This is a genomic window from Acinetobacter sp. B-6 (assembly GCF_056930735.1).
In genome coordinates, this window is the sequence record NZ_JBXPBY010000022.1 from 1 (window position 1) to 57,671 (window position 57,671).

The 57,671-nt window shown below is 39.2% G+C and carries 57 protein-coding genes (1 of these 57 running past the window's edge); 33 read left to right on the top strand and 24 right to left on the bottom strand.

The annotated features are described in order from the left end of the window. The first annotated feature begins 75 nt into the window (after nt 1-75). Nucleotides 76-1,041 carry a cation diffusion facilitator family transporter gene (locus AC1Z3T_RS19900; protein ID WP_100886188.1) on the top strand — a complete coding sequence of 322 codons (966 nt, stop codon included), beginning with the start codon at nt 76-78 and terminating at the stop codon, nt 1,039-1,041. 406 nt (nt 1,042-1,447) lie between these two features. On the opposite strand, the gene AC1Z3T_RS19905 is transcribed toward AC1Z3T_RS19900, so the two are convergent. Together AC1Z3T_RS19905 and AC1Z3T_RS19910 are read right to left on the bottom strand one after the other, a co-directional pair. Continuing rightward, nucleotides 1,448-1,768: an ArsR/SmtB family transcription factor gene (locus AC1Z3T_RS19905; RefSeq protein WP_035300964.1), complete on the bottom strand. Its 321-nt coding sequence runs from the start codon at nt 1,766-1,768 to the stop codon at nt 1,448-1,450. Nucleotides 1,769-1,887: 119 nt separating this feature from the next. Continuing rightward, a complete protein-coding gene (locus tag AC1Z3T_RS19910; protein ID WP_167387378.1) occupies nt 1,888-2,154 on the bottom strand; it encodes a DUF4031 domain-containing protein in 267 nt (88 codons plus the stop codon). Nucleotides 2,155-2,259: 105 nt separating this feature from the next. On the opposite strand from AC1Z3T_RS19910, the gene AC1Z3T_RS19915 reads away from it, so the two are divergent. Together AC1Z3T_RS19915 and AC1Z3T_RS19920 are read left to right on the top strand one after the other, a co-directional pair. After that, nucleotides 2,260-2,778 carry a GNAT family N-acetyltransferase gene (locus AC1Z3T_RS19915; RefSeq protein WP_005035033.1) on the top strand — a complete coding sequence of 173 codons (519 nt, stop codon included), beginning with the start codon at nt 2,260-2,262 and terminating at the stop codon, nt 2,776-2,778. Then, a complete protein-coding gene (locus tag AC1Z3T_RS19920; protein ID WP_005035030.1) occupies nt 2,775-3,248 on the top strand; it encodes a 2-thiouracil desulfurase family protein in 474 nt (157 codons plus the stop codon). The genes AC1Z3T_RS19915 and AC1Z3T_RS19920 overlap by 4 nt, the downstream gene beginning before the upstream one ends. A gap of 60 nt (nt 3,249-3,308) precedes the next feature. On the opposite strand, the gene AC1Z3T_RS19925 is transcribed toward AC1Z3T_RS19920, so the two are convergent. Further along, entirely contained in the window at nt 3,309-4,262 is a 954-nt protein-coding gene (locus AC1Z3T_RS19925) for a bile acid:sodium symporter family protein (protein WP_005035029.1), read from the bottom strand. A 97-nt stretch (nt 4,263-4,359) separates the two neighbouring features. Next, entirely contained in the window at nt 4,360-5,001 is a 642-nt protein-coding gene (gene pncA / locus AC1Z3T_RS19930) for a bifunctional nicotinamidase/pyrazinamidase (protein ID WP_100886190.1), read from the bottom strand. A 627-nt stretch (nt 5,002-5,628) separates the two neighbouring features. Here pncA and dapA point away from each other — a divergent pair. The 3 genes from dapA to purC are packed head-to-tail and all read left to right on the top strand — an operon-like array spanning nt 5,629 to nt 7,906. Next, nucleotides 5,629-6,525 carry a 4-hydroxy-tetrahydrodipicolinate synthase gene (gene dapA, locus AC1Z3T_RS19935; RefSeq protein WP_009585389.1) on the top strand — a complete coding sequence of 299 codons (897 nt, stop codon included), beginning with the start codon at nt 5,629-5,631 and terminating at the stop codon, nt 6,523-6,525. 15 nt (nt 6,526-6,540) lie between these two features. Further along, nucleotides 6,541-7,149: a hypothetical protein gene (locus AC1Z3T_RS19940; protein WP_009585430.1), complete on the top strand. Its 609-nt coding sequence runs from the start codon at nt 6,541-6,543 to the stop codon at nt 7,147-7,149. Between the two features lie 37 nt (nt 7,150-7,186). Then, nucleotides 7,187-7,906 (top strand): phosphoribosylaminoimidazolesuccinocarboxamide synthase, encoded by a 720-nt coding sequence (gene purC, locus AC1Z3T_RS19945; RefSeq protein ID WP_004825848.1) that lies wholly within the window; start codon nt 7,187-7,189, stop codon nt 7,904-7,906. A gap of 68 nt (nt 7,907-7,974) precedes the next feature. On the opposite strand, the gene AC1Z3T_RS19950 is transcribed toward purC, so the two are convergent. Next, a complete protein-coding gene (locus AC1Z3T_RS19950; RefSeq protein ID WP_100886191.1) occupies nt 7,975-8,529 on the bottom strand; it encodes a DUF4303 domain-containing protein in 555 nt (184 codons plus the stop codon). 557 nt (nt 8,530-9,086) lie between these two features. Here AC1Z3T_RS19950 and copM point away from each other — a divergent pair. From copM to AC1Z3T_RS19975, 5 genes are all read left to right on the top strand, one after another. Then, entirely contained in the window at nt 9,087-9,677 is a 591-nt protein-coding gene (gene copM, locus AC1Z3T_RS19955; protein ID WP_100886192.1) for a CopM family metallochaperone, read from the top strand. A 102-nt stretch (nt 9,678-9,779) separates the two neighbouring features. Continuing rightward, nucleotides 9,780-10,118, top strand: a complete 339-nt coding sequence (fdx, locus tag AC1Z3T_RS19960; protein ID WP_005035016.1) for an ISC system 2Fe-2S type ferredoxin — start codon at nt 9,780-9,782, stop codon at nt 10,116-10,118. Between the two features lie 83 nt (nt 10,119-10,201). Next, a complete protein-coding gene (locus AC1Z3T_RS19965; RefSeq protein WP_004825842.1) occupies nt 10,202-10,390 on the top strand; it encodes a heavy-metal-associated domain-containing protein in 189 nt (62 codons plus the stop codon). 257 nt (nt 10,391-10,647) lie between these two features. Next, a complete protein-coding gene (locus tag AC1Z3T_RS19970) occupies nt 10,648-13,050 on the top strand; it encodes a TonB-dependent receptor plug domain-containing protein (RefSeq protein ID WP_100886193.1) in 2,403 nt (800 codons plus the stop codon). Nucleotides 13,051-13,234: 184 nt separating this feature from the next. Then, the gene (locus AC1Z3T_RS19975) at nt 13,235-13,750 is read left to right on the top strand and encodes a hypothetical protein (RefSeq protein ID WP_046760210.1); all 516 of its coding nucleotides are present in this window, start codon (nt 13,235-13,237) and stop codon (nt 13,748-13,750) included. Between the two features lie 19 nt (nt 13,751-13,769). On the opposite strand, the gene AC1Z3T_RS19980 is transcribed toward AC1Z3T_RS19975, so the two are convergent. From AC1Z3T_RS19980 to AC1Z3T_RS19995, 4 genes are all read right to left on the bottom strand, one after another. Continuing rightward, a complete protein-coding gene (locus tag AC1Z3T_RS19980; RefSeq protein WP_483396912.1) occupies nt 13,770-16,121 on the bottom strand; it encodes a glycerophosphodiester phosphodiesterase family protein in 2,352 nt (783 codons plus the stop codon). A 130-nt stretch (nt 16,122-16,251) separates the two neighbouring features. Beyond that, nucleotides 16,252-17,526: a replication-associated recombination protein A gene (locus AC1Z3T_RS19985; RefSeq protein ID WP_005035003.1), complete on the bottom strand. Its 1,275-nt coding sequence runs from the start codon at nt 17,524-17,526 to the stop codon at nt 16,252-16,254. Nucleotides 17,527-17,596: 70 nt separating this feature from the next. Beyond that, nucleotides 17,597-18,526, bottom strand: coding sequence for an alpha/beta hydrolase (locus AC1Z3T_RS19990; RefSeq protein WP_100886194.1), 930 nt, complete (start codon nt 18,524-18,526; stop codon nt 17,597-17,599). Between the two features lie 82 nt (nt 18,527-18,608). Continuing rightward, on the bottom strand, nt 18,609-19,061 hold the full coding sequence (locus tag AC1Z3T_RS19995) for a YcgN family cysteine cluster protein (RefSeq protein ID WP_026040264.1): 453 nt from the start codon (nt 19,059-19,061) through the stop codon (nt 18,609-18,611). Between the two features lie 190 nt (nt 19,062-19,251). Here AC1Z3T_RS19995 and AC1Z3T_RS20000 point away from each other — a divergent pair, with 190 nt between their 5' ends. The 8 genes from AC1Z3T_RS20000 (at nt 19,252) to ahr (ending at nt 24,555) form a co-directional block, all read left to right on the top strand. Then, nucleotides 19,252-19,410 carry a DUF1328 domain-containing protein gene (locus AC1Z3T_RS20000; RefSeq protein ID WP_004825834.1) on the top strand — a complete coding sequence of 53 codons (159 nt, stop codon included), beginning with the start codon at nt 19,252-19,254 and terminating at the stop codon, nt 19,408-19,410. A 198-nt stretch (nt 19,411-19,608) separates the two neighbouring features. Then, nucleotides 19,609-20,346, top strand: coding sequence for a dienelactone hydrolase family protein (locus tag AC1Z3T_RS20005; protein WP_100886195.1), 738 nt, complete (start codon nt 19,609-19,611; stop codon nt 20,344-20,346). Between the two features lie 46 nt (nt 20,347-20,392). Continuing rightward, the gene (locus AC1Z3T_RS20010) at nt 20,393-20,761 is read left to right on the top strand and encodes an HIT family protein (RefSeq protein ID WP_004825828.1); all 369 of its coding nucleotides are present in this window, start codon (nt 20,393-20,395) and stop codon (nt 20,759-20,761) included. A 202-nt stretch (nt 20,762-20,963) separates the two neighbouring features. Then, nucleotides 20,964-21,998 carry an A/G-specific adenine glycosylase gene (mutY, locus tag AC1Z3T_RS20015; protein ID WP_100886196.1) on the top strand — a complete coding sequence of 345 codons (1,035 nt, stop codon included), beginning with the start codon at nt 20,964-20,966 and terminating at the stop codon, nt 21,996-21,998. A 98-nt stretch (nt 21,999-22,096) separates the two neighbouring features. Then, on the top strand, nt 22,097-22,645 hold the full coding sequence (locus AC1Z3T_RS20020; RefSeq protein ID WP_005034996.1) for a M23 family metallopeptidase: 549 nt from the start codon (nt 22,097-22,099) through the stop codon (nt 22,643-22,645). A gap of 29 nt (nt 22,646-22,674) precedes the next feature. Further along, a complete protein-coding gene (locus tag AC1Z3T_RS20025; RefSeq protein WP_004825820.1) occupies nt 22,675-22,920 on the top strand; it encodes a hypothetical protein in 246 nt (81 codons plus the stop codon). Nucleotides 22,921-22,947: 27 nt separating this feature from the next. Next, nucleotides 22,948-23,502, top strand: a complete 555-nt coding sequence (locus tag AC1Z3T_RS20030; RefSeq protein WP_004825818.1) for a DNA-3-methyladenine glycosylase I — start codon at nt 22,948-22,950, stop codon at nt 23,500-23,502. 30 nt (nt 23,503-23,532) lie between these two features. Then, nucleotides 23,533-24,555: an NADPH-dependent aldehyde reductase Ahr gene (ahr, locus tag AC1Z3T_RS20035; RefSeq protein ID WP_005034992.1), complete on the top strand. Its 1,023-nt coding sequence runs from the start codon at nt 23,533-23,535 to the stop codon at nt 24,553-24,555. A gap of 255 nt (nt 24,556-24,810) precedes the next feature. Here the strand turns inward: ahr and AC1Z3T_RS20040 are convergent, their stop codons facing one another. Continuing rightward, the gene (locus AC1Z3T_RS20040; RefSeq protein WP_005034989.1) at nt 24,811-26,247 is read right to left on the bottom strand and encodes an aminotransferase-like domain-containing protein; all 1,437 of its coding nucleotides are present in this window, start codon (nt 26,245-26,247) and stop codon (nt 24,811-24,813) included. A 110-nt stretch (nt 26,248-26,357) separates the two neighbouring features. Here AC1Z3T_RS20040 and AC1Z3T_RS20045 point away from each other — a divergent pair, with 110 nt between their 5' ends. Beyond that, complete coding sequence (locus tag AC1Z3T_RS20045) at nt 26,358-26,765, top strand: hypothetical protein (RefSeq protein WP_100886197.1); 408 nt, start codon at nt 26,358-26,360, stop codon at nt 26,763-26,765. On the opposite strand, the gene AC1Z3T_RS20050 is transcribed toward AC1Z3T_RS20045, so the two are convergent. Next, complete coding sequence (locus AC1Z3T_RS20050) at nt 26,725-27,615, bottom strand: LysR family transcriptional regulator (protein ID WP_005034987.1); 891 nt, start codon at nt 27,613-27,615, stop codon at nt 26,725-26,727. The two genes, AC1Z3T_RS20045 and AC1Z3T_RS20050, sit on opposite strands and share 41 nt — an antisense overlap. Before the next feature lie 123 nt (nt 27,616-27,738). Here AC1Z3T_RS20050 and dkgB point away from each other — a divergent pair, with 123 nt between their 5' ends. Both dkgB and AC1Z3T_RS20060 read left to right on the top strand, forming a co-directional pair. Continuing rightward, nucleotides 27,739-28,551 carry a 2,5-didehydrogluconate reductase DkgB gene (dkgB, locus tag AC1Z3T_RS20055; RefSeq protein WP_100886198.1) on the top strand — a complete coding sequence of 271 codons (813 nt, stop codon included), beginning with the start codon at nt 27,739-27,741 and terminating at the stop codon, nt 28,549-28,551. Nucleotides 28,552-28,804: 253 nt separating this feature from the next. Next, nucleotides 28,805-29,971, top strand: coding sequence for an MFS transporter (locus AC1Z3T_RS20060; protein WP_100886199.1), 1,167 nt, complete (start codon nt 28,805-28,807; stop codon nt 29,969-29,971). 112 nt (nt 29,972-30,083) lie between these two features. On the opposite strand, the gene AC1Z3T_RS20065 is transcribed toward AC1Z3T_RS20060, so the two are convergent. Together AC1Z3T_RS20065 and dapB are read right to left on the bottom strand one after the other, a co-directional pair. Further along, nucleotides 30,084-30,734, bottom strand: coding sequence for an START domain-containing protein (locus AC1Z3T_RS20065; RefSeq protein WP_100886200.1), 651 nt, complete (start codon nt 30,732-30,734; stop codon nt 30,084-30,086). 50 nt (nt 30,735-30,784) lie between these two features. Further along, complete coding sequence (gene dapB, locus AC1Z3T_RS20070) at nt 30,785-31,606, bottom strand: 4-hydroxy-tetrahydrodipicolinate reductase (protein ID WP_004825798.1); 822 nt, start codon at nt 31,604-31,606, stop codon at nt 30,785-30,787. Between the two features lie 290 nt (nt 31,607-31,896). Between dapB and AC1Z3T_RS20075 the strand changes: the two genes are divergently transcribed. Continuing rightward, on the top strand, nt 31,897-32,088 hold the full coding sequence (locus tag AC1Z3T_RS20075; RefSeq protein ID WP_005034973.1) for a hypothetical protein: 192 nt from the start codon (nt 31,897-31,899) through the stop codon (nt 32,086-32,088). 397 nt (nt 32,089-32,485) lie between these two features. Further along, the gene (locus tag AC1Z3T_RS20080; protein WP_100886201.1) at nt 32,486-32,692 is read left to right on the top strand and encodes a hypothetical protein; all 207 of its coding nucleotides are present in this window, start codon (nt 32,486-32,488) and stop codon (nt 32,690-32,692) included. A gap of 58 nt (nt 32,693-32,750) precedes the next feature. On the opposite strand, the gene dnaJ is transcribed toward AC1Z3T_RS20080, so the two are convergent. The 4 genes from dnaJ to AC1Z3T_RS20100 form a co-directional block, all read right to left on the bottom strand. Further along, nucleotides 32,751-33,863, bottom strand: a complete 1,113-nt coding sequence (dnaJ, locus tag AC1Z3T_RS20085; protein ID WP_004825793.1) for a molecular chaperone DnaJ — start codon at nt 33,861-33,863, stop codon at nt 32,751-32,753. Between the two features lie 93 nt (nt 33,864-33,956). Further along, complete coding sequence (locus AC1Z3T_RS20090; protein WP_004825792.1) at nt 33,957-34,334, bottom strand: hypothetical protein; 378 nt, start codon at nt 34,332-34,334, stop codon at nt 33,957-33,959. Nucleotides 34,335-34,470: 136 nt separating this feature from the next. Further along, entirely contained in the window at nt 34,471-37,617 is a 3,147-nt protein-coding gene (locus tag AC1Z3T_RS20095) for an efflux RND transporter permease subunit (protein WP_100886202.1), read from the bottom strand. 2 nt (nt 37,618-37,619) lie between these two features. Next, nucleotides 37,620-38,720 (bottom strand): efflux RND transporter periplasmic adaptor subunit, encoded by a 1,101-nt coding sequence (locus AC1Z3T_RS20100; protein ID WP_042087759.1) that lies wholly within the window; start codon nt 38,718-38,720, stop codon nt 37,620-37,622. Between the two features lie 336 nt (nt 38,721-39,056). On the opposite strand from AC1Z3T_RS20100, the gene AC1Z3T_RS20105 reads away from it, so the two are divergent. From AC1Z3T_RS20105 to AC1Z3T_RS20115, 3 genes are all read left to right on the top strand, one after another. Next, nucleotides 39,057-39,674, top strand: a complete 618-nt coding sequence (locus AC1Z3T_RS20105; RefSeq protein WP_100886339.1) for a TetR/AcrR family transcriptional regulator — start codon at nt 39,057-39,059, stop codon at nt 39,672-39,674. Between the two features lie 524 nt (nt 39,675-40,198). Then, entirely contained in the window at nt 40,199-42,889 is a 2,691-nt protein-coding gene (ppc, locus tag AC1Z3T_RS20110; protein WP_100886203.1) for a phosphoenolpyruvate carboxylase, read from the top strand. Nucleotides 42,890-43,223: 334 nt separating this feature from the next. After that, on the top strand, nt 43,224-44,528 hold the full coding sequence (locus AC1Z3T_RS20115; protein WP_004825782.1) for a solute carrier family 23 protein: 1,305 nt from the start codon (nt 43,224-43,226) through the stop codon (nt 44,526-44,528). A gap of 46 nt (nt 44,529-44,574) precedes the next feature. Here the strand turns inward: AC1Z3T_RS20115 and AC1Z3T_RS20120 are convergent, their stop codons facing one another. Then, nucleotides 44,575-45,288 carry a nucleotidyltransferase domain-containing protein gene (locus AC1Z3T_RS20120; RefSeq protein ID WP_483396919.1) on the bottom strand — a complete coding sequence of 238 codons (714 nt, stop codon included), beginning with the start codon at nt 45,286-45,288 and terminating at the stop codon, nt 44,575-44,577. Nucleotides 45,289-45,460: 172 nt separating this feature from the next. Then, the gene (locus AC1Z3T_RS20125) at nt 45,461-46,597 is read right to left on the bottom strand and encodes a TDT family transporter (protein WP_100886205.1); all 1,137 of its coding nucleotides are present in this window, start codon (nt 46,595-46,597) and stop codon (nt 45,461-45,463) included. 208 nt (nt 46,598-46,805) lie between these two features. Here AC1Z3T_RS20125 and ribF point away from each other — a divergent pair, with 208 nt between their 5' ends. The 4 genes from ribF to AC1Z3T_RS20145 all read left to right on the top strand — a co-directional run bounded on the left by ribF (nt 46,806) and on the right by AC1Z3T_RS20145 (nt 51,720). Then, complete coding sequence (gene ribF / locus AC1Z3T_RS20130) at nt 46,806-47,807, top strand: riboflavin biosynthesis protein RibF (protein WP_004825776.1); 1,002 nt, start codon at nt 46,806-46,808, stop codon at nt 47,805-47,807. Between the two features lie 62 nt (nt 47,808-47,869). Beyond that, a complete protein-coding gene (ileS, locus tag AC1Z3T_RS20135) occupies nt 47,870-50,710 on the top strand; it encodes an isoleucine--tRNA ligase (protein WP_100886206.1) in 2,841 nt (946 codons plus the stop codon). Then, complete coding sequence (gene lspA, locus AC1Z3T_RS20140) at nt 50,703-51,242, top strand: signal peptidase II (RefSeq protein ID WP_004825774.1); 540 nt, start codon at nt 50,703-50,705, stop codon at nt 51,240-51,242. Before ileS ends, lspA begins: the two co-directional genes overlap by 8 nt. Next, complete coding sequence (locus tag AC1Z3T_RS20145; protein ID WP_100886207.1) at nt 51,235-51,720, top strand: FKBP-type peptidyl-prolyl cis-trans isomerase; 486 nt, start codon at nt 51,235-51,237, stop codon at nt 51,718-51,720. The genes lspA and AC1Z3T_RS20145 overlap by 8 nt, the downstream gene beginning before the upstream one ends. Nucleotides 51,721-51,809: 89 nt before the next feature. On the opposite strand, the gene AC1Z3T_RS20150 is transcribed toward AC1Z3T_RS20145, so the two are convergent. From AC1Z3T_RS20150 to AC1Z3T_RS20165, 4 genes are all read right to left on the bottom strand, one after another. After that, complete coding sequence (locus tag AC1Z3T_RS20150) at nt 51,810-52,505, bottom strand: hypothetical protein (protein ID WP_009585374.1); 696 nt, start codon at nt 52,503-52,505, stop codon at nt 51,810-51,812. Between the two features lie 9 nt (nt 52,506-52,514). Continuing rightward, complete coding sequence (locus AC1Z3T_RS20155; RefSeq protein ID WP_100886208.1) at nt 52,515-53,426, bottom strand: hypothetical protein; 912 nt, start codon at nt 53,424-53,426, stop codon at nt 52,515-52,517. Between the two features lies 1 nt (nt 53,427). Next, the gene (locus AC1Z3T_RS20160; RefSeq protein ID WP_100886209.1) at nt 53,428-53,751 is read right to left on the bottom strand and encodes a hypothetical protein; all 324 of its coding nucleotides are present in this window, start codon (nt 53,749-53,751) and stop codon (nt 53,428-53,430) included. Between the two features lie 306 nt (nt 53,752-54,057). Beyond that, nucleotides 54,058-54,747, bottom strand: a complete 690-nt coding sequence (locus AC1Z3T_RS20165) for an aspartate/glutamate racemase family protein (RefSeq protein ID WP_483396922.1) — start codon at nt 54,745-54,747, stop codon at nt 54,058-54,060. Nucleotides 54,748-55,059: 312 nt separating this feature from the next. Here AC1Z3T_RS20165 and AC1Z3T_RS20170 point away from each other — a divergent pair, with 312 nt between their 5' ends. After that, nucleotides 55,060-55,980: a LysR family transcriptional regulator gene (locus tag AC1Z3T_RS20170; RefSeq protein WP_009585431.1), complete on the top strand. Its 921-nt coding sequence runs from the start codon at nt 55,060-55,062 to the stop codon at nt 55,978-55,980. A 54-nt stretch (nt 55,981-56,034) separates the two neighbouring features. Here the strand turns inward: AC1Z3T_RS20170 and AC1Z3T_RS20175 are convergent, their stop codons facing one another. Continuing rightward, nucleotides 56,035-56,778 (bottom strand): sulfite exporter TauE/SafE family protein, encoded by a 744-nt coding sequence (locus AC1Z3T_RS20175; RefSeq protein ID WP_004825767.1) that lies wholly within the window; start codon nt 56,776-56,778, stop codon nt 56,035-56,037. A gap of 206 nt (nt 56,779-56,984) precedes the next feature. Here AC1Z3T_RS20175 and AC1Z3T_RS20180 point away from each other — a divergent pair, with 206 nt between their 5' ends. Continuing rightward, on the top strand, nt 56,985-57,671 hold the 5' end (the start) of the coding sequence (locus AC1Z3T_RS20180) for a glutamine synthetase family protein (RefSeq protein ID WP_100886210.1). It continues 693 nt past the right edge of the window; 687 of the gene's 1,380 nt are visible here — the first part of the coding sequence; it begins with the start codon at nt 56,985-56,987; the stop codon falls past the right edge of the window.

The window sequence follows — 57,671 nt, forward strand, 5'->3', positions numbered from 1 at the left end:
ACATAAACACATTTGACAAAACAAACATATGAACATATATTCATATGTAAGCAACCTAATAATGTAGAGGTCCTTATGGGACATAATCACAATCATACCCATAACAGCCATAGTGATCATGACCATACGCCTGAAGCGAATGGTGGAAATGAGAAAAAAATTCTAATTTCATTTTTCATTATTTTTAGTTTTATGCTGATCGAAGCTGCTGGAGGAATCATCTCTGGTTCACTGGCACTTCTTGCGGATGCAGGACATATGATGACAGATGCACTTGCATTAGGCTTAGCATACGCAGCCTTTCGCTTTGGTCGCCGCACCGCAGATAAATCCCGTACTTTTGGTTATATGCGATTTGAAGTGATTGCAGGGTTAATCAATTCTCTAACTTTGTTTGGGATTGTGGGTTGGATCGTTTATGAAGCTGTTGTACGCTTTCAATCACCTCAACCCGTTCTTGCGGGACCCATGTTCATTGTGGCTATTATCGGAATGTTGGTAAATATCTTTGTATTATGGTATCTGACACGTAATGACACAGATCATGTGAATGTTAAGGGTGCAATTCTTCATGTGATGGGTGATTTATTGGGTTCTGTTGCTGCAATTATCGCGGCGATTGTGATCTGGTACACAGGTTGGACCCCGATTGATCCTATTTTGTCTGTTCTTGTCTCATTACTGGTATTACGTAGCGCATGGGCATTGTTTAAACAAACTATTCATATCCTATTAGAAGGTGCTCCTGCAAATGCCAATACTACAGATATCACCACGCACTTATTAAAATCTGTTCAAGGCATTCAGAAAATTAGCCATATTCATGTGTGGATGATCACGTCTGGAAGAGCAATGGCAACATTACACGTCCAACCTGAAGCGGGTGTAGATATCAAGACCCTCACCGAACAAATTGAACATGAATTAAAAACCAAATTTGATATTGAACATCCCACTGTTGCCATTGATTGGCAAGGCGATAGCTCATGCAGCCTTGAAAAGCCTGTCAAAATTGATCCTCATGCTGGGCATAGTCACTAAGTTCTGCATCAATCAACCACAAAACGCCACAAGGGAATTACATTAACCATGTGGCGTTAACGTTCAAACTTAGTATCTATGTTTTGAAGCGTCTTTGTTTATTCTTCGTGTTTAAATCCAACTCAAAAATAAGAATAAAAATAAAGATTCAAATCAAGAAAACTAGCATAACATAGTCAATCAGTTAAAAAATCACACAGAAAATATCTATAAAATGAACATAATATATTTTTTATTATATAAAGCTTGCAATATCACCCTATGCATCTAAAGTTTAAATCGATTTGTGTAGCCAATGTTTTACTTTTTAGAGATGAAAAGATAAAAATAATCTTTCGTACCTTTTCATTTATATTAAGTTAATCATATTGATTGGTATAATTTTCTAAAAACTAGAATACCAACATTAACCACACTGCTCTTCTGCAATATGTTTTGCCATATCAGACAAAACATGACTCACATGTGTATCTGCAATTTCATACAAGACTTGCTTCGCCTGACGTTCACTTTTAACCAATCGTGCAGAACGTAATAAACGTAAATGGTGGCTGACCAAGGATTGAGACAAGTCCAGTGCCTCACAAATATCACCTACAGGGCTAGGTCCACGCATACAGAACATAAGAATTCTCAGACGTGACGCATCACCTAAAAGCCGAAAAGTTTCAGCCAAAATAATAATGTCGTCCTGTGATATTTCTGTTGAACCTTCTTTAACACTCATATTTCTGTCATTGTTCATCATTGATCGTCATCAAAGATTCTACTCTTGTGCTTCTCATCAGGACAAGACTTAATCTCTAGAAAAGTATCCTTTGAAATGTTCTCTGTACACAACACTGATTAAGATTGGTTCAGTTGCAGTTTTAGCCGCTTACCACAAGCAATAATGGTTTTCCGATCAGCATCAATTGCCCCATGCGCAATGGCGATGACCCGCATTTGCAGAGTAATATCATAATGAGGATAAGATGCAGAACGATGAAATAAACGCGAATCTATGCCTAACATGTTTGCAAAATGGTGTAATTCCTCTAGTGTATCTGCCATGAGATGACACCATTCTTTGCCTTTAAACGGTACTTTTGCACGATCCACATAAACGCTCATAGCAACATTCATTTCCCATATTTCAGATTGATTATCACATGAAAATCATCAATGATTGAACATCGCATCAAATCATAATAAGCCATCATTTTAAGATAAAACATCATGAAAATTTACCAAGCCACGATGCTCCATGCAAATCAACTTTATGCACTAGGCAACACAACATATCGCCAACATTTTAGTGATATTTGGACAGAACAAGGATTACAAAATTTTCTCAACCAAGATTTTAGTCTTGAAAACTTATCGAAATCTCTAGCGGACCCGCAACAAATTTGGATATTGGCTGAAAATGAGCATGCTCAACTGATCGGCTACGCCAAACTCAACCTTAATCAATACCAGCCCAATTTAGCGCGTATGGGTGCTGAATTACAGAAAATTTATTTACTCAAAGATGTCATTGGAAAACATATAGCCGCACATTTAATGCAATATATGATTGAGATTGCAAATCAACATCATCAAGCCTATATCTTCTTAGAAGTGTTAAAAACCAATGCGCGTGCAAAAAAATTCTATCAAAAATTTGCCTTTACAGAACAATTAAGTCTCGACTTTAAAACTGATTTATATGATATTGGCATGGATTTAATGCAGCTCGAATTAAACTCAAGATGACCCCAAAATACCTGATCAGTGCATGTCTTGTCGGTGAAAATGTCCGTTATGATGCTCAAAACTGTTTACACGATAAACTTAAACAGTTGCTCGACAATCAACAAGCTGTTGTGATTTGCCCTGAAGTTTCAGGTGGTTTAAGTACACCTCGACCATCTGCTGAAATTGTGGGTGGTGATGGTTATGCTGTTTTATTGGGGCAAGCTAAAGTACAAGATGCCAATGGTGACGATGTTTCTTCAGCATTTATTCAGGGTGCAGAAAAAACACTTAAACTTGCACAACAACATCAAGTTACACACATTGTTTTAAAAGCCAATAGCCCTTCTTGCGGTTCAAATATGATTTATGATGGTTCATTCTCTGGGCAAAAAGTGCAAGGCAAAGGTGTCACGACTGCCCTCTTGGAACAACATGGATTTGTTGTACTGACTGAAGATGAGTTTTTAAAACAACTCGATAGTGAATAAATCACTGTAAATAAAAAACTAAAATTCAGCGCTCTAAATGAGCGCTAAAGTTGTACGGTATTAGGGTTTATTTTCCGACATTTTATCCGCTTTCGCTGCCCAGTATGTGGCTAAGATTGGACCCGAAATATTATGCCATAAACTGAAAATTGCGCTGGGAACAGCAGTCACAGGAGACGCAGCAAAATGAAGCGCAGCCAAGGTTACCCCTAAGCCTGAGTTTTGCATACCCACCTCAATGGCTACAGCTTTGGAATCTGGGTAAGACAAATTGAATAAACGACTTGCCCAATAGCCCAGTAAAAAACCTAGTCCGTTATGTAGAATAACCACACCAAGAATCAGCAAACCTGATTGCAAAATAGATGCCTTACTGGCAGCAATAATTGCTGCGACGATGACGACAATCGCAATTACAGAGACCAATGGCATCACTTGGATATACTGTTCAGTCTTTTGTTTGAACACACTTCTTAAGATCACACCCAAGATGATGGGGAAAATCACCACTTTAAGAATATCTATAAACATTGAACCTGCATCAATCGGAATCCATTGGCTTGCCAAAACATAGAAAATAGCAGGTGTTAAAATAGGCGCTAAAAATGTTGAAACAGAAGTACATGTGACAGATAAAGCGGTATTGCCTTTTGCCATATAAGTAATCACATTGGAAGCAGTCCCTCCTGGGCAACATCCAACGAGGATCACTCCTACAGCGATTTCCGGCGGTAAATTAAAAATCTTGCAGAGAAAAAATGCTACGCTTGGCATCACCACAAAATGAGCCACCACACCGATCACCACTGCTTTTGGATTGGACAATACATTTTTAAACTCATCGACTGTCATGGTCATTCCCATCCCTAGCATAATGATGCCAAGAACCCATGGAATATAAGCTTTCATCCATACAAATGCATCGGGAAAGCATAATGCGATGAATGCAAATACAACGACCCAAAGTGCAAAAGTTTTTTGCACAAACTGACTAAAGCGTAAAATTGCTGACATTGTCCCTACCCAAATAGGTTTAAAATCAAGGCTTATCTTAAAGCATGTCGTTTAAATCAGTATCACTTTTCTCAAATGCTCAAATTTATGCAGTCATTTATGATTGAGGGGAATCAAGAATATCTTTTGAAACCATACGCTTTACGCCAGCAGCCAGCATTTCTTGCCATGCATGTTGTAATGAGCCGTGCAGATCAATTGCTTTGGTCGCATCAGAAATCACAAAGGTCTTAAACCCTAATCTAGCCGCGTCCATTGCAGTCCACGCTACGCAAAAGTCTGTCGCAATGCCAACAATATATACAGTGTCGATCTGACGTTCTCGCAAATACCCTGCCAAACCTGTTGTGGTTTTATGATCTGCTTCCATAAAGGCTGAGTAACTGTCAATGTGCGAATGAAAACCTTTACGAATAATCAATTGCGCAGTAGGAATATTTAAATCAGGATGGAATTCAGCATCCTCTGTGTCTTGCACACAATGAGAGGGCCACAGCACTTGTGGACCATAGTCCAGTTGAATGACATCATAAGCTTTATGTTGAGGATGTTGTTCAACAAAAGAAATATGGTTTGCAGGATGCCAGTCTTGTGTCAGTACAATATTGTCAAAATGATCTGCCAATTGATTGATGGTCGGTATGATTCTTTCTGCTTGGGCAACCGCTAGGTTTCCCCCTGAAGTAAAACCATTTTGCACATCGACAACAATTAAGGCGCTACGCTCAGTTTGCAACATTTCCCTATCCTTATACTGGCTAAATCTCAGCTATTCTAATGATCAATATGACACGCGTTGATGACCTAACATACAATAAAAAAGCTCACTTTTGCGAGCTTCTTATCAAAATCAAGGATTCAGTTTTGCAGCTTGATCAAATGATCTCAAAATGGTGAAGTATTTACACCATCATTACATCTATCACCACAGCAAACTCAGCTTCAAAGTATGCCCAGTGTGTTAATAATCTGATAAGACAATTTCAATACTCGATAATAAAGTCTCAATAACCCAACAACCGAATACAAAACAGTCTATAAAATGTCTTAGGGTTTTATTTTTGAAACTTAGGCTGGTATAAATTTCATGCAAATATATATGCAAAAAATCACCTGTATTTTCGGTATAAAAAATCTAAAAATAAAATTTATTCAACTGAAATGTGAGTGAATTGTTGCTTTTTTTAAAGAATTTCCAAGCTTTGACTAAAGCATATTGTTCTGTCTCGCTGAATCAGTCATAATTTGGGTAAGCATTATGCAATCTTTCGAATGATTGCTTTTCGCTCAAATCAAAATACTGCAACCATCCCAATCCTTGTTTACTCAAACGCATGCGGATGGAAAAATAGGATATTTTTTTAAAATGACTCAGCAAGCACAGACCATTCAAGGCTCAATTGTCGCAATCGTCACCCCTATGTTTGAAGATGGCAGCGTAGATTGGAAGGGTCTCGAGAAGCTCGTTGAGTGGCACATAGAACAAGGCACTAATAGTATTGTTGCTGTCGGCACAACTGGTGAAGCATCTACTCTTAGCATGGCAGAACACACAGAAGTAATTAAAGAAATTATCCGTGTAGCCAATAAACGTATTCCAATTATTGCCGGTACTGGTGCAAACTCGACACACGAAGCGATCGAACTCACCAAAGAAGCTAAACAGCTCGGCGCAGATGCCGCACTTTTAGTGACCCCTTATTATAACAAGCCAACACAAGAAGGCTTATTCCAACATTATAAAGCAGTTGCAGAAGCTGTTGATTTACCGATCATTCTTTACAATGTTCCAGGTCGTACAGGCGTTGATTTACATAATGATACTGCCATTCGTTTAGCAGATATTCCTCAAATCGTTGGAATTAAAGATGCAACAGGCGATGTACCACGTGGTAAACAATTGATTGATGGTTTACAAGGTAAAAACATGTTGGTGTATTCTGGTGATGATGCGACGGCAAATGAACTGATGCAGTTAGGCGCAAAAGGCAATATCTCTGTGACTGCCAATATTGCTCCTAAAATCATGAGTGAACTTTGTGCGGCTGCACTTGCTGGTGATGCAAGTACTGCAAAAGTTAAAGATGACCAAGTTGCAAAATTAAACAATATTCTATTTTGCGAATCGAACCCAATTCCAGTGAAATGGGCACTTCATGAAATGGAATTAATTGGTACAGGTATTCGCTTACCATTAACTCCACTTGCAGAAAAATACCGTACGCCTCTGCGTGAAGAACTCAAAGCAGTAGGTCTCATTTAATAAGAGCTTAGTATTATGCAATTACGTTTAGGTTTAACTCTTGCCATTTCAGCTTTAAGTTTGGCGGGTTGTAGTTCCCTTGGAATCAATAATGGTTCTTTAGATTATAAAAATACGACCACAGTAGAGCCGCTTAAGTACCCTGAAGGTTCAACAGTTAGACCTGCAACGCCTATGTATCCAGCTCCTATTGTTGACCCGCTGGCGCTTCAGCATGCACCTAAATTTGAAAATAAAAAAGGCAATCGTTATGACGTGCCTCGCCCAGAAGTTGCTCAAGTCAACACATCAACAGATGAAAGTGCAACAAGCACCGAAACTGTGGGCAGACCTCAAATTTTAACTGACGGAAATGGCAATCCATTGATCAAAATTGATGGAAATTCTGCTACAATTTGGCAGTACACACTTGCAACCCTCAGTAGTCTAAATTATAAGCTAATCGGTCAAAGCAAAAATGCCAATGAGGCAACTGTGAAAATCGATAATTCAACTTATATACTTAGACTTAGCTCAGTAGGTTCAAGCAACACACTTGCTGTGTTTAACGCAGACAATAGTTTTGCAGATAAAGAAAAAGCTGCAGGATTATTGACCCAGATTTACCAAAACTGGCCAGCCTAGTCGTTCTAGGCAATTTTTTTTTGCAAAAGGTTCCCCCATGTTAAAACAAACCTTGCTCTATACTGGTAAAGCGAAATCTGTTTATGAAACAGATAGCGCGGATCATCTAATTCTAGTTTTCCGTGATGATGCATCTGCATTCAATGGCGAAAAAATAGAGCAACTAGATCGTAAAGGTAAGGTGAACAACCGTTTTAATGCCTTTATCATGGAAAAATTGGCAGCGGCGGGTATCGAAACTCATTTTGAAAAACTTCTTTCTCCAACTGAAGTTTTGGTTAAAAAATTGCAAATGATTCCTGTAGAGTGCGTCATGCGTAACTATGCAGCAGGTTCATTATGCCGTCGTCTAGGTGTTGAAGAAGGTTTAGAACTTGTTCCACCAACTTTTGAATTGTTCTTTAAAGATGACGCTTTAGGCGACCCTATGGTCAATGAGTCTCAAGCGATTGCTTTAGGTTGGGCAAATGCGGAACAGCTTGCTCAAATGAAAGAATTGACTCAAAAAGTGAATGTGGTACTTAAAGACTTATTTGCTCAAGGCAACATGCTTCTTGTTGATTTCAAACTTGAATTTGGTGTGTTCCATGACCGTATTGTTTTAGGTGATGAGTTCTCTCCAGACGGTTGCCGTCTATGGGATAAAGACACTAAGAAAAAACTCGATAAAGACCGTTTCCGCCAAGGCTTAGGTGGTGTGGTTGAAGCTTATGAAGAAGTTGCTGCACGTATTGGTGTTGATCTTTCAGATCTTTAAGATCAATAATGTCGCAATAAAAAAGCTGAGTTGTTGAACTCAGCTTTTTTATTGCGCTTTAAATGTGTTTAAACTGCTATTTTTTGCAACAGATAATCATATAGATTTTCACCTGATTTTTGTTTAAAGCGATTTTTAAAGAGTGGTACCAAAAACTCAGGATTGATCTGAGCGAAGCTACTCTCCTCGAAGTCCTCATCAAATGAATCAGCATACTGAATAATCACCATGATTTCTTCGCCCTGCTTATTTTTTAATTTTCCTGCATCTCTTAAATCTTGTAATGCTTGGATGATGGTATTTTGATAATGCTCTCTCAAAGCAATATATTGTTCATCAGTAGATTGTTTACCCAATGCTTCATAGAGTGCCATGATCGCATCATGTGTATGATTATTGGCAGTACTTGAATATTGCCATTCTGAAATCCACCATGCTTCGTACACATCTTCAAAAGATTTAAGGTTTTCTATGGTGCATCCCACATAAAAGAAACCACATAAATCTTCAACCATTCCCAAACCAAGGGTGCATAGATACTGATCTTGTGTTAATTGTTGAATTTCAGCCAAAGCCTCTTGAATATCTTGATAAATAACTGAATATAAATGATCTTCTCTCATGGTCCTGTTCTTATGCGCTAAAGTTTAAGACCAGAGTTTACTATCAATGCTCAAATTTTGTATATCTGCTTTGGTTGAATCAAGACTGACTTTAATAAAGTCTCTCCAAAAATTAAGTATTGATCAATTGTATGAGGTTTTATCTCTATACAATCAAGCTAAGCTTAGACCAAGCTTGCAATATTCAAAATAAAGTATGCTATTGCAATCTTTTAAAAACACATCAATTCATTGCTCAGGTATTGCATAAGTTTCATGACTTATTCGGTATAAAGTGCTTTGCCAATTACCTAAAAACATCACTTTATAAGAAACGCTCTTGCGACGTTTAAAGCAAATTATTTTGTGCTTGACCTTCACATGATTGTAAAGATTAGGATGACTAAACATTAAGAAACTCTAAATTATCTAGAGTTCTGAGACCGTTCATGGAGTAATCAAAAACTTCCATCATTACGGTAAATATCAATCTCCATAAAATTTCTGTTCTAAAAATTGTGATAGATACAGTGATTTTTAATATGCAAAATTTTATCTAAAACTTAAAGGGAACTTCAATGAGTAATAATAACCCCAAAAACCATTCTCAACGCCATGATATGAATGGATCAAATCTGCCGAATCAAGCTTCTATCAATGCCTATATGGTAGTGAACCACCGTATGCATACACAAATGCAAATTGATTTCACTGGTAATGCAGATATGGATTTCATGAAAGGGATGATTCCGCATCATCAGGGTGCCATTGATATGGCAAAAGTTGTTCTACAATATGGCGCTGATGCCAAATTACGGCGCTTAGCTGAAAATATTGTTATCGACCAAGAGCTAGAAATCGAAGTCATGCAAAGATGGTTAGAAAACAATGCTCAGCTTTCTGAACTTAACCATGTTCAAGCTGCTATAGATGCTTTTCGTCAAACAAATGACAAGATGCATGCGGATATGATGATTTCATTTTCGGGAGATGCAGATATTGATTTTATGCGCGGTATGATTCCTCACCACCAAGGTGCAATTGATATGGCGAAAATAGAATTGCAATACGGTCATTATCCTGAAGTGCGCAAACTTGCTGAGAATGTAGTTCTTGCACAAGAGGCTGAAATTAATATGATGCTCAACTGGCTCAGTCATCATCAGTAAAAATATCACGTTTCTGCTTATCATTTTTCTGCTCACTCTAGTGAAAATAAGATGGCTAAGCACCTTATTTGCAAGCTATAGGTTTATTTCAGGATGTTATGTATGCCAAAAATTAAAGTACTTCCCCATGAGAAAATTTGCCCAGATGGTGCAACCTTAGAAGTGGAAAGTGGAAGTAATTTATGCCAAAGCTTATTAGATCACGGCATACCCATCGAACATGCATGTGATTTATCTGGCGCATGTACAACCTGTCATGTAGTGATAAAGCAAGGCTTTAATCAATTAACTGAAATGGATGATATCGAAGCAGATTTATTAGATCGCGCATGGGGGCTTACCCCTGAATCCAGACTCTCTTGTCAGGTAAAAGTTCCAGAAGAACCATTAGAAATAGAAATCCCCAAGTACACCATAAACTATGTTTCTGAAAAACATTAAGAGAAAGTTCAAGTATTAAAGCTTGACCTTACAATTATGGTAAGGTTTATATTGGTTTTAAATCTTCTTCAAACAGGTGAGATATGGAATTTTATATTGAAAATATGACCTGTGGCGGTTGTGCACGTGGTGTCACCAAAGCAGTCCAATCTGTAGATGCAAATGCAAAAGTCATTGCTGATCCACCAAATCGCAGTGTTCAAGTTGAAACATCAGCAACACAGCAACAAGTTGCAGATGCCTTAACCGAAGCAGGGTTCCCACCACGTTAAAGGGTGCAAAATTCTTTTGCTGGAGGCTGTCATGATGACAGCCTTTTTTACACCTCTACAGTCCCACGCTAAAACAAGCCCCAGTGATCGATCTACACGACTGATAAAATTGGCTTTAGCCATGAATAGAAAGCTTTAAATAACAAGACACTTTGCAGATTTTGTTCTATTGATATTTTTATAAGTTGTTTTCTAAATCCGCTCAAGCTCACTATGATCACTACAAATAGTTACAAAAAGAGCTTCAAAATAGAGTTATGCGTAAATTATCAAAACAATATTCATTCAGTCTCACAGCAAGTTTGATCTTAGCCTTACTGTACCCACAGGCACATGCTGAAGAACAACTGAATACATCTCCCGAAATTAAAACATTAGATACGATTGTGGTGACTGGGACACGCTCATTAAAGCGTTCTAAGACTGATTCTCTACAACCGATTGACGTGATTAGTGCACAGGAACTTACTGAACGAACAGGTTCCAGTGAGCTAGGCACAGCACTGAGTAAAATTATTCCTTCCATTAATTTTCCCCGCCCGACTGTCGTTGATGGGACGGAACTGGTTCGTCCTGTACAACTGAAAGGACTCTCTCCAGATCAAGTTTTGGTTTTGGTGAATGGTAAACGTCGCCATACCGGTGCTTTTATTAACTTGGGCGGAACAATTGGTCGTGGTTCAGCACCCACCGACTTAAATGCAATACCTGTTTCCGCAATTAGCCGTATTGAAGTCCTCAGAGAAGGTGCTTCTGCACGTTATGGTTCAGATGCAATTGCAGGTGTCGTCAATATCATCTTAAAGTCTGACCCTAAGACGGGTGAAGCGGGTATACGCTACGGTATTTATGATAAAGGTGATGGTGAGCAAAAGCAGTCCTATGTTTCAGGCGGAACTCGACTTGGCGATTATGGTTATGCCATTTTTTCAGGTGAATGGCAGGACAATCAAGCAACCAATCGTGCTGGCTTAGACTTACGTGACCCAAATGCAACCACATATGGGCAAAGGACATTTCGATTTGGTGACCCAAAATCAGACGAAGTAAAAGCTGCTTTCAATGCTGGCTTTGACCTTAGTGATACCGTCGAATTATATGGTTTCTCTACCTATAGCCATCGAAATGCTGAAACTGCTGGATTTTATCGTTTAAGCAATGCCTCAAACAATGTTCCAGCATTGTTTCCGAATGGCTACTTACCTCTGATCCGAGGTCAATTAGACGACTTTAGTGCTGTTGCAGGTCTACGAGGAGAAGCCGCGGATTGGCGTTATGATGTTTCTGCAAATTATGGTTTGAACCAATATGATGTGAATACCCGAACCATTAATGTTGATCTGTACAAAGACACAGGGGCAACACCCAATTCATTTCATAATGGCAAGCTGAAAAATAGCCAGTCTGTTTTTAATATTGATCTTTCTAAAGAATATGACATATCTGCATTTGCAAGCCCTTTGAATATTGCATTTGGTGCCCAGTATTTAAACCAACAATATCAAATTAAAGCAGGAGATCCAGGTTCTTATTATAAAAGCGGATCTTCGGGTTTATCTGGTTTTCGTCAAGCTGATGCAGGCAAATGGACGCGAGACAGTTATGCAGGATATCTAGATTTAGAAACGGATATTACCCAAAAGCTTTCTGCTTCTAGCGCATATCGTTATGAGAAATATGATGATTTTGGGGATACCAATAATGCTTCACTGTCCTTACGTTATAAACTTTTACCGCAAGTTGCTGTACGTGGTTCAGTTTCTACAGGATTTCGAGCGCCAAGTCTAGCACAACAGTATTTTACCCAAACTTCCTCTCAACTGGTCAATGGGCAATTCGTTGAAGCAGGTACATTCCCAAGCTCATCTCAAGTTGCGCAATTACTCGGTGCTGAGGATTTAAAAGCTGAAAAATCCAAAAACTACAGTCTTGGCTTTGTGTTTACCCCAACTTCAAATCTGTATGTGACTTTAGATGCCTATCAAATCGATATTGATGATCGTATTAGCTTGTCTTCGAATATCAATGCCAGCAGCCCTGCTGTACGTGATTATCTGATCTCAAAAGGCATCACCAATACCAACTTTAGCAGTGTACGTTTCTTCAATAATGCCAGTGATACACGTACACGTGGCGTGGATTTGGTTGCAAACTATCAATGGCAGAATCTACCTTATGGAGAGTTAACCACATCTTTAGCTTATAACTTTAATCGCAATGAAGTCACCAATGTAGATAAAAATCCTGACATTTTAAATGCATTGGGTGTCAATTTGACACGCTTAGACCGTCGTGAACAATATGGTTTACTGGCAGGCAGTACACCTGAACATAAATTCAGTTTAGCTAATGATTATAAAATTGGAAATTTTGGTATTAACACCAATATCACGCGTTATGGCAGCTTCAAAACTTTCAGTAACGCTGGTTCAGCCAGCGATCAGAAATTCTCTGCAAAATGGCTTTTGGACTTAGCCCTCAGCTATCAATTGAAAGCTTGGAAATTTACCCTTGGCGGTGACAACATTACCAATGTTTATCCAAATAAAGATGTTTATGACATCAACAAACCAACGGGTGGAAGTCTACAGTACAGTCAGTTCTCTCCTTTTGGCTTTAATGGCGCATTCTATTACGGCAAAATTAATTATAAGTGGTAAGGTCTAAAGCTTGTTAAAGCGCATCAAACCGAGTTAAACAACTCGGTTTGATGCTTATTGTCTTAGTGATAACCATCAAAATCTAGATATGCTATAGGTAAGTATCATTAAGTCTGGATGATTGATGAACTTTTTTTGACAAACTTATATACTCAAAACAACACATATGCGGATTTAATCCAACATGATAAAAACAATTTATGCGTGCATTCTATTCTTGACCATTTTAGCCCCTGCCCACGCACAACAATTAAGTTGCCAACAGGACTACCCTAAAATCATTGCCCCTGACCTACAGCGCTTAGGACAAGATTTAAAGAATAATGATTATAGTTTTATGCAACAAAAAACCCATCCTTCACTGATCAATTATGTCGGTGGTCCTGAAAACTACCAAAAGTTGCTCAAATATGCCCAAAATATGTTTGCAGAATCCAAACTAGAAATTCAAAAGGTTGAGTCCAATCCACCTCTCTACAGCTATATCGTCGACCAAGAGGAAATTTGTTTTGTGCCAAAAACCATCACGATGAAAGTGGCAGGCAAAACAGTCAAGGCACCGCCTTCTTTTATGGTCGCGATCCGCTCACAGCATTCACATCAATGGACTTACTTAGACGGTTCAGGACTACAGAAAAATCCTAAAATGCTTTTTATTCTTTTTCCCAATTTCCCTAAAAATGTCAAAGTCCCTTTTTAAACCCATACAACCCGATAAGTTATTTCACCACCACCTTGATAGGTGCTGAAAAGATTTGATAGTCATTTTGCGGGTCAATCTGATATTTGTAGCCCGCCAAAACATAAGCTGTTCCTTGTTCAACAAAACGCAACTGCCCATTTTTTAGCTCATGCTTTGGAGAACCAGCTAAAACCACAAAATTGTTGACTTGCAATTTGGCTTTTTCTCCGTCTTGTTGAGTCGTTTGAGCATCAATTAAAATAGCCTGTCCTACTTTGGCTTTGATATTTTTCGGTGCTTGTATATCCACGATATATTTAGAATAAAGCTGTGCTGAATTGGTGGTGATCCCATTGGTTCCTGCCACATACAACTTGTTAAATGTGTCATCACTCAAAGCCCAAGGCCAGAAACTGATGCCACGATGTTTTGAGGCTTCTAAAATATTGATCAAATCAGACCGATAAGCAGGGTTATAACTAGAGTTATACTTTTGGACATCGCTATTGATTTGTTTAGTATTGACCAAATTGTTACGACTGTTTGGCATATTCCCTACCAACAAACCTCGAGGAATCTCAGTCATTTGAGTTTGTGCACGTACAATTTGATCGGTATTAAATGATGTCGTGACCACTTGGCTTTCCATTTGATACTTTTTAATCTCATCCTGCATTTTTGCCACCAACGCTGGATTGGCACTTTTCATTTCAATCATCAGTACAACATTTGGATGCTGTTTTAAAAAGTTAAAATACTCTGCAAGGGTCGGTATTTTATAAGCTTTATGCTTAGATTGTAATTGTTGAACCTGCGCAAGATTCATCTCTTCAATTTTTCCAGTTGAACGCGTTGTACGATCAACGGTTGCATCATGCATCACCACAAGATGCTGATCTTTAGTCAAATAAATATCATTTTCAACAATGTCTGCACCCAAAGCGACTGCATGTTTGGCACTTTCTAAAGTATTTTCATCCTCTAAGCTGGGTACACCCCGATGCCCAATAATAAAAGGTTTACGCAATAAAGTATTTTTTGGAAATTGTTTTAATATACTGGAAAAAACCGTACTTTGCGTGGTGATCACCCCATTTACACCTGTGGTCAACACGCGCGCTACATCCTGAGCTTCAACAGCAGATGTATCCACCCAAACTGTCATCAGATGACGTTGAATAAAACTGATCGATGCTTTCTCTCTCAGGCTTTGAGGAACCACGACAATTCGTGCATAAGCTTGATTGCTGCGACGGATAATTTCAACCAGATCTTGATGACGATCTTGAAGATTTTCTCGACTTAAATCCAATGCTGTTCGAACCATCGGTATAATTTGATGTGCAGATTTAAGCAGGTCATCACTTTTCGACAACACAGTAATATCACTAATATCCTGAGATTTAGACAGTAATTTTAATGCTTCAATACTTTTAGGGTCTTTAATCTCTAGCACAGGAATAGTTTTACGCTGAGGATTGGATAAATAATGTTGTAAGGTTTCGACCACTTGCCCAGTTTGATCTAGTAAATTTAACTTTGTATCTAATTGATAATATTTTTGATTACTTGAATTTAATGCACTATTTGGGTGTTTTATTTTTTGAATAATGGTGGGTGCTAAAGCTACATGAGTTTGAATTTCTTGTACTTGCGTAACTTTATTATGGGTAAGCTCAGGTAAGGCAGTGAGCTGTTCAGACACTTGAATATTTTTAATTTTTAAAACAATACCTGAAGCGGAAAAACCAATGCCGCCTTTTGTAGATTCTTGGTCAAGTTCTACATCCTGCATTAACTGATGGTTTAAATAGTGTTGAACCCGTTGTCCTGAGACCACTACACTGGCGGTATACCATTGATTCGCTTTAATGTTTTCATAAAACCCTTTAGTTTGATTAACTTCCCATTGTGCATTGGCTTTATGACGACCAAATTCAGTGCCATTTTTCGCTGTAGTATCTGCCCTTAAGGTAAATTGATAGTAACTACTTGGCACCACACCCTGCGTTTCTGTGACATCATAAATCACGCTTCCCCAACGAGAAGCATTTAATGGTTGATCTAAAGTAAAATTAAAATTAATTTTATAATTTTTATATTTTTCAAATCCTTGAGGTAACAAAATTGTGGTTGGGCTCATTGCATTTGCCCGTCCATCAATATTTAATACGCCATTTTCGATATAAATATGACCTGGATTATTTCCTGGAATACGCCAACCTTGAGGAATTGTATCTTCCTGAGCGAAGTTCAATTGATACAACATTCTAGATTTTGGAGGAGTAATTTTAGGCTGAGTTTTTGCCGAAATTTTTGTTGTCAATTCAGCATAACTGAGCATAGGTAAAGTAATTAAAACAGCACAAGACAAAATAGAAAGTTTCATAAAATTTCTAGCGCATTTAAAACGTATTTTGAGCAAGTTACATTTTAAAGGCATCAGCCTAATTTAAATTTTGCCGATATTTTAAACCTTTATCTGTCATAGATCAGCTACTTTAAAGCCAACATGAAAATTATTGTTGCTGCTGTTCTTGCTGCCAACGGCGTTGTTGTAAGCGCTCCCCTTCAACCTCCCTTTTATTTCGTGCAGACTCGTATAATTTTGTCCCTTTTAACTCAGGTGGCAAATAGTCTTGTAGCACAAAATGTTCTGGATAATTGTGCGGATAGAGATAATCTACCCCATAGCCCTGTTGCTTCATCAATTTGGTTGGTGCATTACGTAAATGTAGAGGTACAGGTAGATTCGAGGTTTTCTCAGCCAACTCTAGTGCCTTATTGATGGCTAAGTAGGTACTGTTGCTTTTGGCACTGGTTGCCAAATAAACGGCACATTGCCCTAAAATAATTCTGCATTCAGGCATCCCAATGGCTTGAACCGAGCGGAAACACTCTCCTGCCAACAACAACGCATTAGGATTTGAATTGCCAATATCTTCTGAGGCAGCAATCAGCATACGTCGAGCGATAAAAACTGGATCTTCTCCACCTTTTAGCATTCGAGCCATCCAATATAACGCTGCATCTGGGTCACTCCCACGAATCGACTTAATAAACGCAGACACAAGATCATAATGTTGTTCACCTGACTTGTCATAGCGTGCGATATTTTGTTGGGCAACTTTAACGACGATCGCATTGGTCACAATATTTTCAATATCTGACTCAAAAGTGCTGGCAATGAGATCAATTAAATTCAATGCTTTACGTGCATCACCTGCGGCGAATTGAATTAAGGCATCAAATTCTTCAATCTGAATATGACGCTCTTGTAAAAACTTATCCTGTTGAATCGCCCGAAGAATCAGTTCTTGAATTGCTTCATTACTGAGCGCATTCAGCGTATATACCTGACAACGTGAAAGTAAAGCACTGTTGACTTCAAAAGAGGGATTCTCTGTTGTTGCCCCAATCAAGGTAATTTTACCTTTTTCAACAGCATTCAAAAGTGCGTCTTGTTGTGACTTATTGAAACGATGAATTTCATCAATAAATACCACTGGTGTTAGTAAATCACCACTTTCGGCAATCACTTCGCGCAGTTCTTTCACACCTGTGTTTAATGCAGATAAACTGACAAATGGACGATCCACAGCTTGTGCCAATAATAATGCAATTGTGGTTTTTCCAACACCAGGCGGTCCCCAGAAAATAATCGAAGGCAAATGCCCTTGATCAATCATTTGACGTAATGGGGCGTCAGCGCCAAGCAAATGATCTTGTCCAATAATTTCAGACAAATCACGTGGACGTAAACGTTCTGGAAGTGGAATTTGAGTGTCTGACATACTGCTTTTTTAATTGATGAATGCTGAGCTTAGTCTACTATGGAAAGCATTCAATATTGTACTTTCAATTTTAAAATAATCGATTCTGTAAAATATCCATCAGTGAAGCCTGAAACACTTCACCATGACTGAGATGTGGATACAATAAAAGCTTGGTATTTGCGCCTTTACTGGCTAAGTCTAGAACCAATTTTCGATTGTTTTGGTTCATGTCCCGATCAGCATTCGGGCTGATTTTCGCTGTGCTAGATGGAACAAGATCACCTTCCATCACCAATAGCTTTTGATCTTTAACTGATTCAGGTTTTACCTGCTCAACTGCTTTCAATAATCGGGAATCTGCCCAAGTTAAAGATGGGCTTGCAGCAAAATAAAGCGAAAATTTATTCTCATTGTGCTGGCGATTCAATAATGTATCTAATACAAATAAGCCCCCATAAGAATGTCCCCACAATGCAGTGCGCTGAGCATCCAATTTCACCTGCGAGTAAACCCAAGGCATGATTTTTTCAAAAATCATTTGTCTAAATTGCGGACTTCCTCCTGACATGCGCTCAGGATTTCGGGGATCAGCTGATATTTTTCCAGACTCATCTGCTGGCGTATAGTCCACGGAACGTGAAGCAGATTCAAACGGCAACTGAGTTTGATAGCCAATCGCCACTAAAACGGGGCTATCTTGTTCTGATAATTGCTTTAATAATGCTTCATCTAAACGCGCCATGACTGAATTACCATCCAGCATAAAAATAGCGGGACGGGGCTGATTTTTATTGATCTGTTTAGGTATACCTAACCAAACTTTATAATGTCGTTGCTGATCGGATGACTGAAAGCTGTGAACTTGAAACTGATAATAACTTGAACCATGATCTGCAATATTCGGTCCTAAGGGCTCTAGATCAGGCTTGGCATAAGCAAGGGAATACGCAGCAAAGCTTAGACTGATCGCACATAGGCACATTGTAATTTTTTTCAATCGTGTAAATAAACCAGACATTTTAAATGAGATCACATCATGAAAGCTGGTTTATCATATTACTATTTGATAATGATTATCAATTCAAAATTGTGGTCATTTTCTAACGTACCCAACGCACAATATATTCGTCAATTTCTTCCTCATCAACTTCTGTCTCTGAGATGCAGCGCCCTGCTGCAGATTTTCTGGCTTTAATCACATTTTGTCTGGAGCCTGTAATTAAATAGTGCCAAGACGGAAGGTTTTTACCTTCATTGACACGCCGATAGGCACAACTTGAAGGCAACCAATTTATCTGCGCTAATTTTTCAGGACTCAATTGAATACAATCTGGGACATAGTTCAAGCGATTAGCATAGTCTGAACATTGTGCTGTTTGACAGTCCAGTAGTTTACAAGAGACCTTGGTATAAGCGATTTCATGTGTTTCATCATCTTCGAGTTTAACCAAGCAGCACAAACCACAACCATCACATAAGGCCTCCCATTCCGCCTGATTGAGTTCAGACAAATGATAGTTTTTCCAAAATTGGGGGCGTATTTCGAGGCTCATGATATAAAGTGAAGTCATATGAGATGTTGTTATTATATCAGCATAAGAACATGAACTAGAGAATAAAAAAACATCACAAATCAGTTACATGATGCTTTATTTATCACACTTTTCAAACATAACTTCACAAGACCGCGCCGTTTTTCTCCTTATACTGAAACTGCATAAAAACAATATGGAGGTGGATATCATGTTCCGTTGGGCAATAATTTTCGCTGTGATCGCGTTAGTTGCAAGTTTATTTGGTTTTGGCGGTGTCGCAGGAATGTCTAAAGACTTTGCAGTAATTCTTCTTGTTGTTGCCGTTATTCTTGCAATTGTCGGATTTATTTCCAGAGGGAAAGTTTAAGCTTTTCTCAACATTTTTATGACAGTCTCTGTTTATGATCAAGAAGGTCCTAGGTCCTTCTTTTTTCATTTCTGCACCCATTCCATCATTCATAATTTCTCACATTTCTATACTCAATATTCCTAAATTAGCCATTTGAATCCTTTATATTTATGCTTTAATCAATGTCGCTCTCAAAAATATAAAAGGATTGAACAGATGGCTGTTGCAATTAAAACTCGTGAAATTCAATACCAAGCAAAAGATGGAACAACTTTAATCGGTTATTTTGCTGCCCCTGAATCTACACAACCTGTTGCAGGTGTCATCGTGGGTCCTGAATGGTGGGGACGCAATGAATATACTGAGCAACGCGCTAGAGAGCTTGCAGAACATGGCTTTGCTGCTTTAGCAATCGACATGTATGGCGATAAAAAAGTGACAACCGTTGCGACACAAGCCAATGAATGGATGATGCAAACTTTTCAAGATGCCGATACCATTGTAGATCGTACCTCTGCTGCACTTGCTACAATTGCTGCTCAACCTGAGGTAGATGGACAACGTTTAGCTGCTATTGGCTTTTGCTATGGCGGAAAAGTCATGCTCGATTTAGCTCGTTCTGGTGCTGACTTAAAAGCAGTCATTACTTTCCACGCCAACCTGTCCGCACAAAACCCAGCACAATCAGGAAAATTTAAAGCTGAGGTTTTAGTTTTACATGGTGAAAAAGACTCAATGGTGTCTTTGGCAGATGTTGAATCCTTCAAACAAGAAATGAATCATGCCCAAGTAAAATCTGAAGTGATCATCCTTAAAGATGCCAAACATGGCTTTAGTAACCCACAAGCAGATGAACGTGCCAAAGCCAATGGTGTAGATCTAGGTTATAACGCAGAAGCTGAAAGCGCAGGATTAACTGCTATGTATCAGTTGTTAAATCGTACATTGGTTTGATTTTAAACCTGATGTATGAACTCAACCAGTAAACAAGGAGTTTAAAATGACTGAGATAAAATGCCCTTATTGTGAATTTGAAGAATTTGACATCATTGATAAAAATGAATTTGGTGCAATTTTGCCTGAACAAAATCCTTTGTCTAAAGGGCATTCAGTCATTATCCCATTGCGCCATATCGATTCCTTTTTTGAGGTTTCAGAAAAAGAGCGTAAAAGTCTTTCTTCGCTGTTAGAGTTGGCACGTAATGAACTCAAACTCCGTCATCAACCAGAAGGCTTTCACATTGCCTTTAATGATGGTGATGTTTTTGGTCAAGAACAGAATAAACACTTTCATATTCATATCATTCCACGCTATAAAAATGAACCGCTTAAACTGGATCAGCGTTGGGGTATCATCAACGAAAATTAATCCTTTGCTAGTCAACTAAAAAAGACGCTACTGCGTCTTTTTTAGTTCAATATATTGCTTCATTCAACTTGACTTTAAAATCAAATTCTGACTATTCGAAATAGCTTAACTCACACAAATCTCATGCACAGTATTCAGATAATTTTCTGTAATCGATTCGAATTTGGTTATACTGAGCCACCTATTTTTGCCCTAGATTGATATGTCGCAATTTTCATTTTCAGACGCATTACTGACTTGGTTTGATCAACACGGACGCCATGATCTGCCTTGGCAAGTGGCAGATGATCCTTATAAAGTTTGGGTCTCTGAAATTATGTTGCAACAAACTCAAGTCAAAACAGTGCTGCAATATTTTGACAAATTTATTCAACGCTTCCCTACCGTTGATGATTTGGGTCAGGCGTCATGGGATGATGTTGCACCTTATTGGGCAGGCTTGGGCTATTACGCACGCGCCAGAAACTTACATAAAGCTGCGAAGGTTGTCAGTCAACAAGGACATTTTCCAAACACTCTGGAACAATGGATGGAGCTCTCAGGTATTGGACGTTCTACCGCAGGTGCACTTATGTCACTTGGGTTACGCCAATATGGTGTCATTATGGATGGCAATGTAAAACGTGTTTTATCGCGTTTTTTTGCCATCGAAGATGATCTCAGTAAACCTGTACATGAACGGGAAATGTGGAAATTGGCCGAAAGTTTGTGCCCTACTGAACGTAATCATGACTATACTCAGGCGATTATGGATTTAGGTGCAACCATCTGCACCCCTAAAAAACCATTATGTCTGTATTGTCCAATGCAGCAACATTGCCAAGCCCATCAGCAAGGGTTAGAAACAGAACTCCCTTATAAAAAACCCAAAAAACCTGTTCCAGTGAAAACTGGCAAAGTCTTGCTCATTGAGTCTCAAGGGCAATGGTTGTGGGAGCAACGTCCTAATAGTGGTTTATGGGGTGGACTATGGAGTTTACCAATTTTTGAAAGTGAGGCTGAACTGCAACAGATCTGTGAACGTTTAAAGCTGGTTTCAAACGTTGAATCTGTGCAAATTTCGCATAGTTTCACTCATTTTACTTGGATATTGACCGCACACATCATTCATGTTGAAAAAGACCAAGCTGAATATCTCCAAGCTGAACTGGGCGGTGAATGGCTCACGCCACAAAAAGCTACACAAATGGGTATACCAACAGCCATGAAAAAATTGATCTCAGCAATCAAAATATGACATAGTCAGGCACGGGTATTCTGATCATTTTTTCAATTTTAATTTACCCTTTTTAAACCTCAAAGCTGAAATTTGAAACTAGAAAAAAAGGATGTCTCGTGCCGCATCGTATCCAATATTGTGTGATTGCCCTGTTTACAATCATATTGAGCGCATGTACCACCGCACCCAAAAAGCCCAGTGGTACAAGACCGCATCTTCCGCAAGCTCAAATTAACCGATTAAAAGCAATGCCGCTTCCAACACGGTTGGCGATCCCTGTCGATGGTGTCAAACCACAAAATCTCACCGATACGTGGGGGGCGTCCCGAAGTGCTGGACGTGCGCATGAGGGCATTGACATCATGGCTTCACGTGGAACCAAAGTGTACAGTAATACTGAAGGAGTGATTACCAGTTTAAAAAGTAACAACTTAGGCGGTAATGTGATTTGGTTAATGGGACCTGGTGGTGCTTATCATTATTATGCACATTTGAATGATCACCGACGTGGTTTAAAAGAAGGAGACTACGTTAAAAAAGGTGAATTAATTGGTTATGTCGGCAATACAGGAAATGCACGACATACTGCACCTCATTTACACTATGGACTATACTTAAGAGGTAAGGGACAAGGTGCAGTGAATCCTTATCCGTATTTACGTTAAATTTTAAATTAGATATTTAGGAATATTCCATGTCAGAAGCATTGCTTGAGCGTTTAGTTGAATTTGCAGAATCAGGCAATCAACAAAAAATTGTCCTCAAAGGGCAAAGCCATCAAGGCTGGATTATGGAAATCACCAATGAGTCCCTCATGATCAGTACTGGCTTTGCAGATAAAGCGGGTAAAGATATTTGGATAAATTTTACTGACCTAGAAACTGCCCAACTTTCATATTGGGATAACAAACAAGATCAATGGGTCGAATTTAAACTCTAATTACATCAAAAAAATGGAGCATCTTTCATGACCAATAAACGCTGTGGCTGGTGTTCGGATGATCCAATTTATATCGAATACCATGATCATGAATGGGGTAAACCAAATCGCAATGAGCAACATTTATTTGAAATGTTGTGTCTCGAAGGGCAACAAGCAGGATTATCTTGGATTACTGTTTTAAAAAAGCGTGAATCTTATCGCACACATTTTTTTAATCATTCAATCCAAACCATTGCTGACTTGACTGAACAAGATTTGGCATTGAAATGCCAAGATACTGGACTCATTCGTCATATTGGTAAACTTACCGCTATTCGTGACAATGCCATTGCATGGCAAAACATGAAAGCGAAAAATATTGATATGGTGGATTGGCTTTGGGATTTTGTTGATCAACAGGTACAGCTGAATGATGTTCCTGATTATCGACAAGCACCTGCGCAAACTGAAGCCAGCCTAAAGTTGTCTAAAACTTTGAAGAAAAACGGCTTTAAGTTTGTCGGTCCAACAACATGCTACGCATTCATGCAGGCGGTTGGAATGGTCAATGACCATGAAAATGATTGTATGTCGCGCTAAATTTCGCTCAAAAAAACAGGAAGGATTCATATGTCAGCCAATATCATTCAATCCTATGCAGCCCTAGAAGCAGGCGCTGAACTTGTACCCTATCAATTTGATGCTGGCGATTTAGCACCACATCAAGTTGAAGTTAAAGTTGAATATTGCGGTTTATGCCACTCTGATGTTTCCGTGATTAACAATGAATGGGGAAATGCAGTTTTCCCTGTAGTGGGTGGTCATGAAATTATTGGAACGATCACTCAGTTGGGTTCAGAAGCAAAAGGTTTAAAAGTCGGACAACGTGTTGGTATCGGTTGGACAGCAGAAAGCTGTCAGCACTGTGACCCATGTGTCAGTGGACAACAAGTGCTTTGCACTGGCGAAAAAAAAGCCACCATCGTTGGTCATGCTGGCGGTTTTGCAGATAAGGTTCGTGCTGGTTGGCAATGGATTATTCCACTTCCTGAAAACTTAGACCCTGAAAGTGCAGGTCCACTATTATGTGGGGGAATCACTGTTTTTGATCCGATTTTAAAACACCAAATTCAAGCTGTTCATCATGTAGGTGTCATTGGGATTGGTGGTTTAGGTCATATGGCGATTAAATTACTCAAAGCGTGGGGCTGTGAAATTACCGCATTCACCTCTAATTTAGATAAGTCAGATGAGCTGCGAGCGATGGGCGCAGACCATATCGTCAATAGCCGTGATGCAAATGATTTAAAAGCACAACGTGGTAAATTTGATTTGTTACTCTGTACGGTGAATGTGAGCTTAGACTGGAAAGCTTATCTGAATACACTTGCACCCAATGGCACTATTCATATGTTAGGCATGGTGCTTGAACCTATGCCCATTCCTGCAGGTACATTGATCAGTGGTGCAAAATCAGTAACTGGCTCTCCAACAGGCTCCCCTTTTGCATTACGTCAATTATTGCAATTCGCAGCGCGTAAAAATATTGCTCCTCAAATTGAAGTGTATCCAATGTCAAAAATTAATGATGCTTTGGAACGCCTCCATTCAGGAAAAGCACGTTATCGTATTGTGTTAAAAGCTGATTTTTAATCTATGCAATATACCCCATTTACGTTGACATTCATCATCGTCAATGGGGCAATGGATCATGCCGTTTGTAAACCTTAGTCAAACTGCCGGATTCTTCGGACTAGTGCTTTGATTTCAATCACGCATATCTGATTAAATTTATGTTTTTATAGAATTTGTTAGAAGATCTTGGTCATTCATTTATTTTTAATTTTTTGGATCATCACTGTTTTTTTCTAACGTGAGGCGATATGAAGGTCATCATGTTGAGTGAGCTTATGCCACACTCTTGGTTGACAATTCGCCTCTGACCCAATCTGCCAATAACATGATGGCATCCTGAACCTCCTGAGACAATTCATGTCCTGCATTTAAACGAATACAATTGTTATAACGATGATCTTCACCAAAAATAATACCCGGAACAATATTGATACTGTATTGCTGCGCATAGTAATACAACGCCAAACTATCTACTTGTTCAGGGAATTGCAGCCAAAGCGCATAACTCCCCTGCGGTTGATTCAAACGGATACTCACGCCATGAAAAGCCTGTTGAATAAATTGTCGATACTGCTCAACCTGTGCCATCAGTTTAGGACGTAATTCGCTCAGATGTTGACGATAGGCTCTGCTATAAATCATATCAGCAAGCCCCAATTGCAAAGGCGTATTCACCGAAACATTCTGTAAAATGAGTCTTGCATGTAAATGTTGTAAGCGCTGCGGTAAGCAAAACCAGCCTACACGATAAGAGGTCGATAGAGATTTTGAGACTGAGCTGCAATACACCACATAGCCCTGTTGATCCCAATATTTAATAGGTAAAGGACGTTTGGCATTAAAACTACATTCTGCATAAATATCATCTTCAATCACATAGCATTGATATTTCGCCGCAAGTTGTGCAATACGTTCTTTCTCAGCATTGCTGAGGCAAAAACCCAGAGGATTTTGAAAATTAGCCGTCAATAAGCAGATTTTTACCCCAGGGCTTTGCATTTCTTGCTCTAAACGATCTAGATCAAAACCTTCTGTATTGGCTGGGATTTCGATAATTTTTCGCTTCAACAAAGCCAATAACTGCAACTGCCCATTATAGTTTGGTGTCGGTACAATCACACTATCACCAACTTGTGTAAGGCTCTGAATCATGATCGACAGTGCAGGCATACAGCCATTACTGATATAAATATCTTCTTTTGCAATATAAAAACCATCTTCAGCCCAGTGTGCCGACAAAGCCTCCCTCAATTGCAGATGTCCTTGACGATCGTTATATAAAAAATCTTCTGGTTTACTGTGCTTTAAAGCACGTTGGATTGAACGACGTAAGGCTTCGATAGGAACCAGATTAGGTGACAATTGAATCGAACCGAGATGAATCAATTTATTATTGATCGCAGCCTCATGAATTTGAATTTGCAATTCCAGATTAGAAACTTCCCGTGGTCTAGACTGAAAATCTGGATGGTCAGGTACAGCTATCTGCGGGGAATTTGGCAAAGCCTGTACAAAATAACCTGACTTTTCTTTGACAAAAATCAAGCCTTGAGCTTCAAGCAATTCATAACAACTCTTTGCCGTATTCAAACTCACTTTTTGTAGTTCAGCAAATTGACGCAAAGAACTCAGTCGTTGCCCGACTGCGAGCTCCCCACAATAAATTTTTTGCGCGATCTGTTGTGCCAAGATCTGATATTGGAAAGCCATATCTGTACCCAAATTTTAATATTTGTTGTATCTGTATCTGTAAATCTAACAGATTTATGCTTCTTTTACAGCCAGTTTTTAAAACATAATTGATTTGAAAGGAGAAAATAATGAGAATCATCGCCCTAATCAGCATTGCTTTGGTACTCAGCGCCTGCCAGCCTCAACAAGTCAATAAAGCAGCTCAGCAACAACATTTTGTATGCAAATCTTTGATTGAAGGTTTTTTGAAGACACAACGTTTGGGTAATTATCAGCTTGATCATCTACAGCCAACCTTGCATCATGCTGTCGCGGTCAGACATTATCACTATCGTGCCAGTGGAGATCAGGCTGTTAAAATAAATATGCCTGTTCAAAAAAATTTGGAATTCCAATGCCAACAAACCTCCGCCCAGCATTTTGAAATTCATTTGGTGACACCGCAACAGCCCAACACTGCCCCATTATTGAGTCTAGATCTACCACCACAAAAGACTATCGAAACCTTGACAGCTTTTGCGCTAAAAACTCAATAAATAGACGTACACGTTTAGGTAAATGTTCTTGTTGATAATAAACTGCATGGATGTGTTGCTCGTAAATTTCTATTTGATCTTCAAATAGCGCGATCAACCTTCCCGCTCTGAGATCTTTAAGCACCTCAAATGCTGAAAGTCTGGCGATACCATGCCCACGTAGACAAAGTTGACGTACTGTTTCACCGCTAGATGCTTTGATTTTAGGTTGTACAGTCAATTTTTCACCATTCACACGGATGGGCCAAGTATTGAGATGACTGACCTTACTAAATCCGATTTGAACATGATTGAGGATATCGAGTGGGGTTGCAGGATAACCATTTCGTGCTAAATACTCAGGGCTGGCAACAATGTATAAACGACTTTTACACAGCAATCTCGCATGTAGGCTGGAGTCATTTAATTCTCCAAAACGTATTGCGACATCCGTTTTATGTTCCAATAAATCAATGATTTGATCATTACTGTTTAATTCAATTTCAATGTCTGGATAAAGCTGAGAAAACTCTTGCATTAAGGGTGCAATCACATGCAACACAAAAGGCGTCGCCGAATCGACACGAATCAACCCAGAAGTATCGCTGTCCGACTTCAATAGCGCATCTTCAGCTTCATTCAGATCATGTACAATTTTACGGGCTTTTTCTAAAAATAATTGCCCCTCTTGAGTTAACTTAAGCTTCCGCGTAGTTCGCTCCAGTAAAGTCACATTCAGTTTAGACTCAAGCCGTTGCAAAGCTCGGCTCACGCCCGAAGTCGTTTGTTCAAGATGTCTTGCAGCAGCAACAATCGAACCACTGTCCACAATATTGATAAATGCCTGTAACTCTTCTAAGGTCGATTTCATCTCTGTAATATCACGATTTATTATTGATTAATAGTCAATAATATTTTGCATATTCCTGTATTTTTCCGCAACAATTAAAGTAGCAAAATAGCCCTAATCCCAGAAAATAAAGTGAAGCACATCATGACAAATATCGTTCCTCAATTTGGTGTAGGTACTTTTCGTTTATCAGGTCAAACCGTAATAGATTCAGTTAAAAATGCGCTAGATGTGGGTTATCGTGCTGTAGATACAGCACAAATCTATGGCAATGAAGCCGAAGTCGGTCAGGCGATTACTGAAAGTCATATTCCGCGTGATGAATTGTTTATCACGACAAAGATATGGACAGACAATTATCAAGCAGACAAACTTATTCCAAGTTTGAAAGAAAGCCTGCAAAAACTGCGCACTGATGCTGTCAATCTGACTTTGATCCATTGGCCTGCACCAAGTTTAGGTATTTCTGTTGCTGAAATGATGCATAACCTTTTAGAAGCTAAAAAGCTTGGCTTAACTGAACATATTGGTATTTCAAACTTCAATATTGACTTGTCACAACAAGCGATTGATGCTGTTGGACTTGAAAATATTGCAACAAACCAAATTGAGCTCAGCCCTTATTTACAAAACTCAAAGTTAGTCGATTTCTTACAATCACAACATATTGATGTGACGTCATACATGACTTTAGCTTATGGCAAAGTTTTAAATGATCCTGTATTGGCTGAAATCGCTCAACAACATCAAGCTTCAACAGCACAAATTGCGTTGGCATGGGCATTGCAAAAAGGTTTTGCGGTTATTCCATCATCAACCAAGCGTGAAAACTTAATGACGAACTTAAAAGCCCAAGAGATTCAACTCTCTACTGAAGAAATGCAGATGATTGCACAATTGGAGCGCAATGGTCGTGAAGTTGATCCAGAAAATTTAGCACCGAAGTGGGATATTTAATTTAGCAATTTAGCTTAATCACAGCTAAATCTATTCTCAGATTTTCACTGTTCATTTCTGATCGATTGAAAGGCATCAATTGCTTCGCAATATCTTTTGTTGCGAAGCTTTGATGTGTGTTTGACTCAAACAAAATGCGATCTAAAAGCTTTTGTTGAAATCAACATCAAAAAATTGTGCTTGTGATATTGGTCTGATGATTGCACCACTGTACTCGGTCTTTTTTCAATCTTCTGTATATTTGAGATCTCTCATGAAATTAAATTTTCCCTTACTTGCACTAGCCATAGGCGCTTTTGCAATAGGAACAACTGAATTTTCTCCAATGGGTTTTCTACCTCAAATTGCAGAAAACCTCAACATTTCGATTCCCACAGCGGGGATGCTTATTACGGCTTATGCACTAGGTGTAATGATCGGTGCTCCGATTATGACATTATGGTTTGGACATTTTTCACGACGTAAAGCACTGATATTGGCCATGAGTATTTTCACTGTGGGCAATATTCTTGCAGCCATTGCACCGAACTATTGGGGGCTGATGGGAGCTCGAATAATTACCAGTCTTAATCATGGTGTATTTTTCGGGATTGGCTCAATTGTTGCCACCAGTGTTGTGCCTAAAGACAAACAGGCGAGTGCTGTTGCCATGATGTTTATGGGACTCACGATTGCCAATATTGGGGGTGTACCTCTAGCAACATGGGTTGGACAAAATATTGGTTGGCGTATGTCCTTTGCCGCAATTGCGATCTTGGGTGTCATCACCATGTTGGCATTATGGAAAGCCTTGCCTGTAGATGTGGCAGGTTTGCGTCCAAATGTAAAAGCTGAGCTGAAAGTTTTGACTCGCTTGCCTGTGCTTTTTGCCTTATTGACGACTGTGATGAGTGCAGGAGCGATGTTTACGCTCTACACCTATATTGCACCGAGCTTGCAAAATATCACCCATGCCAGTCCAATGTTTATCACACTGATGTTGGTCTTAATCGGAATCGGTTTTTCAATTGGGAATCATCTCGGTGGGAAGTTCGCAGATCGATCACTGAATAAAACATTGATCGGTTTTTTAGTGTTATTAATGCTGTCCATGTTACTGTTCCCGATCTTGGCACAAACACCGCTTGGTGCAGCTTTGGCGCTTGTTGTTTGGGGAGCAGCAGCCTTTGCTGTTGTGCCTCCACTTCAAATGCGGGTGATGTCTGTTGCGCATGAAGCACCAGGACTAGCCTCTTCAGTGAATATTGGTGCATTTAATTTAGGTAATGCTTTAGGCGCAACCGTAGGTGGTGCAGTTCTCAGTATGGGTATGAGTTATTCAGCCGTTTCAATTGCAGGCGCAGTACTTACCGCATTAGGATTGCTCTTGGTATTTATCCAAATGAAAATGAGCAAAGAACCCGTGCATCAATTCAGCTAATGTTAACTTACCAAATCATCTGCGACTGAATTGATTATATTGTTCATTTCCCTGCACCTTCATAGGGTGCAGGGTTCAAAATAGCTATAAATAACGCATCCTGAATCAATGATTATTTTAAAATTTCAGGTAAGGCAGCAAGCTTGGTATTCTTTACCAATTCAGATTTCATCTTTTGCAGCATTTGATAAGGTTGCTGTTCAACCAGCATATTGGTCACACTTGCCGGGATTGAACCTTCAGGATTGGCATGTCCAGAAGTGATCACTTTCACTTTATTGGGACCAAGTTTTTGAAATGTCCAATCGCCCGCATAATCTTTTAAACGAATATAATCTGAGTTCAGTGCTTTGCCTTGTTGAACCGCAGAGTTTTTAATATAAATCGTGCCACTCGCGTCTTTAGACATCGTTCCTTTCACCACCATGTCACGATCTTTTAGAGGAAATGGAAAGTCTAAAACCATATAAATACTGAATTCGCCCTTTTTATCATCTCGAGACAGCACTTCTGCTTTAGCAACATTGGGTACCCATTTAGGTGAATTATTGACATCCAGAACTAAAGCAACAGCCCGTTCAATCGGTACGTCTATTGTTGTTTCTGCTTTATAGGACAGAACAGGGTTATTGGTATCTTTATAAGTCCAGACCTTAATGTTGTTTTTGTTTAGACTCAATTTGGCATTGCTCGGTAAAGCTGCTTGTGCAGTCAGGCTAAAAGCACTGACAACACAAGTAAGTAACATCACTGTTTTTTTCATTTTTTATGTTCAAAATTTGACTCATTGTTATAATTTTAGCGCAACATGTTTTAAGCTTGAATATCATTTAAGCCTAAAACGTCCTTCATATCGTATTTTTTTGCATCTTTTCCGACAACCCAAGCTGCTGCACGTACAGCGCCTGCTGCAAAGTTCATACGATTGGTCGCTTTATGTGTCACTTCGACACGCTCACCCTCGCCTATGAACATCACAGTATGCTCACCGACGATATCACCACCACGAATCGTTTCAAAACCGATCGTTTCACGTTCACGTGGACCTGTATGACCTTCACGACCATAAACCGCCACTTTCTTCAAATCACGCCCTAAAGTTTCCGCAACCGCTTCCCCCATCATCAAAGCAGTTCCAGATGGTGCATCTACTTTGTGACGATGGTGTGCTTCGATAATCTCAATATCCACTGTATCACCAAAAACTTTGGCAGCCAGCTCGAGCAATTTAATTGAAACATTGACACCCACTGAGTAGTTTGCAGCATAAACAATGGGGGTTTGTGTCGCAGATTGATTTAACAAGGTTTTTTGCTCATCTGAAAAACCCGTTGTTCCAATCACCATGGCAACACCAGCATCACGGCATAATTTTAGATGGCTTTCTGTTGCAACTGGGGCAGTGAAATCAATCACCACATCAACATCTTTTAAAATGTCTTCCAAACTGCCCACGACTTTGATACCTACAGCACCAATTCCAGCAAGTTCCCCTGCATCTGCACCAATCAACGTACTTTCTGGACGCTCTACCGCTGCCGCAAGCTGATAACCTGCTTGTTGTACCGCTTGAATCAATGTACGGCCCATACGACCGCCTGCACCTAAAATACCAATACGTGGAGCTGCTGACATACGATCTTCCTAAATCTGAATTTGAAAATTTGGCTCTACTATAACAAAACTCAGTTCCAAGACCACGACTCCATTTAAAAAATACTGCGAACTTTCTGATTTCTTTTAAGTCTTCGGCAATTAAGGTCAAAAAAGTAGACTCAACGAAAAAATAGATCAAGACTAAAAAATATATCGATAAAACTTTGAAAAAATTTAAAATATTGCTCAATCTATTTCATCAAAGTGCAAGAATCACACAGCAGACTACTGCCACGAATGAAAACAATATGGATTATAAGGAGATCAATATGCATTCGAATAAAATGGTTTTTGCATTTGTATTAGCAACAATGATGACCAGTGCTTGGGCTGAATCTGCACCAACTCCAGCCGTTACACTTGCTGAAGAAAAAACGGTCTCTCAAGGCAACGCGACTACGCCTTCAGAAACACAAACTGAAGTTCGTGTTGAAGACATTGACGCTCCGATTCTTGAATAATTTTGGTTTGTTTTTAGCGTTAGAGGATATGGGGTTATATCCTCTAATCTTGAAATCACTGCACAGATTCACAATATGATCTACGCTAATCTATTGAAACTTTAGATGTAAAACGTGGCAATGAAAGTTTTATCTCATTCAACAATATTTTCATAACATCAATTTTATTGATCAAAAAAAATTATATTTTGAAGCTACAATTAGGACTCATTTAGAATGACTAAATTTCGTATTTCGCGCCTAGAATCGCCTAAAAAACACACCTAGTCGCAAACATAGACGAATTGCCCACAAACCCTAAAATAACGAAACAATTTTAAATAAAATTTAAGCTTAATAAATGAATATTCTAAAGCTCGGAAGTCATACAAATAATAGAGAGATTTAAGGAAATATAATGCAAATTAAAACCATGATTTTAGGACTAATGATGATCACAACTGTTTCGCTCAGTTGGGCACAAGACTCTACTGCCCCCGCTGAACCTCAGACAGCTGCCTCATCCACTCCGACAGTGATTCTTCCACAAGATGACAATTCAATCGATGCTGCGCCAGATGATCATGAATTTGACCAATCCTCATCGGATCAACCGACAAAATAAAAAATGGAGCAACAGCTCACTGTTGCTCCATTTTTATTGCTTTAATCGTTCAGATTAATTAGTCGAATAAACGATCAAAGAAAGATTTTTTCTTCGGCGAAGATTTATTGTCATCGCTTTCCATGGTCGCTTGAAGTTCTTTCAACAGCTCACGTTGGCGACTCGTCAAATTCACCGGTGTTTCTACTACGATACGGCAAAGTAAATCACCTTGCATGCTACTACGTACAGGTTTCACGCCTTTACCACGTAAACGGAACATTTTACCGGTTTGTGTACCTTCAGGCACTTTCAAACTGACACGACCGTCTAAAGTTGGAATCTCAAGTTCCTTACCTAAGGCAGCATCAGCAATGCTCACAGGCACATCCATATAGAGGTCTGCACCATCACGTTGGAAGATGTCATGTTCACGTACAACCACTTCAACGTATAGGTCACCAGACTGACCATCACGAATTGCTTCACCTTTACCAGTTAAGCGTACGCGATCACCATTGTCCACACCTGCTGGAATGGTCACTTCAAGCGTTTGTTGACGATCTGAAACCCCAGAACCATGACACTTATTACATGGGTTTTTAATGATTTTGCCCTGTCCGCGACAAGTGCTACAAGTCTGTTGGACTGAGAAAAACCCTTGTTGCATACGCACCTGACCTGCACCATGACAAGTCTTACACGTTTCAACATCATTCGGATTTTTTGAACCTTTTCCATCACAGGCATCGCAAGGTGCTGGTGCAGTGAAAGTAATGGTTTTTTTCACCCCTTTCACAGCTTCTTCAAGCGTTAATTCCATGACATAACGGAGATCTGAGCCACGACGTGCACGTTGTTGACCACGACCACCGCCGCCAAAAGCACCACCGAAAATATCACCAAACTGGCTGAAAATATCTTCGGCACTGAATCCACCACCGAAGCCGCCACCGCCCATACCACCTTCAAAGGCATTGTGCCCCATACGGTCATACATGCTGCGTTTTTCACTGTCAGAAAGCACTTCGTAGGCTTCTGCACATTCTTTGAACTTTTCTTCAGCTTCTGCGTTGTCAGGGTTGCGATCTGGATGATACTTCATCGCCAACTTACGGTAGGCTTTTTTAATTTCATCATCACTAGCGGTTTTAGCAATACCTAAAACCTCATAATAATCACGTTTAGCCATGATTGGCGATGCTCCACAAAAATTTGATAATACTTCTATGCAGAGTAAATTGGGGGCGATGTTATTTTTTACAAGTTTGAAATCTAGTTTTTTTTAAAAAACTGCTTTTTTCTGTAAATATTTTGTAAAACCTTTAAGCCAAATATTGAGCAAATATAGCCATGCAATCGCACTAAATACGACACCTGCCACCGTACATGCTTTTACCCAGATGAAACTGTCCCAATAGAAAAACATTAAAGGGATAAACCACAATGCAGCAAAAGCCGCTAAAATCAAAAAAATGACAGCATTGCGCATAATCCACAATGCTTGTGCATGTATCCATACCTCTGCATCATTTGCTACTGCTACTTTGCGCGCTAACCAATATGCGAGCACTGCTGTAATTACCGTAAATAATGCAAGAAACATAAACAAATAAGAGCTCGTAATGAACTTACGATGCTGTTCCGGATTTGTTTGCCCCATGGGTGTTTTTGACCTCAAATTCATTGCATACTGATTGACTTATTATGCAATGAAATTTCCTATGTTATTTTCTGTTAAAGATTAAGTGCTACTATATTGAAGTTTTCAATTTTTCGCACCTAATATTCACAACAAATTATGTATTTTCTGTAGTTTTTTTAATCTTAAACCAAGTCGCATATAGCGCAGGTAAGAAAAATAGGGTCAAAAGTGTAGCGATAATTAATCCACCCATAATCGCAACAGCCATCGGACCAAAGAAAATACTACGTGACAGCGGTATCATCGCCAAAACAGCAGCCAATGCAGTAAGAATAATTGGACGGAAACGGCGTACTGTTGCGTCCAAAATTGCATCCCATTGATTATGCCCAGCTCGAATATCCTGCTCAATCTGATCGATCAGAATTAAAGAATTTCGCATAATCATGCCAGATAGTGCAATCGTACCGAGCATTGCCACAAAGCCGAACGGTTTGTTAAATAACAACAGGAATAAAACTACACCGATTAAACCCAATGGCGCAGTCAAAAACACAATGAAAGAACGTGAAATACTTTTCAGCTGAATCATCAGGAGCGTAAATACCACTGCTAGGAATAGAGGCATACCTGCATTCACAGAGCTTTGTCCTTTGGCAGACTCCTCTACTGTTCCGCCCACTTCAACCAAATAACCACTTGGTAATGTTGCGCGAAGCTGATCCATTTTCTCTGCCATTTGATTTACAACAGTTGCGGGTTGTAACTTGCTCCGAATATCTGCACGTACTGTAATGGTTGGTAAACGATTGCGGTGCCAGATTAGACCGTCTTCAAACTTATACTGTAGTTTCGCGATTTGTGCCAATGGTACTGTAGTGCCATTGCTGGTCGGTACAGCCAAACTTGATAATGCTTCCACATTAATTCGTTCAGCCTGATCCCCACGGATACGTACATCAATTAATTCACGTTTTTCACGATACTGATTGATGATTGCACCTGAAATCGAACTGTTTAAGAAATTCGCCAAATCTTCCGAACTCACGCCCATTTGACGCGCACGATCTTGGTCGATCAGCAAAGAAATGATTTTACTTTGCTCACCCCAATCCAAATGCACATTGCCAGTATTTGGATTTTCACTCAGCAGTTGAGCAACTTTCTGGGCTTCCTGACGGACTACAGCAACGTCTTCACCAGATACACGATACTGCAACGGATAGCCCACAGGAGGACCATTTTCCAACAATGAGACACGGGTTCGAACTTGTGGCAATAATTGGCGAATTTGAGTATCTAAGGATTTACGAATTTCATCGCGATCGTCAAGTGATGACGCCAACACCACAAACTGTGCAAAACTGGCTTGTGGCATTTGTTGATCAAGTGGCAAGTAAAAACGTGGCGAGCCTGTGCCAACATAAGCGACATAATTATCAATACCGTCTTGTTTGGATAAGAATGCTTCCACTTTTTTCACAGCATTTTCAGTTGCGGTGAGTGAAGCGCCTTCTTCCAATTTTAAATCGACCAGAATTTCGGCACGGTTTGACGGTGGAAAAAACTGTTGTGGTACAAACTTAAACATCACCACCGACAGTACAAATATCCCTACAGTGATTGAAATCACCGTTTTTCGATAGGTCACACACCAATTCACCAACTTTCTAAAGCTTTGATAAAATTTCGATTGGTAGGGATCAAAATGCTCACCAGCATGATGAATCACAGGTTGCGGTTCTGGTTGTTTACGCAATCTTGCATAAAGACGCTGATACCACGGCGCTTTTTGCGCTTCTTTACTAAAATCAGGCAGTAATTTATCACCCAAATAAGGTACAAAAATCACCGCGGCAAACCATGACACAACTAAAGCAATGGTAACCACTTGGAAAATTGAACGGGTATATTCACCTGTACTTGATGCAGCGGTCGCAATCGGTAAAAATCCCGCAGCGGTAATTAATGTACCTGTTAGCATTGGAAATGCGGTACTGGTCCATGCAAATCCTGCGGCTTTCATTCGACTATAGCCTTGCTCCATTTTGATCGCCATCATTTCGACCGCGATAATGGCATCATCGACCAAAAGTCCTAATGCGAGGATCAATGCGCCTAAAGAAATCTTATGCAAGCCAACATCAAACAGATTCATCCCTGCAAAGGTCATGGCGAGCACCAACGGAATCGAGAAGGCAACCACTAATCCTGTTCGGAAACCCAATGAGAAAAAACTGACCAGTAAAACAATGATCACAGCCTCAGCCAATACTTTGACGAATTCATGAATACTACGTTGTACTGCAACAGGCTGATCTGAAACTTTTTTCAGTTCCATGCCCAAAGGTAAAGTCTTTTGTAGGGTTTGAAATTCAGTCTCTAGATTTTTACCCAATGCAATGATGTCCCCACCTTTACGCATGGATACAGCAAGACCAATACCATTTTCTCCCATAAAGCGCATACGCGGTTGAGCAGGCTCACTAAAACCACGATAAACCTCAGCCACATCGCCCAGTTGAATAGTTTTATTTCCCACCAGCAACGGCATTTTTTTCAGATCGTCTACGCTTTTTAATGCGCCACTGACACGGACTTGAATACGGTCTGTACCTGTTTCAAAGAAACCTGCACTGGTCACACTATTTTGTTTTGCCAAAGCTTCTTGGATTGCTGTAACAGGCACACCCATCTGCACTGCTTTAGTATTGGAAATCTCAATCCAAATCTTTTGATCTTGTAATCCAACCAAATTGACTTTGCTGACATCTTTTACTCGCTGTAAGCGAAGTTGTAGTCGATCGGCATATTCTTTGAGTGTGGCATAATTGAAGTCTTTGCCTGTTAAAACATAAATATTCCCGAATGTATCGCCAAACTCATCATTAAAGAATGGACCCTGAACACCAGAAGGCAACTGTGTTTTGATGTCACCGACTTTTTTACGTACTTGGTACCAAACATTTGGAAGTTCACTGGATACTAACGAATCTTTTGCCATAAACATGACCATGGACTCTCCAGGACGAGAGTACGCCATAATCTTGTCATAGAGCCCTGTACTCATGAGCTCCTTTTCAACTTTATCGGTGATTTGCAAAGAGACTTCCTGTGCTGTTGCACCCGGCCAGTAGGTTTGCACCACCATCACTTTAAAGGAAAAAGGAGGATCTTCACTTTGAGACAGTTTGGAATAAGAAAATAACCCGACAATCCCCAGCAAAATCATAAAATAAAGCACTAAGCCTTTATTTTTGAGCGCCCATTCTGACAAATTAAAGGAGTTAAATAGACTCATGATCATGCCCCTTTTTGGATAGTTACAGCACGATTTTCACGATCTATTGGTTTAATTTTTTGCTTGTCACGGAGTAAGTGAACACCGCCGACCACCACCCATTGCCCCGCATTTAAACCACTCAATACCGTGACATTGTCACGCCCGTAAGGTCCTAAAGTCACAGAGACTTTACGAATAGTCTGATCAGGATTAACCACCCAAATATATGCTTGATTATTATTGGCTGAGACACTGCTCAGCGGTACACTCAAAATATTTTGAACATTTTGATTGAAAAACACACGTGCGCTTTGCCCCAGTTGAATGACCGACTGTGCTTCTTTTAAAGCCACTTTCACTGTAAATGTCCGCGATTGATCTGCAGCAGGAGAAATCTCACGGACATAGGCTGCAAATTTATCTTCAGGCTTTGACCACAAGGTAATCCATGCGCTTTGTCCAACTTTAATTTCAGAAATCGCCTGTTCAGGAACCCCGATAACCACCTCACGATCACCATCAATCGCCAATTGATAAATCGCTTGCCCTGCCGAAACCACTTGTCCAATTTCAATATTACGTTGGGTAATGACCCCATTTTTATTGGCAATCAGTTGGTTATAACCTGTCTGATTGGCACTGACATCATAGTTGGATTGTGCTTGTTTAAGGCTTGCCTGTGCTGCGTCATATTGATTTTTAACACTATCGTATTGGGAACGACTGACGGCATTGATGGGTAATAATTGTTGAAAACGTTTAAACTCATCTGCTGCAACTTTCGCAGCGGATTGAGCACTTTCAAGTTGTGCTTTTGCAGAGTTCAATTGTAATTCGGCATCTTTGACATCTAGCTTGGCCAAAACCTGCCCAACTTTAACGCGGTCGCCAACCTCGACATAACGTGCAGTGATCTGTCCAGCAACTCGAAAGGCTAACGCAGTTTGCTGCCGTGCCTGTACATCGCCTGCATAGCTTTTCTGATCTTCTTGGGAAGTCAGCGGTTGGGCAACCATCACCAAGGGAATCTGTTCCACTTCAGGCGCTGGCTTACTACATCCCACCAGAATGACACTACACGATACCAATAGGCTCGTGATCACTAACTTTATACTACGCATAGGCAAGGCTCTTATTTAAATGCTCTTTTCAGGCAAATGAGAATGAGATATTGAGACCATGTGACGATTCATCTAGCACCTTGCAAAACAAACAAAACCATACTTTGTTCTTGCGCAGGTTGGCGTTAAAATAATCTTAGCCAGCATGCCGAAACTGAAAAAGTAATTTTCTAGGTTTCACGCTTTGCCCGCTTAGTTTTACTGAACGACACAAGTCATTGATGAAATGTCAAAAGCCCGTTTGTTGCTCATTTTTTAATTAATATACTGCATGGTACAATAATTGTGAATCATGTTTTGAGTAATTGACCTAATTTTGTTTTTTTGGGAATTATTGTGCAAACAACAGTTGGCCGTCCAAAGGACTTAGAAAAACGTAAACACATTGTAGAAGCAGCAAAAAAACTGTTTCTAAAGCTTGGCTATCACGGTTCCAGTATGAATCAGATTGCCAAAGAAGCAGGTGTAACAAAACTGACCGTATATAACCATTTTCAAGATAAAGAAACTTTATTTAGCTGTGCCATTGAAGAAACTTGCGAACAGTCAATTAATGCCCGACCATTGCGTCTCAATGCTGAAAGTGATTTTTATGCACATTTTTTTCAAGCCTGTGAATTGGCAATGAATGTGATTAATTTGCCTGAAGCTATTAAATTAGATCATTTACTATTGGAACTTGCCGCAGAAAAAAACCCTTTGGCGCTACAATTTTATAATTCGTCTCATCAAAGAATGTGTTCGGTATGGCAAGACTTTTTTCAACAAGCCACGAGCCTACAATTTATTCAAGCAGACCAGATCGAAAAACAGACCAATTTAATTTTGTCATTATTGCTTGGTGTTCGTCATCATGAGGTCTTGTTGGGAATTCGCCCAACGCCAACAGATCAAGAAAAGCAGCAAATCATCAAAGAAAGCATTGATTTATTTATGCTGAAATATAAACCGTGATGGTGCTATTAAAAAACTAAATAATGTGCAATTGCTGTTTCAGGCATACTCGAAGATGTCATAGGCAAATTGACCCAAAAAGTTGGGGTCTGTTGACAATTCGTCTATGTTTGCGACTAGGTGTGTTTTTTAGGCGATTCTAGGCGCGAAATACGAAATTTAGTCATTCTAAATAAGTAGTTCGGAACGAAGAAGCGGCAAAAAACACGCTAGTCCCCGCTACGCCTTGCGCTGCAAACAAAGCAGTGCTTTGTTCTTGCTCAGGGTTGTGGCTAAAATTATCTCAGGCTACGTTATGAAACTTGAAAATAGTCTCGCTATTCTCTTTGTTTCATGCCTTGCCTGTTCAATTTTAACCTACAACGCAAGCCATTTATGAAATGTCTACAGACTCTAATAAAACCGAACGAAAAACAAATCAAAGTCGACTTCTTGCACAGTCACTTACATACTTTTGTAGGGAGTCCCTTGGATTGTGATGGAATCACGTTATATTCAAGATAACAAGAACTGGAGAGTGACAAATGGTTCAACAAATTGATGCTCCACTGCGTGAAGATGTACGCTTACTCGGAAATCTTTTAGGTGAAACCTTAAAAGAACATGCAGGACAAGATTTGTTTAATCAAATTGAACAGATTCGCGCTTTAGGCAAAGGCGCCCGTGATGGTCAAATTGAAGCAGAAAAACAACTTGAACAATTATTTTTAAATTTAAAAGATGATGAAATTCTGCCTCTGACCCGTGCATTCTCACACTTTCTAAATTTTGCCAATATCGCAGAACAATATCATGTGGTGCGTAGTCGTCGCCAAAGTGAATGTGATGAACATGCCCCATCACCCAATGTTCTCGATCATTTATTTAGCAAGTTTAAAGATCAGCAAATTTCGGCTGAAACGCTTTATCAGCAAATCTGTGAATTGAAAATCGAATTGGTACTCACCGCACATCCAACTGAGGTCAGTCGTCGTACTTTAATTCAAAAATATGATGGGATTAATCACTGTCTTTCAACATTTGATCAGCAAAAACTCACGCCTAAACAACGTGCTGAGGTGTTGACTGATTTAAAACAACTAATTTGTTCAGCATGGCAAACGGATGAGATTCGTCAACATCGTCCTACGCCGATTGATGAAGCAAAGTGGGGCTTCACCACCATTGAGCAAACGCTGTGGAATGCAGTACCCAAATTTATCCGTGAGTTGGATGACCTTGTTCAAGGCAACTGTGCTCAAGCCTTACCTTTGGACATTTCACCAATTCGCTTTGCATCGTGGATGGGAGGCGACCGTGATGGAAACCCGAATGTCACACATAATATTACACAAGAAGTTTTATGGTTATCTCGCTGGAAAGCCGCTGATTTATATCTTCGTGATATAGAAGATTTGCGTTGGGAGCTTTCAATTGAGGCGTATTCCAATGAATTACATCAAGCTTTAGGCTATAGCCATCCAGAGCCATATCGTGAATATTTACGTGCAACACGTGAGCGCTTGAAAGCTACCCGTCAGTGGTTGGCAGATAAATTACGTGGACAGCACTCGGACGTTGACCGCAGTTTAATCATTCGTCATAAAGATGAATTATTACAGCCACTATTGCTTTGCTATCGTTCGCTCATGGCATGTAATTTGCCAGAAATTGCCAATGGGAAATTGCTCGACTTTATCTATCGTGTCAATTGTTTTGGAATTGAATTATTAAAGCTGGACATTCGTCAAGAATCAGGTCGTCACCGTCAAGCCATCTCCGCAATTACCGAATATCTTGGTTTGGGTAATTTTGAGACATGGACTGAACAAGCCCGCCAAAACTTCTTATTGCAAGAATTACAAAGTAAGCGTCCATTATTACCAAAACACTTAAACGAGCCTGCCAATAGCCTGATTGCACATCCTGATGTTCAAGAAGTCTTTGCTACGATGCGTACATTGGCAGAGCAGCCTAAAGAAAGTTTAGGTGCTTATATCATTTCGATGGCTGAATATCCGAGTGATGTATTGGCGGTACTGTTACTTCAAAAAGAAGCGGGAATTGAACATCCCTTACGTGTAGTGCCATTATTTGAAACCTTGAAGGATTTAGATGGTGCTGCAAGTACCATGACAACCTTATTCAATATGCATTGGTATAAACAGCATATTCAAGGCAAACATGAGGTGATGATTGGTTACTCTGACTCTGCCAAAGATGCAGGCTTTATGTCGGCAAATTGGGCTCAGTATCGTGCCCAAGAAGAGTTAACTGCGATTGCAAAACAACACGGCGTACAATTGACCTTGTTCCATGGTCGTGGCGGCTCCATCAGTCGTGGTGGTGCGCCTACTCAACAGGCACTATTTTCTCAACCACCTGGCTCAATTTCTGGTGCAATCCGAGTAACTGAACAAGGTGAAATGATTCGCTTTAAATTTGGTTTGGAAGAAATCGCCTTACAAAATTTAGAAATTTATGCTGCTGCGACATTAGAGGCAACCTTATTACCGCCACCTGTACCCAAACAAGCATGGCGAGATTTGATGCACAACATGACCGACTTGTCTGTTCAAGTGTATCGTCAGACCGTGCGTGAAAATCCTCATTTTGTAAAATATTTACGTACCGTTACCCCAGAACTTGAGTTACAAATGTTGCCGCTTGGCTCACGCCCTGCGAAGCGTAAAGTCAGTGGAGGAATTGAATCCTTACGTGCTATTCCTTGGGTTTTCGCTTGGACACAAATTCGTTTGATGCTTCCTGCTTGGTTGGGTACAGGGGCAGCCATCAATCAAGTGATTGATCAAGGTCAGAAAGCTGTTTTGGATGAAATGCTGTCTGAATGGCCTTATTTCCAAACCTTAATTGATATGCTGGAAATGGTGCTGTCTAAAGCAGACTCAAATATTGCCCTGTATTACGAATCTCATTTAACAGATGATGAAGATTTAAAAGTGCTCGGTGCTGAATTACGTCAACGTCTCCATGATGCTGTTCAAACACTTTTAGCCATGAAAGGCGAGTCAGCACTTCTCAGTTCCAATGAAGTGCTTGATCAAGCAATGAAAGTACGTAAACCATATCTGTTGCCTTTACACTTATTGCAAGCTGAGCTCATGAAACGTCGTCGTGCTTATTTGGCTGAATTTCAAGCTGAACATACCCCTGTAGATCATGCACTCATGGTGAGTATTGCTGGAATTGCGGCAGGTTTACGAAACACAGGTTAATTTACTGAACATCTCATCGCTTGTTACATCCCGCTTAGGAGAATGACATTTGTCATTCTCCTAAGTTTTATAAAAATGCCAACTGATTCAAATATTTTAAGTGACCAATCACTTTTTTTAATCAATCAAAAAGCATCTAATTTTTTATTTTTTTTAATATTAAATTTTTTTAATACTTTGATTTTACGCAGTAACATCGCTTAATTATTTGACCAAATGGTACAAAACAATCTTTTTCCCTAATAAATGCAATCGTTTAGTTTGACTAAAATGATTAAAACTCTCGAAAAGAAAGCGTATGATGTGTCCAATTTGTCTTTCGAGTGCTCAATTTATGTCCAACTGGTTTCCCAAATGGCGTCCGTATTCTGGCAGCATTGATGCAAGACCTGTCGGTACCAATGAGTATTTACCTCCTGCACAAAGCATTGTTTTAGGGATTCAACATGCTTTTGCAATGTTTGGTGCAACTGTACTTGCACCTTTCTTAATGGGCTTTGACCCAAACCTGGCTATTTTGATGTCAGGAATCTGTACGATCCTATTTTTTATTGTAACGGGTGGTCGTGTCCCAAGTTACTTGGGTTCAAGCTTCGCCTTTATTGGTGTCGTCATCGCTGCAACAGGTTATGCTGCTTCTGGCACGGGTACACCAAATTTAAATATTGCTCATGCAGCAGGCGGTATTATGGCGTGTGGCGTGTTGTATGCAATCTTTGGTTTGATTGTGATGGCAACAGGGACCAAATGGATAGAAAAGCTGATGCCTCCTGTTGTTACAGGTGCTGTGGTCATGATTATCGGTTTAAACCTTGCACCAGTCACAGTAAAAGGGGTTGCAGGCAATGACTTTAATATGTGGATGGCGTTGGTGACTGTACTTTGTATGGGCTCAATTGCTGTATTCACAAAAGGTTTATTACAACGTTTACTGCTATTGGTTGGTTTATTGTTGGCTTATTTGATCTATTTCATTGTTGCCAATGTGATGGGGAATGGTACACCAATCAATTTTACCCCAATTCAACAAGCAGCTTGGTTTGGTACTCCCACATTCCACTCGCCTGTTTTTGATATCAATGCCATGTTGATCATTGCACCGATCGCTTTAATTCTTGTTGCAGAGAACTTAGGTCATATCAAAGCTGTTAGTGCCATGACTGGAGAAAATTTAGACCCTCAAATTGGTAAAGCGTTTGTTGCTGATGGTATTGCAACCACACTTTCAGGTGGTGTGGGTGCTCCGGGCATGACCACTTACGGCGAAAATATTGGTGTGATGGCGGTCACCCGTGTTTATTCGACCATTATTTTTGTCATTGCGGGTGTTTTTGCCATTTTCTTAGGCTTTTCACCAAAGTTTGGGGCAATTATCCATACTATCCCAACTGCGATTTTAACCGGTGCTTCGATTGTGGTGTTTGGTTTAATCACTATTGCAGGTGCAAAAATCTGGATTGAAAATAAAGTCGACTTTTCTAAAAATAAAAATCTGATGGTGGCTGCTGTGACCATTATTTTAGGTACAGGTGACTTTGCCCTTCAATTTGGTGATTTCAATCTCGGTGGTATTGGTACTGCAACCTTTGCGGCACTGATTCTCAACTGGTTCTTTAGTTTAAACGATAAATCAGAATAATTAATTGAAGATATTTAAAGCAGTCGAAAGGCTGCTTTTTTTATTTCTATTTTATATGACGACAGACCCAAAAATAAATTTCTTGCACTTGATCCAAACAATCACGACTGAGTACATCAGGATTTTCCAGTTCTTTTAACAGATATTCAAACATTGGCTTTTGTTCTGGATATTTCTGGAGAGCTTGCAGTACAGTATTTTCTAAATTTACAGGCCATTGTTCGATCTCAAGCCATGTCAGTGGCAATAAGCGAATGATTCTTTTCAATACAGATTTTTTTAAATTGACGCTGTCTTGTAAGTCGAGCCGCGTAGTCGCCAACATCTCGAAATAATGTTGTATCTCTTGATCATATCCCTGATTGATCGCGAGAATCACACTTCGATCAATTTCAACATTTTCAAACTGTCTGGATAAATTCTCTCCATAAAGAGGATGGCAAAAGAATTTGATCCATGCTCCCCAACTTTTTCGATTGTTTTCGTTTAAAACATCTTGTAATACGCCAATATCAACATCAACTTTAGAAAAAAAGCTGGTTAAAGCCATAATATCCGACTTAATCTGCGAAATTTTTCGTTCTACATCATCGACTGGCTGAACAAAGACCACACATAAATCGAGATCAGACTGTCCAATAACAGCTGTGCCCTTTACCACACTTCCATAGACATACACACTATGCAGTTCAGTCGGAAATTCGGTGCAAAAGACGTTTATCACTTGCATTAAAACAGGTTCAAATTCAGATTGAATCATGAGAGATGTCGATATAACGGAGTGATTGAATAGAAAATCATAAGATCTGATTTATATCAAACGGCTTAGCATTAAAAAAGCCGTACTGTTTTTTTATATCCTGTACGGCTTGGTTTTGCTAAAAAAATCTAATTTTTTTATCTATTGCTATGTCTATGTCAACTCATCATTTTTAAGCTTGCTCTCGCTCCAACCATGCTTTTAAACAAGGTGAAAAAAACAAATTGCCTTGATAAATACCTTGTAAGGTTTTGACCATAACCATTAGCCAAAGCATCATGAGAATTGCAGCAAATGCTAAACCTGTATCGACAATAAAATTAACCTGTAACTGATGCCCTACATTCAATATCGCTAAAGTAAAGACGCCCAATGGAAAGGTTAATCCCCACCAACCTAAGTTAAAAGGTAATTCTGTCGCAGCGTGCTTCAATGTGGTTAAAACAGCTATTGCAAACCACCACACACCAAAACCCAGTAACATAAAACTTGCGACAATACCTGCATTTTGAAAGAACACACCGAGGCTTTCTAAGTGGATCAAAGTCAAAACTTGAGGTGCTTGAGCACCTAAAACCAAGAGTGCCAATGCGCCAGTACCAATTGGTCCTAAAGCCAACCAACCTGTGATTGCCAATTCTTTGGTTGGTAATTTATGTAATGCCAGACGCAACATCAAAATCGTCAGGATCCCAAACGCTGGCAATACAGACATCCCCCACAGCATATAACTGGCGAATAAAATACCGATAGCCTGCTGACTTGCTTCCATATGCGCTAACAACAAACCACCTGAGGTTGCTGCAACCTCACAGGCGACAATCGGCAACAACCACATTGCAGTCATTGTGTGCAATTGATGCTCTTGTTTATGGAACATACAAAATGGTACAAGAATCCCAATCCCTACCGCCAAAATGACATCAACAAACCATAACAGTTGTGCGATTTGGATTGCAGCATCACCGTATATTGCAATACCATATTTTAAAAAGCCATTTAAAATCGTTGCCAAACCCATTGGAATTGCACCTAAAAAAAGTGCCATCGCAGGATGGGAAAAGATCTGCTTCGCTTCTTGAGGATAAATCAGCCAGCGCAGAACATAGAGCGTCATAAATGTGATAAATACCAGTATGTTAAATTGCCACAGCAGGGTTGCCAATTGCCACAAAAAATCTTGAGCAAATGGAAATTCAGGTAAAATGAGTGCCACAACGCCTGTCCCCATAGTCATGGTGAACCAATTTGGCGTAAACTGTCGGATCACATCTCGTGTTTGTTCGAGTTGGTAAAATGGCTTTTTCATCGCTTCATCCTCATTTCAGCAGATAAATTGATTATAAAAGCACTTATTAATAAATAAAATTGATTTATTTTAATAAAATGAATCAATTTAACTGATATAAAAAATTATTCTCAATATTTTTTTTCTGGATAAAAACACAACAACAAGACGAAACTGTGAGATTATGGCAATATATAGTCCTTTCAAATTTTAAGCTTATTTTGAAACCATGCAGCTGTTACGTCTAAATGCCTTAGCACCAAATTTCCAATTGCCCCAAACCGCAGTGACGATTGGCAATTTTGATGGTGTCCATTTGGGACATCAAGCCATGGTTTCGCAACTGAAAGACGTTGCAAAAACACACAACTTAAAAACCTTGGTGATGATCTTTGAGCCTCAACCTTTAGAGTTTTTCAAAGGTTATGAAGCGCCCTCTCGCATCTCTTCACTGAGAGAAAAAGTTGAATATCTCACTGAGTTGGGTGTCGACTATATTGCGATTGCCAAATTTGATAATCAATTTCGCAGTTTAAGTGCCGAAAACTTCGCTGATTTATTAAAAAACAAACTCAATGCTCAAAGCTTGATCTTGGGTGACGACTTTCATTTTGGTAAAGACCGTCAAGGAAATAGCGAATTTTTAAAACAATACGGTTTTGATGTCACGAATTTAAAAACGATTGAGTTTAATGGTGAACGCGTGAGTTCAACTCGTATTCGCCAAGTGCTTCATGCAGGTGATCTCTCACTTGCTGCAAAATTATTAGGTCGTCCCTATAGCATGATTGGTCGTGTGCAATACGGTGATCAAATTGGTCGCACCTTAAACTTCCCGACCATTAATGTCCGTGTTGGGCGTCATAGACCTTGTTTAAGTGGTATCTATGGCGTAGAAGTGATTTGTGAAACGACCTCTTTAACAGAAAAGGTTAAAGCGGAATCCCCAGATAAAAAAGGCATCCTTGGCTATCACACCGATGCTTTATATGGTGCAGGTCATGTAGGCACACGCCCTGCAATTAAGCAAGAGCACCCAGAATGGCGATTAGAAGTACATTTTCCTGATGTTTCTGCTAATCTGTATGGTCTGTTGATGCGAGTCACTTTCCTCGACTATTTACATGGTGAATTAAATTACCCATCTCTTGAAGCGCTTCAGGCGGGGATTGATGATGATGTCGAACGATTGCTTGAGTTTCGTAAAAACACCCCCAAATTTCCTTTTTAAACTTAATTTTTTATTGTAAAACGCGTCAGCAATGGTGCTGATAATATTGGATGACAACTTGCATGAGCGATAAGCAAACTTCTGAAAATGCAGTGGATTATAAAGCCACGCTAAACCTACCAGGTACTGAATTTGCAATGAAAGCAAATCTCGCAGTACGTGAAGCAAAATGGTTAGAAGAGTGGTATGCCGACAACATTTATCAGCAGATTCGTGCTTCGCGTATTGGTAAGAAAAAATATATTTTGCATGATGGTCCTCCGTATGCAAATGGTTCATTGCATTTAGGTCATGTGGTCAATAAAGTCTTAAAAGATATTATTGTAAAAAGCCGTACTTTAGATGGTATGGATGCACCCTATGTTCCGGGCTGGGACTGTCATGGTTTGCCAATCGAATTAAAAGTTGAAGAAAAAGTCGGCAAAGTGGGCGTAAAAGTTGATGCTTCAACTTTCCGTAAAGCTTGTCGTGAATACGCTTATACCCAAGTCGAATTACAGAAAAAAGACTTCATCCGAATGGGTGTGTTTGGTGACTGGGATAATCCATACCTCACCATGAATTTTAAGCAAGAAGCCGACATTGTCCGTGCCTTGGGTGAAATCGCCAAAGCAGGTCATATTGAACCGGGTTTAAAACCAGTGAACTGGTGTATGGATTGCGGTTCTTCACTGGCTGAAGCAGAAGTTGAATACGAAGATAAAAAATCGGATGCAATTGATGTCGGCTTTGGTGTGGTCAGCCTGACTGACTTATCTGAAAAAATTGGACTGACTGTTACTCATCCAACCGATATCGTGATCTGGACCACAACACCTTGGACATTGCCTGCCAACCAGGCGGTGGCACTGCATGCTGAAATCGACTATCAATTGGTTGAAGTACAATCTGAACGTGGTACTCAAAACCTCATCTTAGCCAAAGATTTGGTTGAGTCTGCATGTGAACGTTACAAGCTTGAAAATCCAAAAGTATTGGCTGATTTTGTTGGTGCAAAACTTGAGAATTTACAACTACAACATCCATTGATTACTGATCGCCAAGTGCCTGTCATCTTAGGCGAGCATGTTATTGCGACCAGTGGTACTGGTGCTGTACATACAGCGCCTGGACATGGTGTAGACGACTATAAAGTAGGTCTAAGCTATAACTTAAAAGTAGAAAACCCTGTAGGTGGAAATGGTGTCTACTTACCAACCTCACCGCTTTTTGCTGGTGAACACATCTATAAGGCAAATCCAAAAATCATCGAGACTTTATCAAGTATCGGTAAATTATGGGCGCATCTGCCAATTAAGCACAGCTATCCACATTGCTGGCGTCATAAAACACCGATTATCTTCCGTGCAACGCCACAATGGTTTATCAGCATGGATGCAAATGGTCTACGTCAAGATGCTTTAAATGCCATCGAAAATGACATCGGTTTTGTTCCTGATTGGGGTAAAAACCGGATCAAATCTATGATCGAAGGTCGCCCAGACTGGTGTATTTCTCGTCAGCGTACTTGGGGTGTGCCAATCCCATTCTTTGTACACAAAGATACCAACGAACTACACCCTCGTACTCCTGAATTAATTGAAGAAGTTGCAAAACTGATTGAAAAAGAAGGGATTGATGGTTGGTATAACCGTGAAGCCAAAGAATTTATCGGTGATGATGCTGAACAGTACAATGCAGTCCGTGATACTTTGGATGTCTGGTTCGACTCAGGCACAACCCATTATGCTGTGTTGCGTGAACGTGCAGAACTTGAAGACCCAGCAGATTTATACCTTGAAGGCTCAGATCAACATCGTGGTTGGTTCCAGTCTTCATTGTTAACGTCGATTGCAATTCATAAACGTGCGCCATATAAAGCCTTGTTGACCCATGGTTTCACCGTAGACGAAAAAGGTCGTAAATTATCAAAATCATTGGGTAACTTTATCCCACTTGAAGATATTATCAAGCAGTTAGGTGCAGATGGTTTACGTCTATATGTTGCTTCAAGTGACTATCGTTATGAAATTGCGGCAAGTAATGAAATCTTTAGTCGTGTAAGTGATAGTTACCGTCGTATTCGTAATACTTTGCGTTTCTTGTTGGCAAACTTAAATGGTTTTAAACCATCAACAGATGCCTTGCCAGTAGATCAATTGATTGCACTTGATCAATACATCTTACAACGCGCAGCTGATGTACAGAAAACCATTCAACAAGCTTATGAAGATATGAATTTCCATGTCGTGAGCAATGCTTTAACGAGTTTCTGTATCAATGACTTGGGTGGTTTCTACTTAGACATCATCAAAGACCGTCAATACACCACCAAGGCAGATTCAGCAGCTCGCCATTCAGCACAAACTGCGTTATATCATTTGGTTCAAGCCTTTGTTCGCTGGATGAGCCCTATCTTGAGCTTTACTGCACAAGAAGCTTGGCCGTTGATTCCAGAACAAACTGAAAAATATGTATTTACTGCAAATTGGTATGATATTCCAGTTGCATCCAACAGCAACTTGATCTCTGAAGCGGATTGGCAGACCTTAATTGAAGTTAAATCTGCGGTCAATAAACAGATTGAAGCTGCGCGTAATGTGAAACTGATTGGTAGTAACCTGTCAGCTAAGGTTGAACTTTGGGCAAATACGGATCTACAAAAAGTATTGAACCAATTGGGCGATGAACTTCGTTTTGTCTTAATTACCTCGCAAGCCATTGTTTATGACTATGCTGAACAAGGTGAAGCAACGGATATTGAAGGCTTACGTGTTAAGGTTTCGGCGGCTGAAGGTGAGAAATGTGCACGTTGCTGGCATGTACTTCCAGATGTAAATACACATCTTGAACATCCAGGTCTATGTTCTCGTTGTATTATCAACCTTCCTACAGGTCAAGGCGAAGAGAGAAAATATGCCTAATCCGCAAAATAAAAAGGGCTTATTCCAGTTTTATCCTCATAATTTGATGTGGCTTGGACTGTCTGTCCTTGCCATTATCATTGACCAATGGACAAAAAACATTGCAAGTACACATTTGACTTATGCTCAACCTGTCCCTGTACTGCCTTTTTTGAACTGGACATTACTGCATAATTACGGCGCAGCATTTAGCTTCTTGTCCGATGCAGGTGGATGGCAACATTATTTATTTACCGGACTGGCGGGTATCGTCTCTATCGTCTTTATTTTTTGGCTGATGCGTATGCCAAAAACAACGCTGATTTTACCTGCTGCAATCGCATTGATTCTTGGTGGTGCATTAGGCAATTTGATTGATCGTATGACACTGGGTTATGTGGTTGATTTTATTCATTTGCATTATCAAGGAAGTAGTTTTCCTGCATTCAATATTGCAGACAGTGCGATTACCCTCGGTACCATTTTATTGTTAATTGATACCTTCTTTTTAGAAAAGCATCGTATTCAACGTGCGGAAGCGCAAAATGACTGAACAAATTATTAATCCCAATGACGAAACACGCATTGCGGATGGATCAAAAGTAGAACTGCACTTTTCTGTTGCGATTGAAAGTGGTGTTGAAATTGATAATACCCGTAGCCGTGAAGAACCTGTCAGTTTAGTTATAGGTGATGGCAGCTTATTACCGGGGTTTGAAAAAGCCTTATTTGGTCTGCGTGCTGGTGACCGTCGTACTGTCAGCTTACCTCCTGAAGATGCTTTCGGTCCGTGGAATCCTGAAAACGTACAAAAGTTTGATACGGTAAAATTCGAACAGCGTCCTGTAGAAGGGCATATGATTGAGTTTGAAGATAAAGCCAAACAAAGTTTATTTGGCGTGGTTAAAACTGTAGGTGAGGACATCACCGAAGTCGATTTTAACCATCCACTTGCAGGTAAAAATATTACCTTTGAAGTTGAAATCTTCAAAGTTACCCCTGCGGGTCAGCAAGGTGTGAAAATCATGTAAGCCTTTGCTGATAGCAATATTAAAGCTCCATCTGGAGCTTTTTTATTTTGAGTAATCAAGCGCTAATTTGAAAATAGCCATTAAATCACTCATTCTAAAGGCTTATTAAATTTTTTATGATTATGAATATTTAATAAATCAATTTTTTCTTTATGCGATAGTTGATCAAGTTTAAAAATATCTTCTTTTTTAATTTTTCCAACATTTTTTAACTCCTCAAATTTTTTAGTCCTCAGAAAATTAAGTGACTCACTTGTTATATTTGTTATTTTATAACTTGTAGTTTCAGGGTTAAAAAACTCTAAATTTTGAGTATGATTATCTTCTAAATTTGAATATTTTATATTTCCCTCTGTTTTGCTATTTGCTATCAAAAATCCATCCTTTAAAATGGTTTTAATATTTACGATATTATTATTAAAAAAATAATGAACTTCATAATCTGCCTTTCGCGCAAATACATTATCTTCTAACATATCATTGAATGAAGTTTTCTTTAACTGACTTTCCCCTTGTATTTCATAACTTAAAATATATTTAGACTTAAAATTAGTAAGCACCTTACCTTGATCTATCACTGTTATTGTTTTCTCATAAGCATACCATTCAGATGGTCCATCAGCTTTAAGAACTGATAAATTTACTCGCAAATCTTTTAAATCATTATCTTCGTCCATTTTAAAGAATAATTGTATTTCATTTGTTTCTTGAAAACCCTTCATAATTTTATAGCTACCAAAAAAGATAAGAAGTAATACCGCAACAATAATAATTAATTTCTTCATTTAATCTAATTACTCATTTTTAGCATTTTCTATCCATTTATTTACCATAGACAATTCAGCATTGTTTATATTATTTCTTGGCTGTCTATGGTCATTAAATATAGACTGATAATTTGTAGCAACAGGCATACCATTTTTATAAAAATTCATCGGTAATGCACTAGTACCCTCCTTTAGCATCGCGTCCCAACCTTGTTTCGGTAAACAAGCAACCATGTATATAGGATTATCATCATAGTATAAGGACATACCTAATGTTGCTATTTTTTTTGAAATTTTTCGCTTATCAGGAAGAAATGATGGATAAGAAGAAAGACTTTGACCAGCAACCAGAACATTTATACAATTTAAATTTGTGGAAATTTTTTTTGCAAAATTATTTTTTCCTTTCTTTTCATATGCGCTGTTACACCCAAAGAAATTAAGTCTTGTATCTTTTCCCCAATAATAATTAAATTTTGCCCATTCACTGTGAATAAGTTGATTTCTCTTTTGAGTACCAAGCAATGACGTTCGACTTACTGGTAATAAAATCTCAAGAGGGTCAAAACTCCATGCATCATAAATTATCGGTCCATTCAATCCAGCATGTGAAAAAAAGCTAACCTCCTTCATTTCAACTTTACCTTGTCCGCCATATTTTTTTATCCAAAAACCAATTATGACTTGAATTTGAGAAAAGTGGGTAATATTTGGACAATGAACCATGTGAATATCTGGATCAAACATAGGATCAGTTTTAATAATAACTAATCTTGTTTGAACGGCTTCTTTAAAGATTCTTCTTGCAATTTCATCACTAGATTCATCGGCATAAAATAAGAGAAATAATTGTTTTTTCCTTGTGATTTTAATGTGTTCAATATTGTTTTCTTTTGTTGAAGTTCTTGCTGTTGAAATTTTTTTTGCTGGAATTTCCATTCTATTCTAGCTCCAAATGTATTTGGAGGTTTTCTTCCTCACTTGAAAAAAACGTAGATGAATAACCATCGTTATCTGTTATTCCTTTTATTTCTGATCCATTTGGATAAATTACGGTATAAGGCTTATTTTTATATGGAATACCATTATCATCTGTAAACAAATATCGTAAATTGTACGCTGTACCTTTTGGTAAAAAAGGAAGTTTTGTTTCTACTTTAGCTCCATCTTTGAATAAATGTTGTCCAGCTTTCACCTCAAACTTTGCAGGTGTAATAATTGTAATACCATTTTTATTGATAATAATTTGAGAACCACCAGCCATAGTTTTTCCTATTTTTTATAGATTCAGCTTAATTTTGATTGTTTCAATATTTATAAAAGAGAATGTTTTTAATCATTACTATTCCTTCAGATAGTAACACGATTTCTACATCACAATCCTATATTTTTTAAAAAAATTAAATACTTAGTTTAATAATCATTTGAATTATTCAGTTTTTGAAGTTGAAATCTTCAAAGTACCCCTGCGGGTCAGCAAGGTGTGAAAATCATGTAAGCCTTTGCTAATAGCAATAAAAAAGCTCCATCTGGAGCTTTTTTATTGATACCCATACTGCGTTTTAAAAGCTCACGACAAAGCAAAATCCACAGCAGCTTGTGTATGGATCGATGTTGTATCAAATAGTGGAACAGAAAACGGAGTGTCTCCAATTAGCATACAAATTTCTGTACACCCCAAAATAATTCCTTCTGCACCCTCTAATATGAGTTGCTCAACAATTTGGATATATTTCTGACGAGATTGTTCATTGATCACGCCTAAGCACAATTCATCATAAATAATATCGTGAACAATCTTTCGATGCGCTTGGTGAGGTATGAGTACATTGATGCCTTGCTGTTCCAACCGCTGCTTATAGAAATCTTGTTCCATGGTAAATCGAGTACCTAACAAACCGACTTTGCGAATGTTCTGATTTAAAATTTCTTTCGCTGTCGCATCCGCAATGTGAATGAAAGGAATAGAAATCGAGTGCTCAATATAGGACGCAACTTTATGCATGGTATTGGTACACAGTAAAATGCCCTCTGCCCCTGCTTGCTCCAACTGAACGGCCTTCTCTTTTAAATATATTCCTGCATCGTCCCATAAGCCTTGGCGCTGTAATATTTCGATTTCAGCAAAATCCATACTGATTAAAACGACTTTCGCAGAGTGTAATTTTCCTAATTTTTGTTGCACGCTTTTATTCAACTGTTGGTAGTATAAATCTGTAGACTCCCAACTCATTCCACCCAATAAACCAATCGTTTTCACTGTTTTTGCTCTCTAAGATTTTTTTATCTATTCTAAGATCTGTTGATATTTCATCAATGGATTGCGTTTTGGGCGAGGACAGAGCAAATAAAATAATGATCAATATGATTCAATGAGGTCTTAAAGCACCTGTATTCACCATGACATCATTTAAAATATCTCGTCACTCTCATCCAATACCATCGTGATCACGCTATCATTGTTTCAATTGAAATCTCGCCTGATTGATTCCAGAAACAATCACTACGATAGCGTATATTTGTATGATGATTCAGCTATACTTTCATCTTATTTCAGCCTTTCATGATTCGCATGCGCCTAGACTTCTTCGATTTGCAACTTTTTATCAATATCGTGGACACAGGAAGCCTAACCAAAGGTGCTGAACGCTCGTCTATTTCATTGCAAGCAGCAAGTGAACGCATTAAAAAACTTGAACAACACTATACAACTCGCCTTTTTACTCGCCATGCCTCAGGTGTCAAACTGACTATTGCAGGACAAACTTTTGCAGAGCAAGCTTTAAGGTTGATCCAACAAGCTAAACAGCTTGAACAAGCCATGTCACCCTATACACAGGGGCTCAGTAACCATATGACCTTATGGTGTAATTCGTCTGCGCAAAGTGAATATTTACCGCTACTGTTACCTCAATATTTAGTTGAAAATCCACAGATCCAGATTGATTTAAGAGAAGCAGAGAGTAATGAAATTATCCAGACGATTGAAAAAGGTAATGCGAAATTGGGCTTAATTTCCAGCTTTTTTAATCACCATCAGTTGCAAACACTTGAATTTTCAGATGATCCATTGGTGCTGATTTGTCCAGCCAATCATGAGCTTGGGCAACAGCAGCAATTAAAATTAATCGATGCGATGCATTATCCATTCGTAGGTCTAATGCAATATCATTCACTACAACAATCTATTGAAAATCAAGCAAAATTACTCAATTGTGCCATTCAGTATCGATTAAGATTACCAAATTTTGCCGCAATTGCTCAGGTAGTTGCCAACGGCGTCGGGATTGCAATTATGCCAAAGCGTGCTGCAATCCGGTTAAACCAGCATTATCCATTTCATCAAATCGAATTGGTGGGCGAATGGGCAAAGCGCCAATTGCAATTGGCTGCACAAAATTTTGATGAACTTCCTACAGCCTACCAACATTTTGTGCAATTTTTAATTTCACAAAAAACTAAACTGATTTTGGATGAGATGCCTCAGCCTTAAATTGAACGAGTGCATGTTGAGCTCGGCAGCTCAAAAAATCATTGGAAAAGACACTTACAGCACGCCAAATTGATGTAACACGGAATACAATCCAAAAATCACCAAACCACAAAAGAAAACTTTACGGAATTTTTGCTCTGGAATTCGATGACGAATTTTTGTCCCCACCCACATGCCAAGTAATGATGGAATCAACGCAATCAGTGATAATTTATAGTCAATCGGGGTATCTTCAACAGGATTCTGATGTAAAAAAACGGCAAGGCATATTGTTGAAACAGTAAAAGCTAAACCTAAAGACTGTACCAAATCATCACGCTTTAGATGCAAAGATTGCAAATAAGGTACAACTGGAATAACTACAACACCTGTTGCAACAGTCAAAGCACCGCCTAAATATCCAATGATTGGAGAAAGCCATTTTTCATGTGGAGCAAGATTTGGCATTCGCTTGGCAAATAAGCCGTAAAGCCCATACAAAGCCAACATTGCGCCTAACAGTGCCTCACTATGAAAGCTGCCATGAGAATGACCTAAGGTCGGGAAAATGCTCCAGATTGAACCAACAATGATTCCCAATAGCAATGGATAAAAACGACACACCAACCGCCACACATTGCCCTCAGCAAATAATTGCCAAAAATTGGTGACCATTGAAGGAATAATCAGCAGTGTCGCAGCTTGGAATGGGCTGATGACTAAACTCAATAAACCCATCGATACCGCAGGTAAACCTAGCCCAATCGTTCCCTTAATCATCCCTGCAATTGCAAACACACCTATGACAAATCCCATCATGTCGCTTTACCTCTCTATGCTGAGGTCATGCTACGCCAATCTGTGAATTTGAAATATCACTGTTTTTAGGATAGAGCCTCAATTAAATATTGAGGCTCTATCCTCACGGATGACTTTTTCTCAGACAAAGAATTTACGATCATTTTACGTTACTGCTCAACCCGAGCTTTCTATACTTTTTCCATCCCATTTTGGATGTATTGACCATGAATATGCCGATTGCCAGTTCTACAAAAATTTTCCCCACAGCATTATTATGTGAGCATCAGGACAACAATGATTTTTATCTCGAAACGCAACGATACTTAGAAAATTACCCAGAAACACGTTTTATTGATATTTGCTTACATGACTTGAATGGGCATATTCGTGGGAAACGTATTGAGGTGAATGCACTTCACTCACTGTACAAAGGTTGTTATTTCCCACTGTCGATTTATGCAATGAATTTAAATGGTCAGGTGGTGGAAGAAAGCGGTTTAGGCAAATATATCGGAGAGCCTGACCGCTTATGTATGCCCGTTTTAGGCAGTTTAAAACCTTGTGCAGATCAGCCCACCCAACATGCTCAACTGTTATTAAGTATGCAGTCGGATGATGGCTCAGACTGTATGTTAGAACCGCGTAATCTACTCAAAAAAATCTTAACTACACTGCACCAAATGCATTACTTTCCTGTCATGGCAGGTGAAATCGAGTTTTATTTATCAAATCAACAACAAGATAATCAAGCCCATCAAACCCAATGTTTCGATGTAGATACACCACATGATTTTCATCGTATTCTTCAACACATTGAGCTTGAAGCAAAGCGCCAAAATATCGAGCTTACCGCAATTGTGGCTGAAAGTGCTTCTGGACAATTTGAACTGAATATTCAGCATAGCCACAAT

Coding starts and splice junctions, on each gene's coding strand:
- AC1Z3T_RS19900 (WP_100886188.1), top strand. CDS start 76: ATGGGACATAATCACAATCATACCCATAACAGCCATAGTGATCATGAC.
- AC1Z3T_RS19905 (WP_035300964.1), bottom strand. CDS start 1,768: ATGAGTGTTAAAGAAGGTTCAACAGAAATATCACAGGACGACATTATT.
- AC1Z3T_RS19910 (WP_167387378.1), bottom strand. CDS start 2,154: ATGAGCGTTTATGTGGATCGTGCAAAAGTACCGTTTAAAGGCAAAGAA.
- AC1Z3T_RS19915 (WP_005035033.1), top strand. CDS start 2,260: ATGAAAATTTACCAAGCCACGATGCTCCATGCAAATCAACTTTATGCA.
- AC1Z3T_RS19920 (WP_005035030.1), top strand. CDS start 2,775: ATGACCCCAAAATACCTGATCAGTGCATGTCTTGTCGGTGAAAATGTC.
- AC1Z3T_RS19925 (WP_005035029.1), bottom strand. CDS start 4,262: ATGTCAGCAATTTTACGCTTTAGTCAGTTTGTGCAAAAAACTTTTGCA.
- pncA (WP_100886190.1), bottom strand. CDS start 5,001: ATGTTGCAAACTGAGCGTAGCGCCTTAATTGTTGTCGATGTGCAAAAT.
- dapA (WP_009585389.1), top strand. CDS start 5,629: ATGACTCAGCAAGCACAGACCATTCAAGGCTCAATTGTCGCAATCGTC.
- AC1Z3T_RS19940 (WP_009585430.1), top strand. CDS start 6,541: ATGCAATTACGTTTAGGTTTAACTCTTGCCATTTCAGCTTTAAGTTTG.
- purC (WP_004825848.1), top strand. CDS start 7,187: ATGTTAAAACAAACCTTGCTCTATACTGGTAAAGCGAAATCTGTTTAT.
- AC1Z3T_RS19950 (WP_100886191.1), bottom strand. CDS start 8,529: ATGAGAGAAGATCATTTATATTCAGTTATTTATCAAGATATTCAAGAG.
- copM (WP_100886192.1), top strand. CDS start 9,087: ATGAGTAATAATAACCCCAAAAACCATTCTCAACGCCATGATATGAAT.
- fdx (WP_005035016.1), top strand. CDS start 9,780: ATGCCAAAAATTAAAGTACTTCCCCATGAGAAAATTTGCCCAGATGGT.
- AC1Z3T_RS19965 (WP_004825842.1), top strand. CDS start 10,202: ATGGAATTTTATATTGAAAATATGACCTGTGGCGGTTGTGCACGTGGT.
- AC1Z3T_RS19970 (WP_100886193.1), top strand. CDS start 10,648: ATGCGTAAATTATCAAAACAATATTCATTCAGTCTCACAGCAAGTTTG.
- AC1Z3T_RS19975 (WP_046760210.1), top strand. CDS start 13,235: ATGATAAAAACAATTTATGCGTGCATTCTATTCTTGACCATTTTAGCC.
- AC1Z3T_RS19980 (WP_483396912.1), bottom strand. CDS start 16,121: ATGAAACTTTCTATTTTGTCTTGTGCTGTTTTAATTACTTTACCTATG.
- AC1Z3T_RS19985 (WP_005035003.1), bottom strand. CDS start 17,526: ATGTCAGACACTCAAATTCCACTTCCAGAACGTTTACGTCCACGTGAT.
- AC1Z3T_RS19990 (WP_100886194.1), bottom strand. CDS start 18,526: ATGTCTGGTTTATTTACACGATTGAAAAAAATTACAATGTGCCTATGT.
- AC1Z3T_RS19995 (WP_026040264.1), bottom strand. CDS start 19,061: ATGAGCCTCGAAATACGCCCCCAATTTTGGAAAAACTATCATTTGTCT.
- AC1Z3T_RS20000 (WP_004825834.1), top strand. CDS start 19,252: ATGTTCCGTTGGGCAATAATTTTCGCTGTGATCGCGTTAGTTGCAAGT.
- AC1Z3T_RS20005 (WP_100886195.1), top strand. CDS start 19,609: ATGGCTGTTGCAATTAAAACTCGTGAAATTCAATACCAAGCAAAAGAT.
- AC1Z3T_RS20010 (WP_004825828.1), top strand. CDS start 20,393: ATGACTGAGATAAAATGCCCTTATTGTGAATTTGAAGAATTTGACATC.
- mutY (WP_100886196.1), top strand. CDS start 20,964: ATGTCGCAATTTTCATTTTCAGACGCATTACTGACTTGGTTTGATCAA.
- AC1Z3T_RS20025 (WP_004825820.1), top strand. CDS start 22,675: ATGTCAGAAGCATTGCTTGAGCGTTTAGTTGAATTTGCAGAATCAGGC.
- AC1Z3T_RS20030 (WP_004825818.1), top strand. CDS start 22,948: ATGACCAATAAACGCTGTGGCTGGTGTTCGGATGATCCAATTTATATC.
- ahr (WP_005034992.1), top strand. CDS start 23,533: ATGTCAGCCAATATCATTCAATCCTATGCAGCCCTAGAAGCAGGCGCT.
- AC1Z3T_RS20040 (WP_005034989.1), bottom strand. CDS start 26,247: ATGGCTTTCCAATATCAGATCTTGGCACAACAGATCGCGCAAAAAATT.
- AC1Z3T_RS20045 (WP_100886197.1), top strand. CDS start 26,358: ATGAGAATCATCGCCCTAATCAGCATTGCTTTGGTACTCAGCGCCTGC.
- AC1Z3T_RS20050 (WP_005034987.1), bottom strand. CDS start 27,615: ATGAAATCGACCTTAGAAGAGTTACAGGCATTTATCAATATTGTGGAC.
- dkgB (WP_100886198.1), top strand. CDS start 27,739: ATGACAAATATCGTTCCTCAATTTGGTGTAGGTACTTTTCGTTTATCA.
- AC1Z3T_RS20060 (WP_100886199.1), top strand. CDS start 28,805: ATGAAATTAAATTTTCCCTTACTTGCACTAGCCATAGGCGCTTTTGCA.
- AC1Z3T_RS20065 (WP_100886200.1), bottom strand. CDS start 30,734: ATGAAAAAAACAGTGATGTTACTTACTTGTGTTGTCAGTGCTTTTAGC.
- dapB (WP_004825798.1), bottom strand. CDS start 31,606: ATGTCAGCAGCTCCACGTATTGGTATTTTAGGTGCAGGCGGTCGTATG.
- AC1Z3T_RS20075 (WP_005034973.1), top strand. CDS start 31,897: ATGCATTCGAATAAAATGGTTTTTGCATTTGTATTAGCAACAATGATG.
- AC1Z3T_RS20080 (WP_100886201.1), top strand. CDS start 32,486: ATGCAAATTAAAACCATGATTTTAGGACTAATGATGATCACAACTGTT.
- dnaJ (WP_004825793.1), bottom strand. CDS start 33,863: ATGGCTAAACGTGATTATTATGAGGTTTTAGGTATTGCTAAAACCGCT.
- AC1Z3T_RS20090 (WP_004825792.1), bottom strand. CDS start 34,334: ATGGGGCAAACAAATCCGGAACAGCATCGTAAGTTCATTACGAGCTCT.
- AC1Z3T_RS20095 (WP_100886202.1), bottom strand. CDS start 37,617: ATGAGTCTATTTAACTCCTTTAATTTGTCAGAATGGGCGCTCAAAAAT.
- AC1Z3T_RS20100 (WP_042087759.1), bottom strand. CDS start 38,720: ATGCGTAGTATAAAGTTAGTGATCACGAGCCTATTGGTATCGTGTAGT.
- ppc (WP_100886203.1), top strand. CDS start 40,199: ATGGTTCAACAAATTGATGCTCCACTGCGTGAAGATGTACGCTTACTC.
- AC1Z3T_RS20115 (WP_004825782.1), top strand. CDS start 43,224: ATGTCCAACTGGTTTCCCAAATGGCGTCCGTATTCTGGCAGCATTGAT.
- AC1Z3T_RS20120 (WP_483396919.1), bottom strand. CDS start 45,288: ATGATTCAATCTGAATTTGAACCTGTTTTAATGCAAGTGATAAACGTC.
- AC1Z3T_RS20125 (WP_100886205.1), bottom strand. CDS start 46,597: ATGAAAAAGCCATTTTACCAACTCGAACAAACACGAGATGTGATCCGA.
- ribF (WP_004825776.1), top strand. CDS start 46,806: ATGCAGCTGTTACGTCTAAATGCCTTAGCACCAAATTTCCAATTGCCC.
- ileS (WP_100886206.1), top strand. CDS start 47,870: ATGAGCGATAAGCAAACTTCTGAAAATGCAGTGGATTATAAAGCCACG.
- lspA (WP_004825774.1), top strand. CDS start 50,703: ATGCCTAATCCGCAAAATAAAAAGGGCTTATTCCAGTTTTATCCTCAT.
- AC1Z3T_RS20145 (WP_100886207.1), top strand. CDS start 51,235: ATGACTGAACAAATTATTAATCCCAATGACGAAACACGCATTGCGGAT.
- AC1Z3T_RS20150 (WP_009585374.1), bottom strand. CDS start 52,505: ATGAAGAAATTAATTATTATTGTTGCGGTATTACTTCTTATCTTTTTT.
- AC1Z3T_RS20155 (WP_100886208.1), bottom strand. CDS start 53,426: ATGGAAATTCCAGCAAAAAAAATTTCAACAGCAAGAACTTCAACAAAA.
- AC1Z3T_RS20160 (WP_100886209.1), bottom strand. CDS start 53,751: ATGGCTGGTGGTTCTCAAATTATTATCAATAAAAATGGTATTACAATT.
- AC1Z3T_RS20170 (WP_009585431.1), top strand. CDS start 55,060: ATGCGCCTAGACTTCTTCGATTTGCAACTTTTTATCAATATCGTGGAC.
- AC1Z3T_RS20175 (WP_004825767.1), bottom strand. CDS start 56,778: ATGATGGGATTTGTCATAGGTGTGTTTGCAATTGCAGGGATGATTAAG.